General features: G+C 49.1%; 51 protein-coding genes and 4 tRNA genes (2 of these 55 running past the window's edge). 16 read left to right on the forward strand and 39 right to left on the reverse strand.

Annotation, left to right across the window (positions count from 1 at the left end; genetic code table 11):
- On the forward strand, positions 1-150 hold the final stretch of the coding sequence (locus HMPREF0044_RS00780) for an MFS transporter (protein WP_050754320.1). The gene continues 1242 nt to the left of window position 1, outside the view; the window shows 150 of its 1392 coding nt (coding positions 1243-1392); its start codon lies beyond the left edge, outside the window; the stop codon is at positions 148-150.
- A gap of 167 nt (positions 151-317) precedes the next feature.
- Positions 318-2168: a DEAD/DEAH box helicase gene (locus HMPREF0044_RS00785; protein WP_006546188.1), complete on the forward strand. Its 1851-nt coding sequence runs from the start codon at positions 318-320 to the stop codon at positions 2166-2168.
- Between the two features lie 177 nt (positions 2169-2345).
- Here HMPREF0044_RS00785 and HMPREF0044_RS00790 read toward each other — a convergent pair whose 3' ends face one another.
- The 4 genes from HMPREF0044_RS00790 to HMPREF0044_RS00805 form a co-directional block, all read right to left on the reverse strand.
- The gene (locus HMPREF0044_RS00790; RefSeq protein ID WP_006546189.1) at positions 2346-3971 is read right to left on the reverse strand and encodes a GTPase; all 1626 of its coding nucleotides are present in this window, start codon (positions 3969-3971) and stop codon (positions 2346-2348) included.
- Position 3972: 1 nt separating this feature from the next.
- Entirely contained in the window at positions 3973-5700 is a 1728-nt protein-coding gene (locus HMPREF0044_RS00795) for a dynamin family protein (protein ID WP_006546190.1), read from the reverse strand.
- Positions 5701-5704: 4 nt separating this feature from the next.
- Complete coding sequence (hisS, locus tag HMPREF0044_RS00800) at positions 5705-7033, reverse strand: histidine--tRNA ligase (protein WP_006546191.1); 1329 nt, start codon at positions 7031-7033, stop codon at positions 5705-5707.
- Between the two features lie 64 nt (positions 7034-7097).
- On the reverse strand, positions 7098-7805 hold the full coding sequence (locus tag HMPREF0044_RS00805; RefSeq protein ID WP_006546192.1) for an MBL fold metallo-hydrolase: 708 nt from the start codon (positions 7803-7805) through the stop codon (positions 7098-7100).
- A 218-nt stretch (positions 7806-8023) separates the two neighbouring features.
- Between HMPREF0044_RS00805 and HMPREF0044_RS00810 the strand changes: the two genes are divergently transcribed.
- Together HMPREF0044_RS00810 and HMPREF0044_RS00815 are read left to right on the forward strand one after the other, a co-directional pair.
- Positions 8024-9349, forward strand: a complete 1326-nt coding sequence (locus tag HMPREF0044_RS00810; RefSeq protein ID WP_141553790.1) for a DUF349 domain-containing protein — start codon at positions 8024-8026, stop codon at positions 9347-9349.
- Between the two features lie 95 nt (positions 9350-9444).
- Positions 9445-9846, forward strand: coding sequence for a hypothetical protein (locus HMPREF0044_RS00815; RefSeq protein WP_006546194.1), 402 nt, complete (start codon positions 9445-9447; stop codon positions 9844-9846).
- A gap of 2 nt (positions 9847-9848) precedes the next feature.
- Here HMPREF0044_RS00815 and HMPREF0044_RS00820 read toward each other — a convergent pair whose 3' ends face one another.
- From HMPREF0044_RS00820 to HMPREF0044_RS00900, 17 genes are all read right to left on the reverse strand, one after another.
- Positions 9849-12158, reverse strand: coding sequence for a RelA/SpoT family protein (locus HMPREF0044_RS00820; RefSeq protein ID WP_006546195.1), 2310 nt, complete (start codon positions 12156-12158; stop codon positions 9849-9851).
- A gap of 127 nt (positions 12159-12285) precedes the next feature.
- Positions 12286-12825: an adenine phosphoribosyltransferase gene (locus tag HMPREF0044_RS00825; RefSeq protein ID WP_006546196.1), complete on the reverse strand. Its 540-nt coding sequence runs from the start codon at positions 12823-12825 to the stop codon at positions 12286-12288.
- A complete protein-coding gene (secF, locus tag HMPREF0044_RS00830; RefSeq protein WP_006546197.1) occupies positions 12822-13931 on the reverse strand; it encodes a protein translocase subunit SecF in 1110 nt (369 codons plus the stop codon). The genes HMPREF0044_RS00825 and secF overlap by 4 nt, the downstream gene beginning before the upstream one ends.
- Positions 13928-15724, reverse strand: coding sequence for a protein translocase subunit SecD (gene secD, locus HMPREF0044_RS00835; RefSeq protein ID WP_006546198.1), 1797 nt, complete (start codon positions 15722-15724; stop codon positions 13928-13930). The genes secF and secD overlap by 4 nt, the downstream gene beginning before the upstream one ends.
- A 45-nt stretch (positions 15725-15769) precedes the next feature.
- Positions 15770-16105, reverse strand: a complete 336-nt coding sequence (yajC, locus tag HMPREF0044_RS00840) for a preprotein translocase subunit YajC (protein WP_006546199.1) — start codon at positions 16103-16105, stop codon at positions 15770-15772.
- Positions 16106-16214: 109 nt separating this feature from the next.
- A complete protein-coding gene (ruvB, locus tag HMPREF0044_RS00845) occupies positions 16215-17228 on the reverse strand; it encodes a Holliday junction branch migration DNA helicase RuvB (protein WP_006546200.1) in 1014 nt (337 codons plus the stop codon).
- The gene (gene ruvA, locus HMPREF0044_RS00850) at positions 17221-17808 is read right to left on the reverse strand and encodes a Holliday junction branch migration protein RuvA (protein WP_006546201.1); all 588 of its coding nucleotides are present in this window, start codon (positions 17806-17808) and stop codon (positions 17221-17223) included. Before ruvA ends, ruvB begins: the two co-directional genes overlap by 8 nt.
- Before the next feature lie 56 nt (positions 17809-17864).
- Positions 17865-18497, reverse strand: a complete 633-nt coding sequence (gene ruvC, locus HMPREF0044_RS00855; protein WP_006546202.1) for a crossover junction endodeoxyribonuclease RuvC — start codon at positions 18495-18497, stop codon at positions 17865-17867.
- A gap of 15 nt (positions 18498-18512) precedes the next feature.
- Positions 18513-19274, reverse strand: coding sequence for a YebC/PmpR family DNA-binding transcriptional regulator (locus HMPREF0044_RS00860; protein WP_006546203.1), 762 nt, complete (start codon positions 19272-19274; stop codon positions 18513-18515).
- Positions 19275-19319: 45 nt separating this feature from the next.
- Complete coding sequence (locus tag HMPREF0044_RS00865; RefSeq protein WP_006546204.1) at positions 19320-19865, reverse strand: NUDIX hydrolase; 546 nt, start codon at positions 19863-19865, stop codon at positions 19320-19322.
- On the reverse strand, positions 19862-21148 hold the full coding sequence (locus HMPREF0044_RS00870; protein WP_006546205.1) for a glycosyltransferase family 4 protein: 1287 nt from the start codon (positions 21146-21148) through the stop codon (positions 19862-19864). Before HMPREF0044_RS00870 ends, HMPREF0044_RS00865 begins: the two co-directional genes overlap by 4 nt.
- Positions 21145-22071: a phosphatidylinositol mannoside acyltransferase gene (locus tag HMPREF0044_RS00875; RefSeq protein WP_006546206.1), complete on the reverse strand. Its 927-nt coding sequence runs from the start codon at positions 22069-22071 to the stop codon at positions 21145-21147. Before HMPREF0044_RS00875 ends, HMPREF0044_RS00870 begins: the two co-directional genes overlap by 4 nt.
- Entirely contained in the window at positions 22071-22694 is a 624-nt protein-coding gene (gene pgsA, locus HMPREF0044_RS00880) for a phosphatidylinositol phosphate synthase (RefSeq protein WP_006546207.1), read from the reverse strand. Before pgsA ends, HMPREF0044_RS00875 begins: the two co-directional genes overlap by 1 nt.
- Positions 22695-23249, reverse strand: coding sequence for an HIT family protein (locus HMPREF0044_RS00885; protein ID WP_006546208.1), 555 nt, complete (start codon positions 23247-23249; stop codon positions 22695-22697).
- A 91-nt stretch (positions 23250-23340) separates the two neighbouring features.
- On the reverse strand, positions 23341-25338 hold the full coding sequence (thrS, locus tag HMPREF0044_RS00890; protein ID WP_006546209.1) for a threonine--tRNA ligase: 1998 nt from the start codon (positions 25336-25338) through the stop codon (positions 23341-23343).
- 164 nt (positions 25339-25502) lie between these two features.
- Positions 25503-25573: transfer RNA gene (locus tag HMPREF0044_RS00895), tRNA-Cys, on the reverse strand.
- 28 nt (positions 25574-25601) lie between these two features.
- A tRNA-Gly gene (locus tag HMPREF0044_RS00900) sits at positions 25602-25674 on the reverse strand.
- A gap of 173 nt (positions 25675-25847) precedes the next feature.
- On the opposite strand from HMPREF0044_RS00900, the gene HMPREF0044_RS00905 reads away from it, so the two are divergent.
- On the forward strand, positions 25848-26348 hold the full coding sequence (locus tag HMPREF0044_RS00905) for a hypothetical protein (protein WP_006546210.1): 501 nt from the start codon (positions 25848-25850) through the stop codon (positions 26346-26348).
- A gap of 958 nt (positions 26349-27306) precedes the next feature.
- Here HMPREF0044_RS00905 and HMPREF0044_RS00910 read toward each other — a convergent pair.
- Together HMPREF0044_RS00910 and HMPREF0044_RS00915 are read right to left on the reverse strand one after the other, a co-directional pair.
- A tRNA-Val gene (locus tag HMPREF0044_RS00910) sits at positions 27307-27378 on the reverse strand.
- A 1-nt stretch (position 27379) separates the two neighbouring features.
- Positions 27380-27452: transfer RNA gene (locus HMPREF0044_RS00915), tRNA-Gly, on the reverse strand.
- A gap of 248 nt (positions 27453-27700) precedes the next feature.
- Here HMPREF0044_RS00915 and HMPREF0044_RS00920 point away from each other — a divergent pair.
- Positions 27701-28306, forward strand: coding sequence for a DUF3000 domain-containing protein (locus tag HMPREF0044_RS00920; protein WP_006546211.1), 606 nt, complete (start codon positions 27701-27703; stop codon positions 28304-28306).
- A complete protein-coding gene (locus HMPREF0044_RS00925) occupies positions 28299-29507 on the forward strand; it encodes a ribonuclease D (protein ID WP_006546212.1) in 1209 nt (402 codons plus the stop codon). The genes HMPREF0044_RS00920 and HMPREF0044_RS00925 overlap by 8 nt, the downstream gene beginning before the upstream one ends.
- On the opposite strand, the gene dxs is transcribed toward HMPREF0044_RS00925, so the two are convergent.
- From dxs to HMPREF0044_RS00945, 4 genes are all read right to left on the reverse strand, one after another.
- Positions 29504-31420 carry a 1-deoxy-D-xylulose-5-phosphate synthase gene (gene dxs / locus HMPREF0044_RS00930; RefSeq protein WP_040312560.1) on the reverse strand — a complete coding sequence of 639 codons (1917 nt, stop codon included), beginning with the start codon at positions 31418-31420 and terminating at the stop codon, positions 29504-29506. The genes HMPREF0044_RS00925 and dxs overlap by 4 nt on opposite strands.
- Positions 31421-31449: 29 nt before the next feature.
- Positions 31450-32103 carry an ABC transporter ATP-binding protein gene (locus HMPREF0044_RS00935; protein ID WP_006546214.1) on the reverse strand — a complete coding sequence of 218 codons (654 nt, stop codon included), beginning with the start codon at positions 32101-32103 and terminating at the stop codon, positions 31450-31452.
- Positions 32104-32116: 13 nt separating this feature from the next.
- A complete protein-coding gene (locus HMPREF0044_RS00940; protein ID WP_006546215.1) occupies positions 32117-34030 on the reverse strand; it encodes a hypothetical protein in 1914 nt (637 codons plus the stop codon).
- A gap of 64 nt (positions 34031-34094) precedes the next feature.
- Positions 34095-34427 carry a hypothetical protein gene (locus HMPREF0044_RS00945; RefSeq protein ID WP_141553792.1) on the reverse strand — a complete coding sequence of 111 codons (333 nt, stop codon included), beginning with the start codon at positions 34425-34427 and terminating at the stop codon, positions 34095-34097.
- Between the two features lie 191 nt (positions 34428-34618).
- On the opposite strand from HMPREF0044_RS00945, the gene HMPREF0044_RS00950 reads away from it, so the two are divergent.
- From HMPREF0044_RS00950 to HMPREF0044_RS00960, 3 genes are read left to right on the forward strand one after another with little or no spacing between them, the layout of a single operon-like run.
- Positions 34619-36598 (forward strand): alpha/beta hydrolase family protein, encoded by a 1980-nt coding sequence (locus HMPREF0044_RS00950; RefSeq protein WP_006546217.1) that lies wholly within the window; start codon positions 34619-34621, stop codon positions 36596-36598.
- Positions 36595-38100 (forward strand): ClC family H(+)/Cl(-) exchange transporter, encoded by a 1506-nt coding sequence (locus tag HMPREF0044_RS00955; protein ID WP_006546218.1) that lies wholly within the window; start codon positions 36595-36597, stop codon positions 38098-38100. The genes HMPREF0044_RS00950 and HMPREF0044_RS00955 overlap by 4 nt, the downstream gene beginning before the upstream one ends.
- A 24-nt stretch (positions 38101-38124) precedes the next feature.
- Positions 38125-38538, forward strand: a complete 414-nt coding sequence (locus HMPREF0044_RS00960) for an NUDIX hydrolase (RefSeq protein ID WP_006546219.1) — start codon at positions 38125-38127, stop codon at positions 38536-38538.
- Between the two features lies 1 nt (position 38539).
- Here the strand turns inward: HMPREF0044_RS00960 and HMPREF0044_RS00965 are convergent, their stop codons facing one another.
- Both HMPREF0044_RS00965 and HMPREF0044_RS00970 read right to left on the reverse strand, forming a co-directional pair.
- Positions 38540-39841: a class I SAM-dependent RNA methyltransferase gene (locus HMPREF0044_RS00965; RefSeq protein WP_006546220.1), complete on the reverse strand. Its 1302-nt coding sequence runs from the start codon at positions 39839-39841 to the stop codon at positions 38540-38542.
- 2 nt (positions 39842-39843) lie between these two features.
- Positions 39844-41721 (reverse strand): APC family permease, encoded by a 1878-nt coding sequence (locus HMPREF0044_RS00970; RefSeq protein ID WP_006546221.1) that lies wholly within the window; start codon positions 41719-41721, stop codon positions 39844-39846.
- Between the two features lie 55 nt (positions 41722-41776).
- On the opposite strand from HMPREF0044_RS00970, the gene HMPREF0044_RS00975 reads away from it, so the two are divergent.
- Both HMPREF0044_RS00975 and HMPREF0044_RS00980 read left to right on the forward strand, forming a co-directional pair.
- Positions 41777-42427 carry a potassium channel family protein gene (locus HMPREF0044_RS00975; protein ID WP_006546222.1) on the forward strand — a complete coding sequence of 217 codons (651 nt, stop codon included), beginning with the start codon at positions 41777-41779 and terminating at the stop codon, positions 42425-42427.
- A 5-nt stretch (positions 42428-42432) separates the two neighbouring features.
- Complete coding sequence (locus HMPREF0044_RS00980; protein ID WP_006546223.1) at positions 42433-43122, forward strand: potassium channel family protein; 690 nt, start codon at positions 42433-42435, stop codon at positions 43120-43122.
- On the opposite strand, the gene HMPREF0044_RS00985 is transcribed toward HMPREF0044_RS00980, so the two are convergent.
- Genes HMPREF0044_RS00985 through HMPREF0044_RS01000 form a run of 4 tightly spaced genes read right to left on the reverse strand, consistent with a single transcriptional unit; the run spans position 43081 to position 45082 of the window.
- Positions 43081-43749: a DUF3159 domain-containing protein gene (locus HMPREF0044_RS00985; protein WP_006546224.1), complete on the reverse strand. Its 669-nt coding sequence runs from the start codon at positions 43747-43749 to the stop codon at positions 43081-43083. The two genes, HMPREF0044_RS00980 and HMPREF0044_RS00985, sit on opposite strands and share 42 nt — an antisense overlap.
- Positions 43750-43761: 12 nt before the next feature.
- On the reverse strand, positions 43762-44061 hold the full coding sequence (locus HMPREF0044_RS00990) for an OB-fold nucleic acid binding domain-containing protein (RefSeq protein WP_006546225.1): 300 nt from the start codon (positions 44059-44061) through the stop codon (positions 43762-43764).
- A gap of 22 nt (positions 44062-44083) precedes the next feature.
- The gene (locus HMPREF0044_RS00995; protein ID WP_006546226.1) at positions 44084-44725 is read right to left on the reverse strand and encodes a DUF3710 domain-containing protein; all 642 of its coding nucleotides are present in this window, start codon (positions 44723-44725) and stop codon (positions 44084-44086) included.
- 57 nt (positions 44726-44782) lie between these two features.
- On the reverse strand, positions 44783-45082 hold the full coding sequence (locus tag HMPREF0044_RS01000; RefSeq protein ID WP_006546227.1) for a DUF4193 domain-containing protein: 300 nt from the start codon (positions 45080-45082) through the stop codon (positions 44783-44785).
- Between the two features lie 185 nt (positions 45083-45267).
- Between HMPREF0044_RS01000 and sepH the strand changes: the two genes are divergently transcribed.
- A complete protein-coding gene (gene sepH, locus HMPREF0044_RS07755; RefSeq protein WP_006546228.1) occupies positions 45268-46296 on the forward strand; it encodes a septation protein SepH in 1029 nt (342 codons plus the stop codon).
- A 91-nt stretch (positions 46297-46387) separates the two neighbouring features.
- Here sepH and HMPREF0044_RS01010 read toward each other — a convergent pair whose 3' ends face one another.
- Positions 46388-47536, reverse strand: coding sequence for an alkaline phosphatase family protein (locus HMPREF0044_RS01010; RefSeq protein WP_006546229.1), 1149 nt, complete (start codon positions 47534-47536; stop codon positions 46388-46390).
- A gap of 65 nt (positions 47537-47601) precedes the next feature.
- Between HMPREF0044_RS01010 and HMPREF0044_RS01015 the strand changes: the two genes are divergently transcribed.
- Complete coding sequence (locus HMPREF0044_RS01015; RefSeq protein ID WP_006546230.1) at positions 47602-50019, forward strand: DNA gyrase/topoisomerase IV subunit A; 2418 nt, start codon at positions 47602-47604, stop codon at positions 50017-50019.
- Positions 50020-50135: 116 nt separating this feature from the next.
- On the opposite strand, the gene HMPREF0044_RS01020 is transcribed toward HMPREF0044_RS01015, so the two are convergent.
- Genes HMPREF0044_RS01020 through HMPREF0044_RS01030 form a run of 3 tightly spaced genes read right to left on the reverse strand, consistent with a single transcriptional unit; the run spans position 50136 to position 54280 of the window.
- Positions 50136-51104 (reverse strand): GNAT family N-acetyltransferase, encoded by a 969-nt coding sequence (locus HMPREF0044_RS01020; protein WP_141553793.1) that lies wholly within the window; start codon positions 51102-51104, stop codon positions 50136-50138.
- Between the two features lie 14 nt (positions 51105-51118).
- Positions 51119-52147 carry a GNAT family N-acetyltransferase gene (locus HMPREF0044_RS01025; RefSeq protein ID WP_006546232.1) on the reverse strand — a complete coding sequence of 343 codons (1029 nt, stop codon included), beginning with the start codon at positions 52145-52147 and terminating at the stop codon, positions 51119-51121.
- Positions 52148-52165: 18 nt separating this feature from the next.
- Positions 52166-54280: a DNA gyrase/topoisomerase IV subunit B gene (locus tag HMPREF0044_RS01030; protein ID WP_006546233.1), complete on the reverse strand. Its 2115-nt coding sequence runs from the start codon at positions 54278-54280 to the stop codon at positions 52166-52168.
- A gap of 148 nt (positions 54281-54428) precedes the next feature.
- Between HMPREF0044_RS01030 and HMPREF0044_RS01035 the strand changes: the two genes are divergently transcribed.
- Positions 54429-54641: a DUF7455 domain-containing protein gene (locus HMPREF0044_RS01035; protein ID WP_006546235.1), complete on the forward strand. Its 213-nt coding sequence runs from the start codon at positions 54429-54431 to the stop codon at positions 54639-54641.
- A 261-nt stretch (positions 54642-54902) separates the two neighbouring features.
- Here the strand turns inward: HMPREF0044_RS01035 and HMPREF0044_RS01040 are convergent, their stop codons facing one another.
- Both HMPREF0044_RS01040 and HMPREF0044_RS01045 read right to left on the reverse strand, forming a co-directional pair.
- Complete coding sequence (locus HMPREF0044_RS01040) at positions 54903-56420, reverse strand: RNA polymerase sigma factor (protein WP_006546236.1); 1518 nt, start codon at positions 56418-56420, stop codon at positions 54903-54905.
- Positions 56421-56490: 70 nt separating this feature from the next.
- Positions 56491-56883, reverse strand: a complete 393-nt coding sequence (locus HMPREF0044_RS01045) for a universal stress protein (RefSeq protein WP_006546237.1) — start codon at positions 56881-56883, stop codon at positions 56491-56493.
- A 127-nt stretch (positions 56884-57010) separates the two neighbouring features.
- On the opposite strand from HMPREF0044_RS01045, the gene HMPREF0044_RS01050 reads away from it, so the two are divergent.
- Positions 57011-57671 carry the 5' portion of a polyprenyl synthetase family protein gene (locus HMPREF0044_RS01050; RefSeq protein ID WP_006546238.1) on the forward strand. Its footprint extends 425 nt past the window's final position, so 661 of the gene's 1086 nt are visible here — the first part of the coding sequence; it begins with the start codon at positions 57011-57013; the stop codon falls past the right edge of the window.

Genomic DNA, 57671 nt, shown 5'->3' on the forward strand with positions numbered 1-57671 from the left:
GCTTTGGGTGTTTGGGGAAATTTTGTAGCTTCGAGTACTGCGGAAATCCCTGAGTATTTGCCTGCTCCGGTGCTGGCTTCTTTATTTGCGCTATTGGGGATTTACTCTGCTTGGCAGAATCGTAGTTTGGTGATTCCGAAGCGCTGTTAGCGAACTCACCTGCGTCTTTAGCGACTTATAAGCGGAAACCGTGTAGGGTTGATTAAGTTGCGAATCTCCTCAGGTTTGATGTGCGGCCCACTTATGCAGAAGGCTGAGTGGCAGGTATGTGTGGTTTTAGGAGAACGCAGTGTTTTATTTGCAGTTCCCCTATTGAAATGGAAACCATGACTACTTTTGCTGACCTTAATTTGCCTGAAAACGTTCTTTCTGCGATTACTGAGATGGGTTTTGAGACCCCTACTCCGATTCAGGAACAAGCTATCCCTCACCTGTTAGAGGGGCGCGATATTGTTGGTATTGCGCAGACTGGTACGGGTAAGACCGCTGCTTTTGGTTTACCTATGTTGGCTCATATTGATCCTGGGTTTAATGCGGTGCAGGCGATTGTTTTAGCACCTACTCGTGAACTGGCAATGCAGTCTGCTACGGCGATTGAGTCTTTTGCTGCGCATATGCCTAAGGTTAAGGTTGTTACCGTTTACGGTGGTGCTTCTTACACCCCTCAGATTAAGGGTTTGAAGTCGGGTGCTCAGGTAGTGGTTGGCACTCCTGGTCGTGTTATTGACTTGATTGAAAAAGGCGCTCTGAAGCTTAATAATGTTTCTGTCCTGGTGTTAGATGAAGCTGATGAAATGCTTCGTATGGGCTTTGCTGAAGACGTTGAAACTATTGCAGCTTCTATGCCTGAGTCTGGTAAGCGTATTACTGCCTTGTTCTCTGCGACTATGCCTGATTTTATTCAACGTGTCGCTGACCAACATTTAACTGATCCGGTGCGGATTGAGGTGGCACGTCAGTCTTCCACGGTTGAGAATATTCATCAGACTTACGCGGTTGTTCCGTTTAAGCATAAGCTTGGTGCTTTGGGTCGCGTTTTGGCTACTCGTGATGAGGATGCGGCGATTGTTTTCGTACGTACTCGCGTGGATGCTGACGAAGTCGCAGTTGATATGGCTACGCGTGGTTTCACTGCAGCTGCTATTTCTGGTGATGTTTCTCAGAATGAACGTGAGCGTATTGTGTCGCGTTTACGTGATGGTTCTTTGGATGTTTTGGTTGCTACGGACGTGGCTGCGCGTGGTTTAGACGTTGAGCGTATTGGGTTGGTTATTAACTTTGATGTGCCACGTGAGACTGAAGCGTATGTTCACCGTGTGGGGCGTACTGGCCGTGCGGGTCGTGCGGGCCGGTCTTTGACTTTCTTCACTCCGAAAGAACAGTTCCGTCTGCGTCAGATTGAGAAACTTACGGGTACGAAGATGGAAGAGATTGTGATTCCTTCTCCTCGTGAGGTTTCTGAGTTCCGTGCGCGTCGTTTGGTTTCGTTGATGCCTGACCGCATTGAGCTGGGTCGTTTGGAACTTTACTACGATTTGTTGCACGAGATCCGTCATACTACGGAAATTGAAGTTGAGGATATTGCTGCGGCTTTGCTGGCTCACGCTATTGGCGATAAGGGTCCTTCTCAGGAGGAACGTCGTGGCGCGGGCAAGATTCGTCGTGAAGAAGAGATTGATGATGATGGCAATTTCGTAGCCGCTTCTTTTGAAGCTGGTCGTGATGGCGGTAAGGGTGGTCGTGCTAAGGGTGCGAAGCGTCCTTCTGCTCCTCGTATTTCTTCTGGTTTTTCTCGTCGTTACCGTGTTGAGGTTGGTAAGCGTGATGGGGTTAAGCCGGGTGCTATTGTGGGTGCGATTACTGGCGAGGGCGGCGTGAATGGCGCTGACTTGGGCCGTATCGACATCTACCCTACTTTCTCTTTAGTTGAGCTTTCTGGCGAGCTTTCCGAGAAGGCGGCTTCTAAGATTTCTAAGGCGTTTGTTTCCGGACGTCAGTTGCGCATTAAGGAAGATACGGGTCCTCGCCCGGCTGCTGAGGGTGGCGACCGGGGTGACCGCCGCGGAGCTTCCCGAGGGCGTTCTGCGGATCGTTCCGCACATAAGGGTAGTTTTAGTAAGTCCAGCGCTAAGAGCGGTAAGAAGTTTAAGAAACGCAGCGGCCGCTAACTAACTAATAGTTTAGTCGATCTTACTGCATAGGTTGACTGTATAAATAGTTGTGTTGTCACTCATCTTTAGGGGACAACACGACTATTTATTGCATTCTGGTTGTACAGCAAAACTGTGTTGGAGGCAGCCGCGGCGTAAACATGGGAACGCGAGTTCCCACGCAGGATTGGTGTACTACTGCCCTAGTTTGAGAAGTTCTAAGACGCGCCGCTGGCGCTGATCCTCAATCTTTAAGGGGGCCCAGAGGTATTCTTCTACAACTTCATCGAGTTCTTCTCTCAGTGCCTGTGAGGCTTTCTTTCCGGCTGCATGGGCACGCCAGCTAATAAGTACGGCTGTTAGAGCACTAATCAGTACTGCCCATAAAATTCCCACGCCAATCATCCACACCGGCGTAGGAATATTGTAGTAAGGCATAGTGGGAACGTCGATTAGTAGCAGTGACTTTAGTAGATGAATACCACCTAGCCATAAGCCACCACAAATCGCCAGTACCCATCCAAGCATTTGTAGTCCATTCATTACCCGCCACCAAGTGGCTTTACCAGCAGGTAATGGCACGTCAATACGTGATACCACGTGGTTTAAGTGAAGTGGAATGAACTCATTTGCTTGCGTAGCTTGTGCACGCAAACTTGCCTGCCAGGGACGAGGACGTCCAGCGATTAACCCATCCACTGTTTGGCGCATTGCTAAATCAAGGTTTTTCAGCGTCATATCCAGTGGCTTGTAGCTGGTAATCCCGGTTTCTGAGCCCAGGTGCAGTCGTTTCACTGGGTCTGGCTTAAATAGACGCAGTTTACGGGATGGCCAGAATCCTGCGACGCTACCGGCACGGTAGCGGTAACCTTGCTTAACGGTTTTCTCAACCGTTTTTACACCTGCAACTTCATACACGGCTTTGGTTAGTAGTGGTTTCACCTGTTTATTCGTAAAACCTGGCAAATCATAGGATTTGAGGGTTTCTAAGGTATTTACACCACTGGTTCCACCAAAGATTTCTTTCGCAATCAGGGCTTTGCCATTCTGCAGATCAGCAATCAGTTTTTGCGCGGCTTTAGCCTGCACTGCCGCAGCGTCTGTAATCCGCAGGCGCAGACTATCAATCCCCTGCCCAGTAACTGCCGAAGTTGGAATCACCAGCGGATTATTAACTCTGTCTGTTTCAAGGATTCTCGTGAAGTCTGCTACCACGTGTACGGCGTCTTGCCCGTGCAGGGTATCTGCATGAGTTAGTACCCCGATAGTCATATTCGCGTGTTTTGCAAGTGGCCTAATGAATTCAGTGTGTAGCAGGTTATCCGCGTATTTTTGTGGGTCAGCAACCCAGATGAGTAAGTCCACTCGCTGGGCTAAAAACTTAACTGTTTCGCGCCCAGCAGTAGCAATGGAGTCAATATCGGGCAAGTCAATTAAAGCTACGTTATCAGGCAGCTTTCCGCCAGAGGGAATCTGTACACGGTGTTTAATCTGTAGCCAATCCATGAGTTCAGATACGCCTTCGTTGACCGGAATGGCAGCAATCGGTTCGATTGTCGTCGGGCGACGTACTCCGATAGTGGCAATGTCAGCGCCTAATATAGCGTTAAAGAGGCTAGATTTACCTGAGCCGGTGGCTCCCACTAAGGCTACTACCGTGGTGGTCGGGTCTAGACTAAGACGCTCATGAGATAGCTTCGCAGTTGTCTCAAGTTGGTTGAGAGCATTTACCGATAGGTCTGCTTTGGCGTTCTTTAATAACTCTTCAAACTCGGTTAAAAGCTGTGGAGCTTGTAACTGATTACGGTTAAAAATCCCCATCTTAAAGCGCCTTCCCTAACCGTGCTCGAACCTCATTTTCCAACTCGTTTAAAGTATCCTGAGCAGCAGTTAAATCTCCGCTTAATTCTGCAGAATCAGCGACCTGTGGGATACCCGCACGCAGTTTTGCAAGTTCACTCTCGTAAAACGTGCTGACTTGAGCGACTAAATCACTGTGCGCTTTCGCAGTCATTGCTTTGACCGCTTGGTCACCAAAAATAACCTCAAGCAGTTTTTGGGCTACCACTGAAGTAGTCCCCGCAACCCCAATTTCCGCTCCGGTGATACCGCCGGTGGAAGCGAAAATGACAATCATCAGCGCCACCCCCAGGAGGTTTACTCCGGCAGCCATTACTCGCGCCGTAGTGCGTCGCGAACCGCCCTCGGAACGAATTAATTCCAACAGATTATGCTGCCAACGCAAGGTAATTTCTTTAGCCCGCGCTTCTACTGCGTCAACATCTAAGTCAGGAATCTGCGCTTCTAACTCACGCATTTGCGGGTTACCCGCCCAAACTTTACGAACCCGTGACTCCGCCACTAACAATTCCGATGCCACAATAGTTTGCAAACTCGACTCTAAAGCAACTTCCAAAGAATTGAGCTCTGGTTTTTGGCCCGTAAAGAAGCTCTTCAAACGGAACTTAAAGAGTCCAATCCCCCGCTCAATAATCTGCGAAAGCTCCGACACTCCGACGATCTCTTGCCAGCGTGCCAAAACCTCACCCTTAAGCAAAGAACCATCCGCACTCAAAGTTGAAACCCGCTGCACCGCATGCCGCGCTTCAGTGTCCACGACAGAATGAGCATCGGCTACCAGCAGGAACTGGCGATCTAACGCAGTTTTCACATCCTGCGCATCTGCCACCAGCAATCGCCCAGTGCCCAATAAAGAGCGCATAGCAGTCGCAATCCGCACTTGTGAATCAGCTGCAAAAGAAAGCATCCACTCAGATAGTTTCGCAACCTTTTGTGGCGGAATAAAACCATTTTCCAAAGGCAGTTCGGGAATCGCAATAAGCGGCAGATTCTCTAAACCAGCTTCAGTTAGTAAACGCTGGAGGTCTTGCTGAATCTCAGCCAACGCAGCTTCAGGAGTCCGGTTCAAAACTACTGCGATAGTAATATTGCGGGATTTAGCTTCCTTCAGGATTTCCCACGGCAACGCATCTGCATAACGAGTTGCAGTAGTTACAAAAATCCACATGTCCGCGACATCCAGTAGCTGCCGTGAAAGCACCCGATTTTCCTCTGCAATAGAGTCAAAATCAGGGGCGTCAATTAACGCTAAGCCCGCAAGCAGGCTCGCATGCTCGCGAATCTCAATCTCTGAATGATTTCCCACGGTTACGGGGGTAGGAGGAGCACCGGCTTCCACGCGCACTTTTGCTAACTGAGGCAATACTGTGGTGCCTTTAAACCAGACGGCGTCAGCAGGTGCGTGAAGAAGCAACGGACGTCGTGTCGTAGGGCGGACAGCAGATGCTGATGCCACCTGGGTTTGTAGAAGCGAGTTCACAATCGTGGACTTACCCGAGCCAGTAGAACCAGCAAGCACACAAACTAACGGTGCGTTAAGATTCCGCAGGCGTGGGAGCATATGGTTATCAAGCTTATGAATTACGCGTTTGCGTTTCGCCTCAGCTTCTTGAAAGTCAGCTTGTGGGAAAATAAACGCCAAATCTTTAAGCGTTGTAGATAACCGTGAAAGTGAACTAATTTCAACCATTTTATTACTTAACTACAGTTGGGAGAAGGTCTGTTGCCGGTGGCATCCAAGTAGCAGCGTCGGCTTCTACCTGTTCGCCAGTGCGAATGTCTTTAACAGTGGAAACACCTTCTTCGTTGGTGAACCATACGAAAGGAATACCACGCTTATCAGCAAATTTAATTTGCTTACCAAACTTGGCAGAGTTTGGGCTAACTTCGGTTGGGATTCCGCGGGAGCGCAGAGCGTAAGCAATGTCGTCTGCTTCGCTACGGTGTTCTTCATCATTTACTGCTACCAGCACACAGCTTGGGACGCTGCGGGAAGCGTGTACCAGTTCTTGACCAAGGATGCGGGATACCAGTCGGGATACGCCGATAGAAAGACCGACACCTGGATAGGTGCGCTTTCCGTTAGTTGCTAATGAGTCATAGCGACCGCCGGAACAAATCGAACCTAAGTCTTCGTGTCCTTCTAAAACGGTTTCGTAAACTGAACCGGTGTAGTAATCCAGACCGCGGGCAATCTTTAGGTCAGCAACTACTCGTCCTGGCGCGCGCTTGGTGGCGGCGATAAGTAAAGCATCTAGTTCTTCCAGACCTGCGCGGAGGGTCTCATTATCAACTCCCAACGCAAGTACAGCGTCAGTTACACCGCTTTCAACGCGGATTGCTGCCATTTCTAAGAGCTTTTCGCCCTGCTCTGCGCTGATACCGTTTTCCAGCATTTCTGCCATAACGCCCTCAGCGCCGATTTTATCGAGTTTATCGATAGCGCGCAGTGCATCTTCGACTGATTCAATTCCGATACCTTCGCAGAAGCCCTGTACTACCTTACGGTTATTTACAAGTACGGTTACTGGCGGGATTGGCAGGCCGGAAAGGGCTTCAATCATAACCAGTGGCAGTTCTACTTCGTGGTGGAATGCCAATGCGCCGTCACCAACGATGTCAATATCCGCTTGCATGAATTCGCGGAAGCGGCCGTCCTGTGGCCTCTCTCCACGCCAGACTTTCTGAATCTGGTAGCGTCGGAATGGAAATGCGAGGGAACCAGCATTTTCAATGACGAAACGAGCAAAAGGTACGGTCAGGTCGAAGTGCAATCCCAGAGGGCGTTCCTTCTTAGATGAGCGTTCTTCCTTTAGTTCTTGCAAACGGTTGAGGATATAGACTTCTTTGGAGGTTTCGCCTTTTCGTTGCAGTTCGTCCAGGGTTTCTACAGAGCGGGTTTCTAATGATGCGAAACCATGCAGTTCGAAGGTTTTGCGCAGGTGATCAAGGATTGCATTTTCGATGATGCGGCCTTCTGGCAACCATTCTGGGAATCCAGATAGTGAGGTTTTAGCAAACATTAGTTTCTTTCTTTTCCGCTTTGTATTCTCTAGGTTTTCTTTAAGTTTAGTAGTTTTCGGGGGCTTACCCTAAACGCTTTGCGCGAATAACGTAGGCGTTGTTTTCCTGTTCAAATCCCCATTGGGTGGCGTAGCCATGACCGGGGAGGAAGATTGTCTTTGGATCTACGGCGTTAGCTAGGGTGCGCAAGGAGTGGCGCATTTGGGTTTCGTCACCGCCTGGCAGATCTGTGCGTCCTACTGACTGCATGAAGACGACGTCACCGGAAAGAGCCATGGGCTGGGCGTTGTCTTTGCGTAGGTCCCACCAAGGTGTTTCCACGTTAGTGTCGTGCGCGACTCCCGCAGGAATTTCGAAGAGGAAGAGTGCAGATCCTTCGGTGTGTCCTGGCGCTGGAACCATTACCATTGGGAGACCTGGAATTAGTTCGGTTACTCCGCTTGGAAAGGCTTTAATATCGGCTGGTTTTACCCAGTTTGAGCCGATTGGTAGGTTCATGGGGATTTGTTCCAGGGGGTTTTCCAGACGGTATATATCTGGTTGTGGAATCCATACGGACACGTTGAATGTTGCAGCTTCCCAAACGTGGTCGAAATGCCCGTGAGTGAGGAGTACCGCCCCAGCGATAAGTTCATGCTGAGCTAGGTAGGTTTCGATTTGTTTGGCAGTACCTACGCCGGGGTCTACGATAAGCGCTTGAGTGCTGTTGTCAGGGGCGATTACGTAGGCATTTTCACCGAATACTTCTGCATTTATTACGTGGATTCTCATACTTACCAGTTTAACTGCCGAGGGCGGTTTTTACGATGTCACAGTGGGGGTAGTAAAGATTCTGTTTTTCATTGCTTATTTATGTGGGTTTTCGTAGAAAAACCGCGTAATATAAGTTCTGTAGGTCTTCTACAGAGAGTGCTTCAGCATTCTCTTTTAATATCGCATCATTGTCGAACGGTCAGGTTTTATAACCCAACCCCGTCCCCGTTAGGAATATCGTGAGCAATCCAACTGACGAAAATGTAAAGAACGAGAGCACCGAAGCTACCGCTCTGAAGCCAAATAAAGTTGTTCAAGTAGTTACCTCCACTGAAGAAGAAGCAGCCAAGTTCGGTCGCGTTGACGAATCCGGTAACGTTTGGGTTCGTGAAGCTACCGGTGAACGTCAGGTAGGTTCTTACCCTGATGGATTGCCACAGAACCCACTGGGCATGTACGTGCGTCGCTTCCTCGACTTGGAAGCTAATGTAAATCTTTTTGAAACTCGTCTTCACACTCTGTCTGTAAAAGATATTGAGTCTACTCTAGCGAGCCTAACTGCTTCTGTAGTTGAGCCTGCTGCTGTTGGTGACTTAGATGGTCTGCGTGAACGTCTGCAGAAGCTGACTGCTCAAGCTGAGGAGCGTAAGGAAGCTGCAAAGGCTGAACGCAAGGCTGCGAAGGAAGCTGCGCTGGCACAGCGTTCCGAACTGGTTGAGGCTGCTGAGAAGCTAGCAGCTCAGGATCCAGAAAAAACTCAGTGGAAGCAGTCCAGCGAAAAGATGCGTCAGCTGCTAGACCAGTGGAAGGAACTTCAGCGTCGTGGTCCACGTTTGGATCGTTCTGCTGAAGATTCCCTGTGGAAGCGTTTCTCTACTGCTCGCACCACTTTGGATCGTCACCGTCGTCAGTACTTCTCTGCTTTGGATGCTCGTCAGTCTGAGGCTCGTCGTGCTAAGGAAGCTTTGATTGTTCGTGCTGAAGAACTGCAGTCTTCTACTGACTGGGGCGCTACTGCGGCAGCTTACCGTGGTTTACTAGATGAGTGGAAGCAAGCTGGTCGCGCAACTCATAAGGAAGATGACGCGCTGTGGGCACGTTTCCGCGCTGCTCAGCAGGTTTTCTTTGACGCGCGTCGTCAAAACACCGAGGCTGTAGAGTCTGAACTACGTGGCAACTTAGAAGCTAAGGAAGCTCTTTTGGCTGAGGCTGAGGCTCTTCTTCCAGTTTCTGATTTGACTGCTGCTCAGGAAGCTCTGCGTTCTATTCAGGATCGTTGGGAAGAAATCGGTCGCGTTCCTCGTGCTGACGTAGCTCGTATTGAGGGTGGTATTCGCGCGGTTGAATCTGCCGTACATGAAGCTGAGGAAGCTGAATGGCGTCGTTCTAACCCAGAAACTAAGGCTCGTGCAACTGGCATGCTGGGCCAGCTCGAAGACGGCATTGCAGATTTGGAAGCTAAGATTGCGGCTGAATCTGATTCTAAGAAACTAGCTGCCCTGCAGGATGCTTTGGCTACCAAGCGCCAGTGGTTTGAACAGATTTCTAGCTCTATCGACTGATAGCTAGTTTTCTAGTGGGGTGGGCTTGGGCTCACCCCACTTTCATTTATCCACAGGCAGAATTTTTACCGCCATTTTTAAGCCACAATAGAGTTATGACTTTCATTCGGTTCGTAGTGGTAAAACTTGGTGAGGTTACTGAAGTCTCCCCTGCCGCAGCTGGCTTATTTCGCGGATTAGACACCAATCCCCATATGCGATTAATCGGTGAGTTGCTTTGCCCAGCAGAATTCACTTTCGATGCAGTATCGCGGGCACGCTTGTTAGAGCCTTTTTTAGAACCCGGACATGCTTTCAGTCATCACACTGCCGCTTGGATTCACTGGGAGCAAGGATGTCCTTTCCCAATCTGCCAAACGTCCTCGATTAGACACCGAAAGACCGATAAGTCTTGGCATTTTTATACTCGTGAGATGATTTCTAAACTCTGCCCTGACTTACCTGTGCCAGTTATTTCAAAAGCACAAACTCAGCTTGATTTAGACAAGCTGAGTTAGCACTACCTGTGACGGTTGCCGGTATTGCCTTGGATACGGCTAGCTTCAAATACACCATCCACCTTACGTAAACCGGTTAGGGTTGCGTTCAGGTGTGCTACATCTGCCATTTCGACAGTGAATCGCACGGTCGCGATCCGGTCTGCAGAGGTTGCCATGTTGCCAGACAGAATATTTACCTGGTAGTCGGATAAAACTGAAGTAAGGTCTCCCAGCAAGCGTGAACGGTCAAGTGCGCGAATTTCGATTTGCACCAGGAAGTTAGCTTGTGAGTCAGCGTCCCACTCAACTGCGAGGAAACGTTCAGGATGGTTTTCTTGCAGTGATTTTGCATTTGCGCAAGCGGGAGAGTGCACGGAGACGCCTTGCCCGCGGGTAATGAAACCGACGATTTCATCAGGTGGTACCGGAGTGCAGCACTTGGCAACTTTCACCCAAATATCATTCGCGGACATTCCTTGGACAATAACACCGCTGTCCCCTGACCCACTGGTTTTCCGAGGGCGGCCGGGAGTGACTGCTTCAGAGAGGGTTTCTTCAGCTCCTTGATCGCCACCTAAAAGGTCAATAAGTTTAGTTACTACAGTTTGTGCGGAAACCTGGTTATCGCCAACAGCTGCGTAGAGTGAGCTTACATCCTTATAGCCTAAGCTATTGCCAATAGATACTAAAGCATCGTGGCTGAGTAAGCGTTGCAGAGGTAAATGTTGTTTACGCATTGCGCGCGCAATGGCTTCTTTTCCTGCTTCAACGTTTTCTTCACGGCGTTCTTTAGAGAACCAGCCTTTGATTTTTGAGCGCGCGCGGGTTGAAGCTACGAAGGAAAGCCAGTCTTGGCTTGGCCCAGCCTTTTCTGACTTAGATGTCAAGACTTCAACGATATCGCCGCTTTCTAGCTTCGTTTCTAGGCTGACGAGTTTACCATTAACCTTAGAGCCAACTGTCTTATGACCGACTTCAGTATGCACTGCATAGGCAAAGTCCACCGGGGTTGATCCAACCGGTAGCACCTGAATCGCACCCTTTGGAGTGAAAACGTAAACTTCATCCCCTGCAATCTCATATCGCAAAGAGTCTAAGAATTCTTCAGGATCTCCGGTTTCACGTTCCATCTGTACCAGACCGCGTACCCAGTTCATTTGTTCCTGCGTAGACATGCGGTCAGGGTCAGCACCTGTAGCATTCGGATTTTGCTTGTAACGCCAGTGCGCCGCCACACCGTATTCGGCACGCTCATGCATTTCAAATGTGCGTACCTGAATTTCGACTGGGCGCCCACCTGGTCCCATCACAGTCGTATGCAGTGACTGGTAAAGGTTAAACTTTGGCGTTGAAATATAGTCTTTAAAGCGGGCAGAGATAGGCTTCCAGCGACCGTGAATAGCGCCCATCACCGCGTAACAGTCACGTACGGAATCTACCAGTACGCGCACGCCTACCAGGTCATAAATATCGTCAAAGGCTTTACCACGGACAATCATCTTTTGATAGATGGAATAGTGGTTCTTAGGGCGCCCGGTAACTTTGCCGCGAATCTCATTCGTACGTAAGTCGTCTTCGATATTAAGAATTACTTTCCGTAAGAAATCTTCACGTTGAGGCGCGCGTTCGCCCACAAGCCGGTCAATCTCCGCATAGATTTCTGGGTAAAGGGTTGAGAAAGAAAGCTCCTCAAGTTCCCACTTAATGGTGTTCATACCCAGACGATGGGCCAATGGAGCATAAATTTCGAGGGTTTCACGTGCCTTCTTCTTTGCAGAATCTGCGGGTACGTACTTCCACGTACGGGCGTTATGTAAGCGGTCGCCTAACTTAATCAGCAGAGTACGGATATCCTTAGACATCGCCACAATCATTTTGCGCAGAGTCTCAGACTGCGCTGCGGAACCGTACTTAACCTTATCGAGCTTCGTGACACCGTCAACTAGTAAAGCAATATTGTCGCCGTAATCAGCTGCTAATTGTTCCAGAGTGTAATCGGTATCCTCCACCGTGTCATGTAGTAGAGCTGCCACCAGTGTAGGTGGAGTCATGCCGATTTCTGCCAAGATAGTAGCGACTGCAACCGGGTGGGTAATATAAGGCTCTCCCGACTTACGCATCTGGCCCACATGATAGTGCTTCGCAGTATTATAGGCGCGTTCAATTACGTCAACATCAGCTTTAGGATGGTGCGCTAAAACGGCGCGTACCAGCGGCTCAATTTCCGGCGCAGTGGAACGCTTACGGGATCCAAACCACATGAGGCGAGAACGCACGCGGGAACCACTTACAGGGTTATTCGATGAGGTATCAGCTGTGTTGGACGTCATAAAGTAATTCTAGCACTGTGCTTACAAATCCGACGTATACATACAGACACCGCCCTCGGAAAAACAAAAGTGCCCCGAGGACCAAGCCCCGGGGCACTCTAAACCAACTTTAGGAAACGTAAGCCGCTCAGAAAGTTACGCCGCTTTCTACCAGCAGACCTGGCAGACGGTCGCGACCATTCAGGCCAGCCAGCTCCAGCAAAACAGTAACGCCAGCTACTTCAGCGCCAAGCGCACGCACCAGCTCAACAGCTGCCGCGGCGGTACCGCCGGTAGCTAAAACGTCATCGATGATCAGCACACGCTGACCCTCATGAATCGCCTCTGGACGGACTTCCATACGAGCAGTACCGTATTCCAGCTCGTAATCCACACCAATCACAGGACCAGGAAGCTTCCCAGCCTTACGAATGGTAATCATACCCAAACCCAGCTTAACAGCCAGTGGGGCAGCCAAAATGAAACCACGAGATTCCAAACCAGCCACGGCATCAATCTTACCGCGGTAATGTTCAGCTAACTCATCAATCAGCTTGCCAAAAGCCTCACCATTAGCAAGCAGAGGGGTGATGTCACGGAACAGAACACCTGGTTCTGGGAAATCCGGAATCTCACGTAAGTTATCCAGAATTACCTGGCCGATACGAGCATTAAGTTCGTTGCTCATTTCTTCTTCCTCTTCTTGCTCTTAGGCTGTGCTGCCTGTCCCAGGTGACGTCCTGGAGAAACGATTTCAGGTTCTTTAGATTCGGACTCTACGGTGACTTCCATAGCTTCCTGAGTTGGAACTACAACTTCATCAGACCCACGCAAAGCATGAACCTTCTGAGTGTGACCACCAATGCGCTTACGCTTATTCTCAATAATAACCAAGGTAGAAGGCGCAATAAATACCGAGGACAACGTACCGGCAATCATACCGACAAACAAAGCCAGGGAAATATCAATCAACGTACCCGCACCCAGCAAGATTGCCCCCAAGAAGAGGATGGAACCAACTGGAAGCAACGCCACGATGGAAGTGTTAATAGAACGCACCAGCGTCTGGTTAACAGCCAAGTTCACCATTTCAGCGAAAGTGAATTCCGTCTGAGCAGTAATCTTGCCGGTTAGTTCACGCACACGGTCGAAAACCACCACGGTGTCGTACAGGGAGTACGCCAAAATCGTAAGGAAACCAATCACAGTTGCTGGGGAAACTTCTGCCTGTACCAAGGCAAAGAAGCCAGCCGTCAGGAACATATCGTGCGTCAACGCGAAAAGCGCTGCCACTGACATTGGCCAGGAACGGAAGTAGATTGCCATGAGAGAGCCTACTAGAAGCAGGAAGATAACCAAAGACTGCAAAGCCTTTTGGGTAACTCCAGCACCCCAGGAAGGACCAATCTTAGTTGCGTCTACTTCATTAGCTTCAACGTTATACGCCTTTGCTAAATCTGCACGAATGGAGTTGATTTCTTCCACAGATACTTCCGGACCCTGAATACGCAGGCCAGAGGTACCCAGCTGCGTAATCTTTGTGCCGGTATTCAGGTTGTGGCTCTTCAAAACTGCTTCAGCAGGTGCCTGTGCAGTATCTTTCAAAGAGGAAAGAGTGAACTGAGAACCACCAATGAATTCAATGGATGGGTTCATTCCGCGAATACCGATAGCAGCTACTGCAATCAGAATCAGGGATAGACCGACAAGCAGCCACTTCTTACGAGCTTCGATAATTCCGTAAGATTTCTTTCCGGAATACAGGGCATTACCCCATTCAGCAAAACTCATCATTTTGCAGCCTCCTCTTTAGTTGCTTCAGCCAGTTCAGCTTCTGCTTCGCGACGCTGCTGTGCCAGAGACTTACGACCAACTTCTGCCGCGGTTACCGTCGCAGACTTCCCCTTACGTTCTGAAGCGGTCCGAATACGACCGCGTCCAGCATAAGCTGCTACGTCATGGGCACCCAGGTGTTCTGGATCCAAGCCAGAGAGCTTATGACCGCCACCAAAGAACTTGGTACGAACCAGCAGTTCCATGATTGGGTGGGTGAACCAGAGGATTACGATCAAGTCGACAATCGTGGTTAGTCCCAAAGTGAATGCGAAGCCCTGCACGCCACCAACTGCCAAGAAGTACAGTACGGCAGCTGCCAGCAGATTCACCATGTCAGAAACGATAATGGTACGGCGGGCACGTACCCAGCCGTCATTGACAGCGGAGTCCAGGTTAACCCCAGAGCGCACTTCGTCGCGGACACGTTCGAAGTAAACAATGAATGAGTCCGCGGTAATACCGACGGAAATAATCAGACCAGCAACACCCGCCAGGGACAGACGGTAACCCATCAGCCAAGATAGCAAGGCAATCGAAAGGTAAGTAAATACCGCTGCCATTACCAGAGACCCGCCGGCAAGTAGAGCCAGGCCACGATACTGGAATAACAGGTAGAGCATAACTAGTGCCAGACCAATGATGCCTGCCCACAGACCTTTCTCAAGGTGATCAGAACCCAGCGTTGCAGAAATATGCTCTTCGGTTTCAACGGTGAAGTTGAGTGGCAGGGAACCGAACTGCAACTGATTAGCCAAAGCACGAGCAGATTCAACGGTGAAGTTACCAGAGATAGACGCCTGTCCACCAGCAATTACAGAGTTCATAGAAGGAGCAGTAACAACATTGCCATCCAAAACAGAAGCAAAACGGTTACGGACTGGATCTACACCACGGAACCCGAACAGACGTTCAGAAACTGCCTTAAACTTTTCTGCACCAGCAGAGTTGAACTGCAAACCAACTTCCCACTGACCGGTTGGCTGACCAGAAGAGTTAGTCCCCATCTGCGCAACTGCAGCTTTCAAGTCAGTGCCCTCGACATCTACTGGACCCAGCAGGTACTTTTCATGCCCGTCGATATTACATGCAACCAGTGGCTTTGCAGGATCGTCAGTTGAACCATGCGCCAATGATTCTGGCTTAGTACAGTCAGTAACCAGGTAATCGTAGAGAGCCTTTTCAGTTACCCAAGCTAGATCAGAGTTGTTCTCAGGAGTCTTAGCTGATTCTTCAGAGAGCTTGCCGTCTTTATCGACGTCAGCTGCTTCCATAGCCTGTTCTTCAACAGTCTTTGCGGGGGCAGCTTCTTCGCCTTCCTTCTTTTCTGCAGGTGCCTGTGCAGCCAACGGAACTGGTGCGCCTGCCTGCAAGAGAGGACGGAAACGCATAACTGCAGAGGAACGAACCAGGTTCAGCGTTTCTTCAGAAGGCTGACCAGGAAGTGCTACCACAATATTGCGACCGCCCTGAGAAGTAATTTCAGCTTCAGCAACGCCGGAAGCGTCCACACGCTGACGGATAATGTCGATTGCCTGTGACAAATCATTTTCGGTAATCTCAACGTTTTCTTCACCTTCACGTGGGGTTGGGGTGAGAATCAGCTGAGTACCACCCTGCAGGTCCAGGGCCAGTTCTGGAACTGGGGTTGTAAGGTTACGAACGGTACCGACTGTCAGCGCAATTACTGCGGCGACAATCAGTACGGTTAGCATCACCAGTGGTTTTACTGGGTTGCTCTTTTTGTTAGCCACTTTATTTCCTTGGTGTTGGTTTTAGCGGTCGGGTCTTGCCGCTTTTCAGTCGTTAAACTTAACTGGAGATTCTGGTTCAGAAGGTTCTTCAATGCTTGCTTCTGCAGGTTCTTCTGCGAAAGGTGGTTCCGTTACTTCTGCAATCGCAGTGCGGTTCCACAGAGTTTCAGTACCATCGGTGGTCTGTAGAACAACTACATCACCATCAACGTCCGCTACGATGCCATAGAAGCCACCCAAGGTACGCACCCATGCACCCGGCTTTAGCTGCTCAGATAAACGCTGCTGCATTTCTGCCTGACGCTTCCGGGCGCGAGTACCGGTGAACATCATGAATACCAGCATCGCAATCAAGAAAAGTGGCAGTACTAAGAAATCCATTAATGCTTTCCTTCTGTCATTATCTAGTAGGTCAAAAAACTTTTTTCACCAGGGTGAATTCTATGCTTTTTCGGGCTTTTTTGCACCCTTTTGTGAGTTTTAAAGCGTTTTAGAACATTCCGTTATCAGGTGGAATAAGCCCCAAATGTTCCCAAGCTTTCCGTGTTGCTGCCCGCCCTCGGGTAGTTCTGATAACAAACCCTTCACGTACTAAGTATGGTTCTGCCACAGTTTCGACGGTTTCTGGTTCCTCACCGACGGTTATGGCCAATGTTGTTAGCCCCACCGGTCCGCCGTTAAAACGGGTACACAGAGTTTCTAGGACTGCCCTGTCTAAACGGTCTAAGCCCTCAGGATCAACTTCAAAAAGGGTTAAAGCTGCTTGGGCTGCAGCTCGGTCCACTACCCCATTTCCATGTACCTGCGCAAAATCAACTACGCGACGTAGTAAACGGTTTGCAATACGCGGTGTTCCCCGAGAGCGACCAGCAATCTCGGCAGCTGCTTCAACATCAATCTCAGTTTCCAGCAAGCGTGCAGATCGTTCGACAACTTTTTGTAGTTCTGCAGCATCGTAGTATTCCAAATGTGCGGTGAACCCAAAACGGTCACGCAGTGGTGCTGGCAGTAGTCCAGAACGGGTAGTTGCCCCGACAACAGTAAACGGTGGCAGAGTCAGAGGGATGGAGGTTGCCCCCGGTCCTTTGCCGACAATCACGTCCACTCTAAAGTCTTCCATGGCCAGATAAAGCATTTCTTCCGCGGTACGCGCCAAACGGTGAATTTCGTCGATAAAGAGGACGTCGCCTTCTTGTAAGGAAGAAAGAATAGCTGCTAAATCGCCAGCATGTTGGATGGCGGGACCGGAAGTTAAGCGCAAGGATGCGCCGAGCTCGGCAGCAATAATCATCGAAAGAGTGGTTTTACCCAATCCTGGTGGTCCTGCTAAAAGCACGTGATCGGGGCTTACCCCACGATTTTGAGCTGCGGTGAGAACCAGTTCCAGCTGTTCGCAGACTTTTGGTTGGCCGATGAAGTCGGTCAGTTTCCGAGGGCGCAGAGCCGCTTCAACGGCACGCTCTGATTCACTAGCAGAAGCGTTTACGATGCTGTTGTTATCCACGGTTAGTTCCCAACTGAATCAGGGCAGCGCGTAACATTTCGGAGGTATTCATGTCACTACCTTGGAATGGTTCTACTGCAGCCTGCGCGCTAACTTCACTGTAGCCAAGTGAGACTAGACCGGCAATGACTTCAGTTTCGGCAACAGAAACGGTAGTACCAAGTTTTACGTTTCCAGTTGGCGTTCCTAGTTTGTCGCCGATTTCAATAAGCATACGCTGTGCTGATTTCTTACCGATACCTGGAATACGCTGCAAGGTTTTTTCGTCGGAAGAGATTACTGCCTGACGTAGTTCATCTGGAGTCAGTGCTTCTAATGCTTGCAGTGCCGTGCGTGGTCCAATCTTAGAAACCGTCTGCAGGACATTAAAAGTATCGCGTTCATCCTCAGTTAAGAAGCCATAGAGAGTGAGGGAATCTTCGCGGACAATCAAACTTGTATAGAGACCGACTAGTTCTCCGTGACGCACTTGGTTGGCAGTTCCAACTGTGACTTGAATGCTTAACCCAAAGCCCCCGTTTACTAGCACCAGGTGTCCGGGTTTAATGGCTTGTACTTCCCCTTGGAAGAATGAAATCATAGTTGCTCCACTGCTTTAACGCATTTTAAGGCTATTTTAGAATACTTTTATCTATTCTACCTGCCGCGATTGGCACGCGGATCGACCGCACCCTTGCGTCGCGATTCTGCGAGTGCTTGTGCCCATTGCTCCTGGGCGGGAGTCAGTTTCTTACGGGCCTCTACACCACCGGAAAGCGACACATTAACTGCCCCGTCAGCGGTAGCTCCCTGTAACCCAGTACCACGCCAGGCATGACAGATTGCAATAGCTAAAGCATCGGCTGCGTCAGCGGGTTTCGGAGCCTTCGCTAATCCGAGTACGCGAGCTACCATTGCCTGCACTTGGCTTTTATTAGCAACACCATTTCCGGTAACTGCAGCTTTAACTTCAGAAGGTGTGTGGATTGCTAGTGGAAGACCTGCACGGGCTGCGCAGACCATTGCTGCACCCATTACCTGCATAGTGGTTGTCACTGACTGCAGGTTTTCTTGTGCGAAAACTCGTTCAATTGCAACCACTTCCGGCTGAAACTGCGCAATTACACGATCAATCGCATCTGCAATAGTTTTCAGCCGGAAGTGGGTGGCAATTTTTTGATCTGAGCGAGCTACTTCAACATGCACCAAAGTGGTCCGACGCATTGCGTCTACATCAACTACCCCGATACCACATCGGGTGATGCCTGGGTCAATGCCAAGTACGCGCACAGATTCTAAGTGTTATCAGTCTTCAGCCTGGAACTCAGCCATAACTGAGTCAGGAGCGGTGAAGTTAGTGTAGATGTTCTGTACGTCGTCAGAATCTTCCAAAGCATCAATCAGCTTCAGAACCTTCTTAACGCCTTCCAGGTCCAGTTCAACCTTGGTCGCTGGCACGAAGGATGCTTCCGCGGAGTCATATTCAATGCCGGCTTCAACCAGGGCAGTACGTACCTTCACCAGGTCAGTTGCTTCGGAAATAACTTCGAACTTTTCACCTTCGTCGGTTACTTCTTCTGCCCCTGCGTCCAGCACGGTCATGAAGATGGTGTCTTCATCTACGCCGTCTGCCTTTGGTACTTCAATTACGCCCTTACGGGTGAAGAGGTAGGCAACGGAACCTGGGTCTGCCAGAGAACCGTTATTACGGGTGAAAGCAACACGCACGTCAGAAGCTGCACGGTTGCGGTTATCAGTCAAACATTCAACCAGGAATGCTACGCCGTTTGGACCGTAGCCTTCGTACATGATGGTTTCCCAGTCAGCGCCACCGGCTTCTGCACCGGAGCCACGCTTAACTGCGCGGTCAATGTTGTCGCCTGGAACTGAGTTCTTACGCGCTTTCTGAATCGCATCGTACAGAGTTGGGTTACCTGCTGGATCCCCACCACCGGTGCGGGCAGCAACTTCAATGTTTTTTACCAAGCGGGCAAACAGCTTTCCGCGCTTAGCGTCAATAGCGGCTTTCTTATGTTTAGTAGTGGCCCATTTAGAGTGACCTGACATAGGAAGTTCCTCCTTGATGCGAAATAGACTGCGGTTTTACAGCCTTTATTCATTGTACTCGTTGATTTTAACGCAGGTTTCGTCCCAACCGTTACTGTAAATCTCTGGAATTAGGTTTTTTAGTTCGGGCGGAAAGATTAATCCAGTTTCACCAAGCTGCTGAAGTTCGTGTATGGGAATCCATTGAGCAGCATCGATTAGCTGGTTTTCAGTGCGCGTCCACCCTGAATTATCAGTGTTAAAACGGGGTGTGTACACCAGGTAGATGTATTCAATTTGGCGGCGCACGCGGTCAGTGAATTCGAATTTGCCGATTCTTTCGATTACGGGTCCAATGAGTTGTGTTTCACTGATTTCCCAACCGGTTTCTTCCCGCATTTCTCTGACTGCGGCTTGCTGAGCGGTTTCTCCGGGGTCTATTCCTCCGCCGACGGTGAACCACCAGTGGTAGTTAGGGTTGAGTCGGTCGTGTCCATTCATGAGGAAGGTGTGCCCGTCTTCGGAGATGATGATTACGCGGGCAGCGTGGCGGGTGGGGATGCCATCGGGGGCGATTTCCCATTCGTTTTCAGTCCAGAGTGTTTGTTTCATTGGCGGTGTTCTTCAGCATAGTCGCTGGTTTCCCAGGTGTTTTTGGTTTTACCTGCTTGTAGGTAGCGCACCAGTTGGTTGTAGTGTTTGCGGAGCGCGTGTTTTTTAAACCCAGGAGCGGCGTTTTCATGCAGACTACGTAGTAGTTTTGCACGCGTTTCGTAGTTTTCAGCGGGTATTTGGCTTTGCAGGGCTGCGAGTTTATAGATTTCTTCGATTTGGTTGGTTACGGTTGCCCAATCGAATTTTTGGGATCCTAGTTGCCCGGCTTTTGCCAGTTCGTCGCGTTCTTTTTTATTTTCGAGGGCGGCGCATAAGGTGTCTGCTAAATCCTGTGGGTTACCGGTGTGGAAGAGTTTTCCATATTTTCCATCGTCTAAGACTAGGCGGAAGGCTTCAATATCAGAAGCAACTACGAGGGTTCCAGCTGCCATTGCTTCGACTAGGACAATCCCGAAGGACTCTCCCCCTGTTTGGGGGGCAATGTAGGCGGTTGAACCGGCAAAGAGAGCAGCTTTTTCTTCATCGCTAACTCCGCCTAAGAGTTCAATATTTTCTGGGTAGCGAATTTGCAGTTCTTTGGCTTCTGGAGCTTCACCCCGACCAGCGATTAGGAAACGTGCTTGGGGATAACGCGCTAACACTAGGGGGATGGCTTTGAGAAGAACTGGCAGGCCTTTACGAGCTTCATCTAGTCTGCCGAGGAAACTAAAAACTGGTCGTTGTGGGGTTTGTTCCCACTCCACTTTCGCTTGAGCTTCCCGATAGCTACTGGTAAATACGCCGTTGGGGATGATGACGGCGTCTTCTCCAAGATGTTCAATGAGGGTGCGACGAGCTTCATTTGAAACTGCGATTCGTCCTTTGCACGCGCGAATCCAGCGGCGTACTAACGGGCTGACGGTCTGCATTGCCAGTGAGCGAACTGTGGCAGTATGGTGGGTTGCCACGATCGGAACAGAGGCTTTTAAGAGGGTAAAGAGGGAAATGGAAGGCGCCAGTGGTTCGTGCACATGCACTACCTCAAACTTCCCATTATTCAACCATTCTTGGGTAATTTGCCAAGACTTTCGCGTAAGGCTAAGAGGTGCTACAGAGCCGTTATAGCGAATCTTATAACCACTTCCAGTAAGCGTCACTCCCCGATAGTTAGCGCTCTCACCAGGTGCTAAAACACTTACTTCATGCCCTCGCCTGCGTAGTTCTTGAGCTAGGTCCAGGATATGCACCTGCACCCCACCAGGAGCATCAAAAGAATAAGGACATACAATCCCGATTTTCATTCTTCCTCCCGGCGCAGTTTCTCTTTGAGCCTCGCTCTTTCTAAACGTTCTAAATCCAAATCAGCTAAAAAGATTGGTTGCATCATATGCCAATCTAACAAATACTTCTCTAACATTGGCTCAAGGTTAACCACCCAGCGTTGAGTCGTATTAGCAATATCCGTATCTACTGTGACCGTACGTAAATGAATCTTAATGCCACTACGCTTAATCCCCCGCCAAGTATAAACATGCTGGCTCAAATGACCGACGAAAAGTGGACGCCCCGTCTGAATCGCTAATGCAGCCGGACCAGCTGCTACTAACGCCGTTTCCCCTGCTAAAGTCACGGGAACTCCCCGACCAGTAATATCACGGTCAGCTAAAAGCGGCACCAAAAGAGGTTTACGCTGTAAAGTTGCCTGCTCCACATAGGATTTTAAATCCTTAAAAACTCCTTTTTTAGCAGGCAAAATCTGTATTCCCAGTTGTGCTCGAGTCGTTTGAAAATAAGAAAATAGTGCAGGTGGCTTCACCTGTTCAGCAACCGTTAATACCGGTGCTAAAAACTTTGCACACCATGCGCCCGCTAAATCCCAATTGCCTGAATGAGTTAAAGCTAAAACCACTGGCCCATCCGCAATCGCAGTTTCTAACTCGGCAAGGTTTTCTACCTCGACTGCAACTTTTAACTGCTGTGGCGAATACTTATGCAAAGTAGGCAGCTGTGCAAACATCTGAAAGTAGCGGGCAACGCCCTCGGGAATAATCTCTTGCCCTAAATCCGCCGAAAAACGCTGATAATTCGCCCGCAGCTGCCGGTTAGAAGAGTTATCGCGCTTCCCTACCCGCCTACCAGCCAACGCTGCCACCAGCTCAGACACACTCTGAGGAACCAGCTGTAGAAAGCGAAACGCCGGCAAAATAAACTTATCTACCGACACTACTTAACCTTCGCGTTAAAGCCCTGATAAGCCGACCACAAACGGTATAAAACCGTCACTGAAGAAGCAAACGCCACCCATAAGAATGCCACGCACGCTACCCAAAGTGGCGCCCCAAAACCGACCAAACCACAGCCCAACAAAACAATCAGCAAACGATCAGTACGCTCGGCAATACCACCCTGCGCGCGCACTCCAAAAGCCTCTGCCTTTGCCCGCACGTAAGGTACCGTAGCTCCCGCAACCAAAGTGATGATTCCACTAATAACCAGCGCCTGCTTCATCCACGAATCAGGTAAAAACACAAAGCTATAAAGCAACGATCCAAAAACCGCGCCATCCCCAAGCCGATCCAAAGAAGAATCTAAAAACGCCCCAAAATCAGACGACTTACCCGTCACCCGCGCCAAAATACCATCTAAAGAATCCGCAAAAAGGACAAACGCTAATACCAGAGCGCCAATTCCCCAATGTCCAGTAGCAAGAAACAGGACACTCACCAAAATAGTCGCAACCGTACCCACTACAGTAATCAGGTTCGGAGTAACCCCCAACTTCGCCAGTAACTTAGCCAAAGGTGTAAAAAAGGTACGCGGAATATTCCGCCCGTGTTCACCCAACATTTATTTCCAAGCCTCAGCTAACAGCGCCCGCGCCTCTCCCAATAACTGCGGAACAGCTTTAGTACGCGCAATAATCGGTAGGAAATTTGCATCCCCCGCCCAGCGGGGCACCACATGCTGATGCAAATGCGCAGCAATACCCGCCCCGGCGACGTCACCTTGATTCATACCCAAATTAAACCCATGAGGTTTAGCAACTTCACGAATCACACGCATAGCTTTAGCCGTTAATTCACCAATCTCAATGCGTTCACTATCAGTTAAATCAGTGTAGTCAGAAACATGACGATAGGGGCACACCAGTAAGTGACCAGAGTTATAGGGAAAAAGATTCATAATCACGAAAGCAGTGTCCCCACGGTAAACAATCAAACTAGTCTCATCATCACGCTGCGGTCCCAGGCAGAATGGACAGTCCTGTGATTCCTTCGTTGCAGGCTTCGCTTCCCCACCGATATAGGTCATCCGATGAGGTGTCCACAAACGTTGAAAACTGTCTGGAACACCTGCAAAAAAGTCAGCGTCTTCGCATGGAGTTTGAGAATTCTGGTTCATAGTAGATTCCTTTCCACTGCGTCCAGTCTATCCCGCATATCCAGCCAAGACGCTGACTTCTTTAATCTTTCGTCCTTAAAAAGTGACTAACTCAGTCGTTACGACGTTCTCGAATCACAGTAAGGATTCGTTCTACTGCCTCAGCAACTGGAACCTGATTATCCTGGCTGCCATCACGGAGACGGAAGGATACTGCATTTGCATCCACGTCATCGCCACCGGCAATCAGCGTGAAAGGAACCTTATCTTTGGAAGCGTTACGAATCTTCTTACCAAAGCGGTCATCAGAACGGTCGATTTCTACTCGCACACCTTCAGCGCGCAACTGCTTAGCGATTTCTTCTAAGTAGTCTTCAAACTTTTCAGCCACAGGAATACAACGTACCTGCACTGGCGCTAACCAAGCTGGGAAAGCACCCGCATAGTGTTCGGTAAGAACGGCGAAGAAACGTTCAATAGAGCCAAATAGTGCGCGGTGAATCATCACTGGGCGCTGGCGAGTGCCGTCAGGTGCAGTGTATTCCAACTCGAAGCGTTCTGGCAGGTTGAAGTCCAACTGAATCGTAGACATCTGCCAGGTACGACCGATTGCATCCTTTGCCTGGACGGAAATCTTTGGCCCGTAGAATGCTGCGCCGCCTGGATCTGGAACCAGCTGCAGGCCGGAAGCCTCAGCAACTTCTGCTAGAGTACGGGTGGCTTCTTCCCAGGTAGCGTCGTCACCAACAAACTTTTCTTCATTCTTAGTGGACAGTTCCAGGTAGAAGTCATTCAGACCATAGTCTTTGAGCAGATCCAGAACGAAGGTTAACAGGCTGGTAAGCTCATCCTTCATCTGCTCGCGAGTACAGTAAATGTGGGCATCGTCCTGAGTAAAGCCACGACCACGAGCCAAACCGTGGACCACGCCAGACTTTTCATAGCGGTAGACGGTACCGAATTCAAAAAGACGCAGTGGTAGTTCACGGTAAGAACGTCCACGAGAGGCGAAAATCAGGTTGTGCATTGGGCAGTTCATTGGCTTCAGGTAGTAGTCCTGACCTGCCTTAGTGATTTCACCAGTCTCTGGGTTACGTTCTTCGTCAATGGAAAGCGCAGGATACATACCGTCCTTGTACCAGGACAGGTGACCGGACTTTTCAAAGAGCGCACCCTTAGTGATGTGTGGACTGTAAACGAAGTCATAACCAGCCTGGACGTGGCGCTTACGTGAGTACTCTTCCATCTCCATGCGGATAATACCGCCCTTAGGATGGAAACAAGCCAAGCCGGAACCAATTTCATCAGGGAATGAGAATAAATCTAGTTCGGTGCCCAACTTACGGTGGTCACGCTTTTCTGCTTCAGACAAGCGGTGCAGGTAAGCAGCTAGTTCTTCCTTAGTTGGCCAAGCCGTGCCGTAGATACGCTGCAGCTGCGCGTTCTTTTGGTTGCCCAACCAGTAAGCTGCAGAGGTTTTCATCAGTGCAAAGCCGTTACCAATCAGCTTAGTGTTAGGAATGTGTGGGCCACGGCAAAGATCAGACCAAGCTACTTCACCGTTACGACGGACATTGTCATAAATGGTTAGTTCGCCGCCACCAACTTCAACTGCAGCGCCTTCACCCAGGTCAGAGCCCTTAGCGCCAATCAGGTGCAGTTTGTGTGGCTGGTCTGCCAACTCTGCGCGTGCTTCTTCTTCAGTTACGACACGTCGTACAAAGGACTGACCTTCTTTAACGATACGCTTCATAACCTTTTCAATCTCCTTTAGGTCTTCAGGAGTGAAAGGTTCTACGTTACCGAAATCGTAGTAGAAGCCATCGGTAACTGGTGGGCCAATACCCAAATCTACCTGTGGGTTTAGTTGCTGAACTGCCTGTGCCATTACGTGGGTGCAGGAGTGACGTAGGATTGCTAAACCAGCGTCTGAGTTGATGTTAATACCCTTGATTTCAGCATCAGCTGGGATTTCTGCAGAAAGGTCTGTTTCTACTCCATCCACGTACATTGCGATGATTTCTTTTTCTGAAGCGTAGTAGTCCAAACCGGTGAGGCCAGCAGCAATCTGCTTTTCCTCTCCGTCAATCACTACCTGAATATCAGCCACAAGAGCTCCTTGAGTAAATTGATGAAGTGAAACAATAATCAGACATTATTTTACCCGCTTTCCGCTGGGTTAGTCACGCTGGCAGTGCCAACCACATCACTTCGAGGAATACTGAAAGAAGCTCAGCGATTGCTGAGCTTCTTTCAGTATGTTTTTATTAACCGAGGTGAGTACCGGATTCGAACCGGTGTAAACGGTTTTGCAGACCGGTGCCTAACCTCTCGGCCAACCCACCGCGATTCCCACGCGTCGGTTGGAATCAGAGCGGATGACGGGACTCGAACCCGCGACCCTCACCTTGGCAAGGTGATGCTCTACCAACTGAGCCACATCCGCATTTGTTACCGAACCTTTGTTCCTGCAACAAGAAATACATTACAGGGTTTTTAACACAGATGCAAAATCGACACTACGAAAACCATATATTTTCCATTTTTCGCCGATATTTCAGGGGTTTAACCAGATAAGTTAAACTAAAAACAAAGCATTTAACCCAGAAAGGAAATGCAATGTTAAACGAATCACAGACCGAAGATTTTCACGCAGAAGACGAAGAAGTAAACCTGCTTCCTCTGGACGATGACTCTGTTGAGTGGATTGAAATCGTTCTCGACACGGCCGCAGACTTAGAAATCGAACTCTCCGCTGAGTCTATTTCTGCTTTCTTCAACGAAGCTAAGGAAAACTGGTACGCAAAAGAAGAAGACGAACGTGAAGATCCAACTGGCTACATGGTCACCGCTGGCGTATTAGCAGGCCAACTCATCGTTGAAGAACACGACGGCGACTGGGTACTGGTTGAACTTCCCGAAGGTAACCAGCTGGGTGTAGTAGACCCAGTAAGTGAAGTAGTTTTGGTTCCACTCGATACGGTTGCTGAAATCTGGTTCGACGAAATCGATTTGGATATCAACACTTTCATCGACGAATGTCTATCTGACACCCCTGACTACGACAACCCTACCGCTTCCGGCGAAGAAGGTTCTTGCGGTTGCAACTGTGGTTGCTGATTTTCATTTATATTAGTTTGCCGGCTCATTTTCTATGGGCCGGCAAACTAATATAAAGCCTGTTTTACCAGATAAAGCATTTATAAAATCAGACTCTCCCAAGGTTTATTCACTAACTGCATTGTTCTGGCACTGACCGCTACCTGCCGTTGGTAAACACGCCCACTGCTTCTATAAATCTTGCGCGGGAGGGTTTTTTGAAAAAATGCTCCCGCAGCTAACCAAAAACACTGTTTTTCAACAGCGGCGGGAGGAAAAATCTAAAAATGCTCCCGCCGGCATATTGGAATGTTGCGGGAAGAAGTTAGTGCCTAATAACTCAAGTTTCTCCTTAATCAACGAAAAGCGATCATTGCTCAGGAATGCAAAATGTCTTAAACCGAGAAAACGAGGGTTAAGTTGCGAAAAGTGTGTCTAAAAATCAGACTTCCCGTTGAGATAGCAGTAGAAAATCCTGATTGGTTAGGTTTTTAAAGCTAAGTGGTAGTAGGGTTGTTGGTTTTTCCCAGAATCTGCCTCGTGTCCTCTTGCCCAGACCTTCTGTCTTCCTGCCCCGGCCAGGGAATAGCGCCGGCAAGCAGGGTGTCTTGTGCATTCTTAGACAATTTTCAAAATAATGCCCATGGATGCGTCAGTTTTCCCGGTGTAACGCCCGGTTTATGGACAATTTTTAGAAAAATGTCCATAAACCGGATTTCCACTGCCCCAAAGTTCAAGAGGGCTTCAAAGATTCCAATACCCGTTTAATGATTCCCATGGCATTTTACGATTCCAATCGGCGTTGACTAGCGCAAAAACTACTCAGCTACCAACCCTAAAGAGGAAGAAAAATAACCATTAAACCACCGCACCACGCCGGTTATAGGCACACTTTTGACACTTAGCCCGAAAACGATGCGGGTAACTGAATGGAAGCAATAAAAAAACTCGGTTTCACACCGAGTTACTCATAAACGCGTGGGCGATACTGGGTTCGAACCAGTGACCTCTTCCGTGTCAAGGAAGCGCGCTACCACTGCGCCAATCGCCCGAGCGGATGACGGGACTCGAACCCGCGACCCTCACCTTGGCAAGGTGATGCTCTACCAACTGAGCCACATCCGCGTTGCGCTCTTAACGAACGCAAGAACTATATTACGCAGATTTTCCACCGAATGCAAAATCGGCACAAAACCTCATTTTCCCCACCAAACACTCAGAAAACTAACCCATCCCAACGCCAATACTAAAAGTTATCCACCTCACAACCCAGCTTCAGCGTAGTCGAAACCGCTGCAAGCTTACAGAATTATCCTTTAGTTTCCCGGCGCGCCCTCAAAAGCAAAACTACGCAACCCACTACCCTAATTATTGTGTTTGTAACTGAAACCCTTCATAGCGCAGTGCCTTCAACGCCGGTAAACCAACCGCCCGCTGAATTCCTTGAAGCACTCTTAACCCTACGCTCAGTTACCACCCCACCTCACTTAACGCTTTCGGAAATCCCAGCTCCAAAACGCATTGCCCCCTTTGCAGCAGCACTGCACGCGCAATCCCCCATCGAAGATGATGACCTGCCAATCGCTACCGGACGTTTCATTATCCTGTACAACCCGGAAGCCCCCATTGAGTGGGGAGCAAAATTTCGTATAATCACCCAAATTCGGTCCGAAATGGACGCTCACCTTGGTGAAGACCCCCTACTGGGGCAAGTGGTTTGGAGTTGGCTACACGACGCCTTAGATAAACACTCCGCCAGTGTACGCACCCTTAACGGGACAGTTACCCGCGAACATTCCGAAACCTTCGGTGGCCTGGTGTTAAAGCGGTCGGAAATTGAAGTCGAGTTGAAAGCCTCCTGGTCAACCGACTTTAACGATTTAGCCCCGCATTTCAGCGCCTGGCTAGATTTAGTAACCCAAGCCTACGGTAATCTTGATCCTGATTCCGTACTAGCCGGGTCAGGTGTATATGTCTGAATCTGAATATAAGCTAATTGTTCACCCACACGAGGGCACACCAGATGTCATTGACACGCAGGTAGGTCTTGAAAAAGCAGCCCAACTTTTAAGTAAATCCACGATGCCGGTTGCTATCGACGTGGAACGCGCAGTTGGTTACCGTTATTCGCACCGTGCTTACCTGGTACAAATTCGACGTGAGGATGTGGGAACTTTCCTAATAGATTCCGGGACTCTACCGGACTTAAGTATCCTCAATGAACCGTTAAATAATGCCGTGTGGATTTTGCATGATGCAGATCAGGATATCGCTTCCCTGCGGATGTGTGGCCTGGAAATCCCCGAGTTGTTCGATACGATGCTAGCTGCACGTTTGCTTGGGTTCCAGCGTTTTGGTTTAGCGGCAGTTTGTGAGCAGATTTTGGGTGTCACTTTGGATAAGAATCATCAAAGTGATGATTGGTCTACACGCCCGCTACCACGCCCATGGTTACGCTATGCTGCTTTAGACGTGGAGCTTTTAACTGACCTTTATGAAAAGATGTCGCATAGTCTTTTTAAGGCTAATCGTTGGGAATGGGCGCAGCAGGAATTTCATAATATTTTGACGCGCCCAACTAAAAAACCTGATTCTGAGCCGTGGCGGAATTTGCGTGGCATGGGCAAGATTCGGTCTCGCCGTCACTTGGCAATTCTTGAAGAGTTATGGAAGACGCGGGAAAGAATTGCCGCTGAAATTGATTTAGAGCCCACTAGGTTGATTAAAAATCGTACGCTGGTGGCGTTAGCTTTTAATCCGCCTCGCACGCAGCGTCAGTTTTTGAATGAGCAAGAGTTGCGTCGCCCCGGCACCCGCAAGTACTTAGATGAGTGGTTTGCGGCGATTAACCGCGGTAAGTCGCGTTCGGAAGCGGATTTACCTGAGTTCCAGCGTTCCTATCGGCATGGAGAATTCCCGAGGGCGACTGCTTGGCGCTCATACGAGGGTGCGCATGCACGCCTAGTTCACCTGCGTGATGCTATCCGCAAGGTCTCAGATAAGCTAGGTATCGACTATGAGATCCTCATCGATACGCGTATCATTCGTCATATCGCATGGTATGAAGTTTCCTACCAGGGTAAGGACCTTTTAGAATTCCTAACCCGTTTTGGGGCACGCCCTTGGCAACTTGAACTTGTTTTTAAGCCTTTAGAAAAGGCTATTAAACAGATGCCTTAGAGCGCTAAATAATCACGTACCGTAGCAACTACAGCTTCCGTATCTAAGCCAAGCTCGTGAATAATCTGACCACGGCTGGCGTGCTGTAGGAACTGCTTAGGAATACCCTTAGAAACTACTGGGGTAAATACCTTTTGCTTCGCCATTTCCTCACGTAGGTTAGCAGCGTAGCCACCAGTTTCAAGACCATCTTCTAAACAGACCACTAGTTTTGCACTAGCCAAACGTTTCACCAGGTTTTCTTTCACCGGTAGCATCCACAGTGGGTCAATCACCGTGATAGTTAGGTCAGACGCGTCGCCCTCGACAGCTTGAGAAAGCTGGAATGCCGCTTCTAAACCAGTTTCTGCCAGCGACCCGGTCGCTAAAATAACCACTTCATCCGCAACCTGCGTTACAGAACCAGCCAGGACGTCACCGAACTCAGTGGATTCTAAAGCGAGAATAGGATCTGGCAAAGCTCCCTTTGGATAGCGAATTAACGTAGGAGCATCCTTAACCGTCACGGCTCTTTGCAAGGCTGCTCGTAAAGTTGCTTCATCACGTGGAGATGCCAACTCTAAGCCAGGAATCATAGACATCAGGGAAATATCCCACATGCCGTTATGGGAAGCGCCATCGTCACCGGTTACTCCTGCGCGGTCAAGTACAAAAGTTACCCCCGCTTTATGCAATGCCACGTCCATCAGGACTTGGTCAAACGCCCGGTTAAGGAAGGTTGCGTAAACAGCGAAAACTGGGTGCGCACCAGCAAATGCCATTCCCGCGGCGGCAGTTACTGCATGCTGTTCAGCAATACCCACATCAACCACGCGGTCAGGGTACTTTTCAAACATTGGTTTCAAACCAACCGGAGCCATCATCGCCGCGGTAACACCAACGATAGTGGGATCTTCGTCAGCTAATTTCACAATCTCATCAGCAAAAACTGCTGTCCAACCAAAACGGGAAGGCACCAGCGGAAGACCCGTTTCAGGGTGAATCACGCCAACAGCATGGAAGCGGTCTGCCACGTCTTCTTCAGCTGGAGTATAACCCCGTCCCTTTTGAGTAATAACGTGTACTAAAACTGGACCACCTAGACTCTTGGCTCGCTGTAATGCGGTTTCCAAGGCCACGGAATCGTGACCATCCACGGTCCCAATGTACTTCAGACCGAGCTCGGCAAACATTGCGTTAGGAGCTACCAGCTCACGCACGCCTGTTTTTAAACCATGCAAGGCTTCGAATGCGACTTCCCCTGGCTTACCGTGAGAAAGCAGGTGCTTCTTTCCCCATGCTAGCGCTTTTTCATAAGAAGGTGAGGTGCGTAGCGCATCTAGGTGATGAGCTAAACCGCCAATAGTTGGGGCGTATGAGCGACCATTGTCATTCACGACAATCACTACGTTACGGTCGTCACTTTCCGCAAGATTATTTATAGCTTCCCAAGCCATACCGCCGGTTAGCGCCCCGTCACCGATAACAGCGACAACATGACGCTCATTGCCTTGGCGGGCTCGTTCACGTGAGATGCCATCTGCCCAGGAAATAGCGGTGGATGCGTGTGAGTTTTCTACCACGTCGTGTTCAGATTCGGCACGAGATGGGTAGCCAGAGACGCCACCTGCCTGACGTAGTTGGGTAAAGTCTAGACGACCGGTGAGGAGCTTATGTACGTAAGCTTGATGTCCGGTATCAAAAATCAACGTATCTGCAGGCGAATCAAAGACACGATGCAGCGCCATGGTGAGTTCTACGACGCCCAGGTTTGGCCCTAAGTGTCCGCCAGTGCGAGACACGGCATCTACCAGGTATTTGCGGATTTCCTGCGCCAGCTGTGGCAGTTGTTCTTCACGCAATGCTTTCAGGTCTGCTGGGCCTGAGATACTTGCCAGCAGTGGTCCTGGGGTTACTTTTTCGAATTCAACCATAGTTCCTATGATAGTGTGTTTTCCGTTCTTCAAGAATGGGCAAGCTTAAACGGTTTCAGAATCAATGTCGAATCTGCATACCCAGCAACAATATCATCGTGCGTAACGATAATAAGACTGCTTTCATTTTCATGACATGATGACACTAGAAGTTCCATCATCTCATCTCGAGTTTCGTTATCTAGATTTCCAGTTGGTTCATCCGCTAATACCAATTTCGGATTAGAAATTAAAGCACGAGCTAAAGCAACTCTCTGTTTTTCTCCACCCGATAAGTTTTGAACAGACTGTTGTGGATTAATCTTTAACCTTTCTAGAAGTTCTAATGCTCTTTCATTAATCTCCGTGTGAGGTCCATTGATTAAATATTGAGGTAACGTAACGTTATCTAGCGCAGAGAGTTCATGAATTAATTCGTAATGTTGGAAAACCATTCCAATCTCAGTGCCTCGTAGTTTAATAATTTCTTTCGCCGAAAGATCCTTATAATTCACCTCGTTGAAGAAGATTTCACCGTGCATTGGCTCAATTAAGCCCAAAAGTGTATGCAAGAAAGTTGTTTTTCCTACACCTGAACGTCCACGGACAGCTATGCTTTCTTGTTTATTAAGAGTAAACGAGACCTTCTCAAATAAAATTTCGTTGTATCCACACTCTAAATCTACAAGCTTTAATACGCTCATTTACTTCCCTTACCTATCTTCTTCCTCTGAACTCTCTGAAATAGTTTGCAAAAAGCATGAAAACACGTGTTAACAGCATTACGCAGGAAACCGTGAAAGTTAGTTTTAGGATCATTAACGGAATCTGCGGTTGATCGATAAACCCAGCTACCCAAACTATCACTAAGATTAAAACCCCAGTAACAATGTATACAAATGCATCAACCATTAGTTCTCGTTTAGAAATCAACATGAACAATTGGGCGTAGCTTGAAGCAATATTCTTGCAGTAACGCAAATCTTCAAAGTCTCTTCTAACTTCGTTATACAGTGCTAGTAGAGAGAGCGGGAACAAAAGAATGAGAGAAAAAACAATATAAAATAGCAGCCAATTTGTCTGCGCAACAGAGTTTAACTGCAAAAATTCCGATACATCACGAGTGCTTGTCACCAGAGGTAACAACGAATCAGAAGTTCGAAGTGCATAAAAATCATCTATTCTTATTCCCGAACTATTTTCTATTGTTATCGTAAAGCTATCCCACTTAAGATTTGAAGCTTCGTCACTACTATCAACTAAAACTCGCTCTCCGACATCGTTTTTTACTTCAAGCGTTGCATTTTGCAGTACCTCAGAGGCTGATTCATAGAAGTCACCGAAACAACTCGTTTCTGGGATACAGCTACCCGAGACTAGCACAGCATCTTTTGAGATTAGATGAGACTCATTATCTTGTTCATTTACAAGCTGATACACGACAAAAAATGAAACGACGATAAGCATCATCACACTTACGAAAGAGGATATGCGTGTCAGCTTACTTGAAGTTTCCTTTATCCATATATATTCAATGCGCTTTAGACCGTCGTGTTTCGAAGCCTTCCAATCTGCAAAACGGTTCAACGCATGAGCCATAAAAGTAGGCAAAGTCAGTACTAGTAAAACAATCCCAATGATTATTGCTACTTCAGATGGGATGAGTAGCTCAAAATAAGCTAGAGTTCTGGATAAACCAAGCAAGCCAAGACCTAAGTAAAACGTAGTTACGTTACTAAATAAAAGCGAATAACGGGTGCAATATTTAACGTTCGGATCCGAATAGTTAATTAAAATAGCCGCAATAATCATCCCCATCGCAGAATATGTATATCCCCAGAACTGCGATTCCTCAAGGTGTAACTCAGTGCCGATAACCGGTATTACAGAAACGTATTTTATGAATATAAACTCAACAAAGACCAAGGTCATGATAGTTAGCAACGTCCCCAAAGAGTCTTCATTCAGTTTATGGATAAAAATCTTACGCTTCGTAACCCCCATCAACATGAGAATTTCATCTCGTCGAGATGTCTTAGACTTATAGTAACGCTGTATATAGAAAGCTATACCAAGAGCTCCCACCCCGAGTGTGAGATAAGCAACTGGTATAAGATAGCCTATCCTTTGTAGATATGTCGCGTATCCATATTCAATCCCGTTCGCAGCTCCAAAATCAACTCCGGGATAGACACCACGTTCAACCTTTCCGCGTGCGTGAAATTCATTTTCTAAGCGTGGTCGCACAAAGATTAGCTTTTCATCTGTGAAAAGCACATCTTCGGAAATGGTTTCAGTAATCTTTCCAAACTGCGTCTCCACGTATTCCGCGTCATCATGCAGTGCGGGTGAAACTGCAACTTCTCCGGGTTTCATCCATTGATTCAGTCCCGGAGGTAATGGAGCGTTCTCGTTCACTGGAGACAGATATACAATTCCGATCAAGTCACTGTGGCGAAAAGAATTATCCACACGGTAGTAAAACTCCGGTTGGGTTTCATATGCATAAACAATCGACCTAGAATCTGAAACTAGCTGAACATAATTTCGCTCAACATGCGTTATCCATAACGAAAATACCGCTAAACCAATCTCTAGCAGTACAATGCTTTTCAAGAGAAAGTTCTGCATTTTCACCCCAAACTATGAGGGTTGAGCTTGTTAAAACACAAGCCCAACCCTCTACTGCAAACTGCTATTTATCGTAAATCCAGTTACCACATGCCATCGGTTGAGCCCAACGCGAAAGGCAAGGCATAATCGCTGTAATAGTACTTGGTGCATATTTGGTTACTGTTGTCCCATAACCACTCTTATTCACCAGACTGGACTCTTGAGTCCCACCTGCAAACTTATAAATGGTCGATGGGAACAGACCATCCCCGTATGCGTCTTTGAGGGAAATGAACGTACCATTCGTGAACGTATGCTGCCCGTACTGTGAGCCGTAATAGGAAAGCGCACTAGCAGGGGTAATGGTTGCTCCCAACAAAAAAACCACAGCTAATACTCTGATAGTTTTCTTCATGATTACTCCTTGAATCCTGATAATATGCATCTCCTTTGATGCATAAGTACATGTTAAGCACTTCAGCATAATTTGTAAATATATTTTACGCAAACACTTATCATCACCTAAAGATTCTCTTTGCCACATTTTTAGGGCGGACAGAGTAAATTAGGAGTTGGATATGTCATTTACCGTTCACGGAGGAAACAATGGTTTCAGCAGGTGTTAAAAAACAAGCGTATGGCACGTGGGATTCAGTTATTACAACTGATGATATGACGGCTCGTTCAGTTTCTCTCTCCCAGGTTCGGGTTGATGGTCTTTCCACTTTCTGGGTTGAGGGACGCTCTCAAGACGGTGGCCGTAATGTTTTAATGCACCATACTAACTTTGCGGGTTCCGTAGAAGTTTTGCCGTTGATTGAGGGGACTACCCTAACTGATGTGCGGACGCGCGTACATGAATACGGGGGACGTGCTTACGCGGTTTCTAATGGAATTATCGTTTTCTCACAGGGCAGCGATAATCGCGTTTACCTTTATGATTTAAATAATCCGCTGCAGGGAATCCGCCCTCTGACTGAACTAAACCAGTGCCGCTACGGCGATTTTGAACTAGATTTAGTTAATCGCGTTGTTTATGCCGTTTGTGAAGATCACTCTAAAGGTGGCGAACCAAACAACTACTTGGTTTCTATTCCATTAGACGGTACGGGTGCACGCAACCCTCAGTTAGTTCGCGTGTTGTTCTCTGGCACTGACTTTGTGATGGCTCCTACGGTTTCTCCGGACGCAGATAAACTCGCTTTCGTAGTTTGGAATCACCCGCATATGCCGTGGCAGCAGTCAACTCTGCTGGTCGCGGATATTTCCGAGGGCGCTTTGCTAGATCCTCACGTGTTAGTTGATGAACCTAACGTGAGTGTCAGCGAACCCCGCTGGACCTTGCAGGGAGACTTGATTCATATTGATGATTCCACTGGTTGGTTGAATCTCTACCGTACTGAAGGTTTTAATCCTGAAACTGCTAAGCATAATGCGGATAGTGTAGATTGGCGCCCTCGTTTGCGGACCCGTCGCCTGCACCCCGGAAACCGTAACTTCTCCCACCCAGCTTGGGCATTGGGACTGCACTCATTTGATATTTTTGACGACGACTACTTGCTCTGTTCCTGGACTCAGGATGGCTTCTGGCATTTAGGCACAGTCCGCATTGATAACGGACAGCTGGAAGAATGGAACCTGGGCTGGTGGCCAACCGGTAACGTAAGTGTTTCTGGTGGCCGGGTGGTTATTCTCGCTGACTCTGCTACTTCGACAGCAACGGTTATCGAGATTATTGGTCACGAGGTTAAAGAACTACGTAACTCTACTTACCTAGAACTAGATCCAGCCCATGTTTCTGTTGCTAAAGCAATCTCCTGGCCAACCCGCGACGGTGAAACCTGCCATGGTTTCTTCTATGCTCCGGTAAACCCTGATTTTATTGGTACCGATGCTGAGCTTCCGCCGCTGATTGTAATGGCTCATGGTGGCCCAACTTCTGCAACTCGTCCAGGTCTGAACTTAGCCAAGCAGTTCTGGACTTCCCGCGGTTTTGCAGTACTTGATGTCAACTACCGGGGATCTTCTGGCTGGAGTAAAGACTACTGCGCTAAATTGCAAGGTCAGTGGGGCGTAGTTGATGTTAATGACTGTGCGGATGGCGTGAAGTTCCTGGTTACTCATGGAATTGTTGACGGCAACCGCGTGGCTATCCGCGGTGGTTCAGCTGGTGGCTACACCACTTTGGCAGCGTTGGTTTCCTCTGATGTTTTCACTGCCGGTACTTCCCTGTATGGGATCGGTGATATTAAGCTCCTGGCTGCTGAAACTCATAAGTTTGAGTCCCGTTACATGGAGGGCTTAGTAGGTACCGCCGATTTAGAAGATCCGGTTTACGCTGAGCGTTCACCAATCAACCATATTGAAAAGGTCACTGCCCCGCTGCTTCTGCTCCAGGGTGAGGACGATAAGGTGGTACCACCAAGCCAGGCGATTACAATGCGTGACGCATTAGAAGCTGCTGGTCGCGTGGTTGAACTAAAAATGTACGCGGGAGAAGGCCACGGTTTCGTTAAGGCTGAAAACATTAAGGACGCGCTTGAACGTGAACTTAACTTCTACCTGCGAACCTGGGGATTGGTGTGAAATCTAAACCAGTTCGTGTCATTACCCTACCACCTCACCGAATTTTAGAAGCTACCGCGGATCGGCTCAGACCCAAAATTTGGGTTCCGTCTAGTTGGCGGGTCTTCATTGATGCTGAGGCTCGTTCTCTTTTCCTACTCTGCTTTGCGGCGGCTCTGGTGGGGATTAGTACGGGCTTAATCGCAGCGTCTTTCCGTATCGGTTTGGAATGGGTTTTAGAACTCCGCTTCGGCTTAATTGATTTACTTGATGGTCAAGCCGTGCTAGGTTTCATCCTTTTCATTGCCGTAACCACTATTCTTACCGGCCTGTCAGCACTTTTAGTTGCTAAGGTTTCACCTGATGCGGAAGGCTCTGGTATTCCTCGCGTTGAAGCTATCGTGAATGGGCATTTAGAACCTGGGCGTTCCCGCATTTTGCCAGTTAAATTCGTCGGCGGTTTGATGGCGATTGGGTCTGGTTTGATGCTGGGGCGTGAAGGTCCTTTGGTGCAGATGGGCGCTTCAGCTGCTTACACGGTGAATAAGTATTTTCGTTTAAAAGATGATGATCTGCGGGTCCTCATGGGAGCTGGTGCTGCCGCTGGTTTAGCAACCGCATTTAACGCTCCGATTGCCGGTGGTGTCTTCGTCCTTGAAGAGCTTCTTAAACGCTTTGATATCCGCACTACTCTAGCGACTTTAGTGGCATCTGGAGCAGGGTTCGTTTCATCGATTCTGCTAGTGGATTCGCGTTTCGAGTTCATTATCGGCTGGGCTCCGCAAGTAACGAATACTAGTATCCACTGGGTGGTTTTAATCGGCATTCTCTGTGGTTTCTTAGGCATTATCTACAACGACTACGTAATGTGGTGTCTGCGTTTTGCTGATACTTTGAAACCACCTGCTTTTATCCGTGGCGGCGTAGTGGGCTTAGTGCTTGGTATCGTTGGCTGGTTTGCGCCCGCTATTGTTGGTGGCGGTGATAATCTCACCCAGCAGGCGCTATTAGGAAATGGCGGTTTAGGCTTAGCTGTTGCCATCTTGGCAGTGCGTTTCATTCTGGGTCCGATTTCTTACGCAGCTGGCACGCCCGGCGGCTTGTTTGCCCCGCAGTTGGTGATTGGCTCAACCCTGGGGATGATTATCGGCATCATTGCTAATAGTGTTCAGCCGAACCATTCTCCATCTGTTCCTGCGGCAGCGTTGATTGGTTTATCCGCTTTCTTCTCTGCAACAGTACGCACGCCTATTACTGGGTTGATTTTAGCGTCAGAGATGACTGGTAATGTCACGGCTCTTCCAGCAATGTTGGCGGCGTGTGCGGTGGCTATGTATATTGCTACGGTCGCGAAGTCTGATCCGATTTATGAACGGCTTTCTCGTCGTTTTGAACGCAATGTGGATCTGTATCGTCTGCGTAGCATGTGGCATGCAGTGGCTCAGACTGGGGCAAAGTCGATTCGCCCGTTTAAAGTCCGGCTTTCTTCTGAGAGTTCTGCTGGACGCCCTCGGAAAAAATAAGAGATTTGAGAGCATGGTTGAAGCGTGACTGAGCAATCCCCAATTTACGTGACGGCGCTCGTTTTCTTTGATGAAACGGGCCGGATTCTCACAGTTCGCAAGCGCGGTACCCGGCGGTTCATGCTGGTGGGTGGAAAACCAGAACCCGGAGAGTCCTTCGCAGAAGCTGGCATTCGCGAAGCTGGTGAGGAAGTTGGGATTTCTCTTTCCGAGGGCGATTTGTCTTATCTAGGCACTTGGGAAGTACCTGCCGCCAATGAGCCTGGCCGTTTAGTAAATGGCACTGTTTACACGGTTATTCCTAAACTGACTAACCTACCTAAGCCTAATGCTGAAATCGCTGAACTAAGGTGGTTGGATGTTTCCCAGCCGCTCCCCGGTGATTTAGCGCCGCTGTTGGAAACACGGATTCTCCCGGCGCTAGAAAATAATAGTTAGCTTAAGCCCTTTCGAAAACCGTCACCATTTCCACGTGGTGGGTTTGTGGGAACAGGTCCAAAGCATAGAGGTTTTGTAAATCGTAGCCGGCAGCTAAGAAGTCCTTAATATCGCGAGCAGCCGCCGCTGGGTCACAAGACACTAATACAACCCGTTCTGGTCCACTCATGCCGATTACTCGAATCAGCTCAGCTCCGGCACCTGCACGTGGTGGATCCAGCACAACTACTCGAGGGCGTTCTCCCAAATCAGACCAGGCGCGGCTCATAGACTTACCATCAACATTACCTACCCGCAGGTCACGTGGGACTTCCAAGCCACGCAGGTTATGGCGGGCATCCTCAACTGCTTGTAAGGAACCTTCGATAGAGATTAGACGGCCTTCAGCCCCGGCAGCCTGACCTAGGAAGTAGGTAAATAAACCTGCGCCTGAGAAAAGTTCAATCACAGCGTCACCAGGACGCACTTGCGCTTCGTCTAGCACAATCTGTACTAAGTCCTGTGGAGCCGACTTATGTGCCTGCCAAAAACCCTGCGATTGAACGCTGAAGTTAGTTTCCAAATCCCCATAGGAAACTTTCCAATCAGCAAAGTTCTCAACCCGACGACCACTGGCGTTAAAAGTCTGATTTCCGATTACAACGCGACGACCGCCCCCATTTGGAGCAATCGCGCGTACACGCTTTCCAGGGCGCCACAAACGCTGCCACTTAGAATCCCCAAGCAGCCCAAGCTCAAGGATAGCTTCAACCGCTAAAGGCATATCCTCAAGTTCCACAAGTTCATTAGAAAGAGCTTTAGACATAGCTAAACGCCCGTTCGCGGAAACCTCAAACTCTACGCGCGTGCGAGAGTGCAGACCATCCCCAGAGACATCTGCAGAAGCAGGTAGAACCTCAATCTTCCCTACGGCTTTAGTAACCGCAGCAACTACAGCTTCCCCACCGATGCGGCGCAACTGATCTTGAATAACCGCCGCTTTCCACTCACGCTGATACGCAAGCTGCACGTGGCCTAAGTCAGCTCCCCCAACCCCATCTGGACCTGCTACAGACCAAATCTGTGGCTGGCGGTACTCGCTGGCTTGATGTATGGCGATCGCATCGCCGAAAGACACCTTAGAACGCTTCTTCGTTAGCTGTACGTCAACAATCTCACCCGGCAAAGCGTGAGAAACAAAAACAGGTTTGCCATCACTATCAACAGCGAAACAAGTGCCACCATGAGCAGGGCGAAGTACCTCAACGCCCTCGAGAATTCCTAAATCAGCCCGCTTGCCAACGGTTGGTACGAACTTGCCCATGCTCACTGCCCCATCTCTAAACTAGTATTTAAATCATTAGACCAAGGAACTAAAGTTACCATTACGCCGGGTTCCTTATCCAATGCGCGACGCAACTGACGCAATTCCGCGTTATGTACTCGATTTTGAATCTTATAGTTGAAAACCACATGCGGAATAACCACATTAATTAACCGGTTAGGGTTATCTTGGCGAATGCGGCGAATATGATCAATCACAGACTGATGCACTCGAATGGAAGTAGCCTCAATAATCGTTAACTCCACATCCAACTGTAAATCCTGCCAACGCTGAATCTGCTGTGCCGTGTCATCACCACCGCGATCAACGTGAATAACTTCCAAAGAATATGGACGCGTCGCCTGAATCCAGTGCACCGCGCGTTGCACTACCGGACCCAAATCAGATGCCATCACCATGTAATGCACGCGCCCCGGTACAATCGGATCACTAACGGTCTTTTCACCAGCCCCACCACCGTAATACAAGTAGTGACTGCGAATCATATAAATCACAATGTACAGCAAGCCAATCGCCAAGGCTGCTACCCAAGTGCCTTCTTTCAAATCAGCAATTAAAAACGCAATCAAAACAATGAAGCTGACGATTACCCCGCCTAAGGCTACAAGTTTTGCCTTCTTCATAGTTTTCCTCTCATGTGAATGGCCCTCGTGACGCAGCCGACGTCGCCAGTAAAGCCACGCAGCCAAACGGCTCAAAATCAACGAGATTAAGCCAGAAGCGACCACAATCGGAATAATCAGCTCAAACTCACCATCACTCAGCAGCAAAATCCCAATCGCCACCACAAGCAACAAAGCTGTATTACTACCGGTTAAAGAAAGAACTCTGGAAATATGCAACGGCAATAATGAAAAGTTAGATAGTTCTTCAGCAACTTTTTCAGCATCATCTAACACCATGCGCGCTGCAAAGAACGTACACGCAAACAGCAGGAATCCGAAACCAGCTAAAACTACCGGTGGAATGTGGATAATCCGCAAAGCGTTAAAAACTGTGTACTCGCGAAGCAGAAAAGCACCCGAGTCAATATCTGCTACGTTAGTAAAGACCCCAACAGTGACCACGCCAGTCGCGAAAGTAAGCGCCACCATCGAAGCAGTCGCAGAACGTGCCCGCTCCTTCGAATAAATCGCCAAGTCAGTTGCCAAGTGACGCATCAAAATCGCCGGTGTCATGGCAGTGACCAGCGCCGTGAACAAAGCAATCAAAATCCGCCCAGCAGAATCAGAACGTGATGCGACTTCCCTTGAAACGTTCGCTAAATCTTCAGAACCAGTCGTTAAGAAATAGGGCGAAGCCCCAATCATGCCGATAATCAAAACTAAAAGCACAGTTAGCGTCACTAATACCAGTCCGGAAGCTATTTTTGTGTAGCGACGCTTATCGAAAGCCACTGAAACTACTGCAGCGATTGCCCCTACTAATGCAAATACTATACGTTGCGAAATGTACTGAGGGAAAGCCGAAATGATAAAGAACGACATTGTTGCTGACAGCAAAGCAAAAGTCGAAATATGTTCAATGATGATAGCCACTGCAGCGAGTGTGGACATACGTGGTCCCAGCTCCGCATCAAGCTGCGCGAAGTCACCCACATGCTTGTGGCGGCTTCGTAACACTGGCTCGCCAGATACTACCAGTAGCATTCCCAGCGGTAAGCACAGCAGGGAAATCCAAACTGCGATGGAAGTATCTAGGTTCCCTAATGGTTGCAGTGCCCGAATAACCTCATCTGTCATCCAAATTGGCGCGGTCACAAATAGAGAAGCCATTGCCCCGAAACGGGCATAGTTTTGCAGGGGACGACCCTGGATGGTGGTTCCTCTTGTTCTCTGATTTGTGGTTTTTTGTGCCATAGTATTATCTAGTCTACCTGCCTACTGGTAAGTTAGTAGTGTGCATTTTGTTGTAATGGGAGCGGGTCGCGTGGGTACTGCCCTCGCCACCCTGCTAGATGAGCGTGGCCACTCAGTGGCAGTTATTGACCAAAACCCTGACGCATTCAGGAAACTACCCTCGACTTTCTCTGGGCGTCGAGTTACCGGAGTAGGTTTTGACCGGGATACTCTCCGTCAGGCAGGCATTGAAAAAGCCTACGCTTTTGCGGCAGTTTCTAACGGCGACAACTCTAATATTATCTCTGCTCGCGTAGTTCGTGAGACGTTCAATATCGACCGCGTAGTTGCCCGCATTTATGACCCCACACGTGCTGAAGTTTATGAACGGTTAGGTATCCCCACGGTGGCAACTGTCCGCCGTACGACAGAAGCTGTGTTGAACTGGATGATGCCTCCAGATGCAAACCAAGTGTGGGCGCACCCCACTGGTTCAGTAAGTTTAGTTAAGTCTCGTCCAGCTGACTCTTGGTGGGGTATTGATTTCCAAACCGTTGAGAAACTTCTGGGACACCGGATTGCTTTCGTTTCCCGTCTGGGAATTGTGCAAGAAGTTAAGCCGGGCATGGTTTTACAAGAAAATGATGAGATTTACGTGGCGATTTCCGGTCAGGATATTGTCCCAGTGCGAGAGCTTTTAGTTAAAGCTCCTCCTACAGAGGTTTAAGAATAATGCAGATTGTGATTGCAGGAGCTGGTTCCGTAGGGCGTTCTATCGCACGTGAATTGCTTTCAAAGGGTCATGAGGTTACTTTGATTGACCGTCACCCGGATCAAATGCGCGTAGCTTCAGTAGCTCAAGCTGACTGGGTTTTAGCGGATGCTTGTTCTCCAGATTCCCTCCGCGAAGCTGGCGTCGGTACTTGTGATGTGATGGTCGCTGCTACCGGTGATGATAAAGCGAACCTGGTTATTTCCCTGCTCGCTAAAACAGAGTATGGGGTTCCCCGTGTAGTTGCCCGCGTTAACAATCCGAAAAATGAATGGATGTTCGATGAAGCTTGGGGCGTGGATGTCCGCGTCTCTACCCCACGTGTGATGACCGCCCTCGTGGAAGAAGCCGTATCCGTAGGCGTTTTGGTTCCGCTTTTCGAATTCCACGAGGCCGGTGCTGCCTTGTATTCCTACACTATCGGGGCGGATTCTGCGGCACTTGACTTGAAGATTGGTAAGCTCGGTCTGCCCGGGGATGCCAAGATTCTAAGTATTCTCAGAGACGACGCTCCCTTGGATTCCATTCAGGATGTTGCAATTGAAGCTGGTGACCAGTTAGTACTGATGCTTTCTTCCAAGGAAGCATCTCTTCGCGCTGATGTTGAGTTAGCCCTGGGGCCGAAACGGTCTGAGAAGAACCCAGCTTAGCCAAACACAAAGCACAAACGGTGGAATCCCCAGGATTAATTTCAAAATCCCCAGGACGGTGACGTTTCCAGCCAGCCAGAAAGGTAGCTGGATACCAACCCGCAGTATGAAAAGACCTGCCCAAATCCAAGAAACGATACGGGCAGCGCGTAATAGTTTATTTGCGTTGTGTTCTGCTATGTATGCGGTATTCTTCCACCATTTCCATGGCAGGTTCCAAAATAGGCACAACGCCATTGCTGCTACTGGAAATCCAATGAGGTTCGCAATGGTGATAACCGAACCGTAGGCAGTGCCTGTGATTAACCCAAATGCGAAGAAATTTTCTCCCCTACCGCTAAACCATGCCCAGGCCACGCCGATAGCTACCCCAATGGCTCCTGAAAAAGCGTAGGTTAAGGATTTTTTCTCTAGCATTCGCAGTCCCATAAAGACTGCGGTCAACGCTAGCGCCCCACCCAGAGGATACTTAAGCTGATGGGTTAGAGCGTACAAAACTACAAAAACTAAACCAGGAAGGGTTGATTCTAACATCCCTCGCCAGCCGCCAACGGTTTCTAAAATATCGAAGTTATCGCTATCTAACTGCTTTTGCATAAAAGAGTTCGGCAGGTTTTCTGGTTTCATTTTGTCCTCTAATCAATCTAAGAAAATCTCTTGCGGGTTCTCTTTTAGCAGCTGGTAGCGAGGGTTAATCATTTGCGGATATCCCGTCCCTAAAGAAACCATGCCAGTAACTTGGATGGTCTCCCCCACAGCTACACCGCCGATTACTTTCCGCCCGAGCCAGGTAATTAAAAGAGACCCTGAATCGTCTCTTAAAGTAGCTTTCACATAGGGGCTTTCAGAGCGCGCGGAGAACGTAATCGACGCTACCCGCGCTTCGACAGTGCAGATGCTCCTATCTGCACATTTGCTGATTTTAATCGGCTTATTCATTAAAATCTGCCAACTGAATAAATCACTCTGCAGTTAGTTTCGCGTTCTGCGGAATCTGCAGCTGAATCAAAGAAAGTGGCGCACGTGGCACGTTATCGCGTTCAACAATAACTTCATCCACAATAGTTGCTGCCTGGGCAAAAGCTTCAGCTACTACGGCTGCTGCACCCACCATGTCTACGCGCAGTACCCAGCGTGGACCTTCGATAAAAGTCACTCGCAGTGGAGTGAAACCATCTTGTCCGGTTTCCGACTTTACGGGGATAGCAACCTGTAGTTCTTCTGCCCAGCGGCCTTTAGCCCGTTCGACCTGGGCTCCTTCTGCTTTAAAAGAGGCTTCTGTTTGATCTAGCAGGTCATTTGCAACGCCACCTGACTTCGGAGCGGCAACTACCAGCAGGTGAACTACGAAGCCGTTGAATAACAAATTCAGGCGCTGGATAGACTGCCGGTCATCGCTCATGATTGGCTGTACCTGCATGCCTGGAACCATTGGCAACTTAAGGGTTCCGAAATCCAGGTGAGTTAGACGCGGTTTCTTTTGAGTGATGTCGTATGGGCCGTGGTCTGGAGTTTCAACCAGAGGTTCTACTTCTTCGTTATCCGCTGGGGTTACGTCAACGTCGCCTTTAACGATTGACTTTTTCTTACCAAACCAAGCCATATTTTTCCTTCCAAAAATGGGTAAGGCACGGCAATACGCCGTGCCTAATAGTTTATGTCATTCTGCACATTCAGCGCAGATGGTTTCCCCATCGCGTTCTTCTGCCAGCTGGCTGATGTGGTGTACCAGGAAGCATTCGGAACAGGTAAATTCGTCATCCTGACGTGGGACTACGCGGACGGTGAGTTCTTCGTTAGAGAGGTCAGCGCCTGGCAGTTCAAAGTCTTCGGCAACATCGTTTTCGTCTTCGTCAACGGAGTTTGAACCAACATCACTGCGACGGCTCTTGAGTTCTTCAATAGACTCTTCAGAAACTTCGTCCTCGTTCTTACGTGGAGCATCGTAATCAGTTGCCATTTTTCATTCCTTTTGAGGTTTTGAGCCTGCTGCTCGCTACAGATTAGCAGACTCGATAGAAAAATTGTTATCGGACGGATAATAACACTATTTTTACTGAAATGCGCAATACCGACTCGACACGCTGACAATTTCATCTTTTTCTTCTAGGCTAAGAGGAGCGCTATTTCGTACAGGAGGATCCCATGATTGAACTTGAACTGCTGGGAGCACATGCTGATGGTTCTCAGTTGGTTTTTACAGATGCGTCTGGGGAACGTTATCTGATTACCATCGATGATGCTTTAAAAGCGGCGATTCGTCGTGAGGAAATGCAAATCGAAGTTGCAGCGAAGCGTTCTGATTTAAATCCTCGTGATATTCAGCAGTTGCTTCGCGCGGGTATGGAACCTGCTGAGATTGCTTCTGCTTATGGTTTGGATTTGGCGCGTATTAATCGTTTTGTAGCGCCGATTATGTCTGAGCGTTCTTTCATAGTCGCAAAGGCTTTAGAAATGCCTGTGGGGGCTGATTTGGATGCTCCGAAGCTGCAGGACGTGGTGATTGATCGTTTAGCTACGCGCGCAGTAGATTCAGCTTCGTTAGTGTGGAATGCGACGCGTAAACCACATCAGTCTTGGAATCTGCATTTAAGTTTCATTCAGGCTGCCCGTACTCTGCATGCTTCTTGGGAGATTGAGGCAAATGGCCGGTTGATTCGGGCGTTGGATGAGCAGGCTCGTTGGTTGACTGAGACTTTAACTCCAGCTGCTGCTCCACAGGTAGTGGCAATGCCAGCTTCGGCATCTTTTACGGCACCGGGAGAGCCAGAAAATATTGCGGATGTTGAGAAGCTTCTGGACGAGTTAGCTTCGGCGCGTGGCAAGCGCTCAGCTGCTCCTGCTAAGGAGGCTCCGGAATACGTGGCTCCTGCTCCTGCTGTTTTGCAAATTTCCGAGGGCGGCAAGTCGATGTCTACTCCTGTTGCAGAGCCTGAGCCTGTAGCTACACCTGCTCAGGTTGAAGCAGAAGATACTGAGACGAAAAAGTTACAGGTGGCTCCAGTTATTGAGGATTCCGTAGAACTTCACTCTGATGACGATGTGCAGTCTCTGCCAGGTTTAGATTCTTTACCTTCTCAACCTGAAGTGGAGAAGCCTAAGAAGGCTCAGAGCGCGAAGCGGCGTTCAGTCCCAACTTGGGATGAGATTATTTTCGGCGCTAAAGCAGACTAATTCTAGCTTCTGTCTATAAAACTCTCACGTTTCCCTACATGAAAATTCATGTAGGGAAACGTCATTTCACGACGTAGTGAAGTACCTGCTACTAAGCTATACGCAGGATTGGAATTGCTGTCTCTGCACGAGTAACCGAACCATGTACTCCCCGTAGATTAACTTGCCTGGCTGGTTGTACCCGCGAATCCACAATCACTTGGTTTCCCAGCGAAAACACCAAAGCATCAGCTTCAAAGTACTTTGGTTTCCGCCCTCCGAATGCTAACTCTTGTTCGCGCACGATAATTGCACAATCGCCTAAGAAATCAGCCCAACGATCCAGCACTTCCGCCTGTTTGCCTGGCTGCGCGTGCAAGTGAACTGCCCGTCCTTCTCCAGCTATTAACGCAACTCCCTGGGAAAGCGCCTTTTCAGAAGCCAAATCTAAACGCTTATGAACATCAATCATCCCATGATCAGCCGTCAGAATCACTGCCGCGTCACTTGGACAAGCTGCCACCAAGGTACGCAACTGCGCATCAACTTGCTCTAGCTCATCCGTCCATTTCACTGACTTCCAGCCGTATTCATGACCCACATGATCTAGCTCAGACCAGTACAGATAGCACAAGCCTTCCCCACGTTGCAGGTGTCTACGCCCCTGCGCAATCCGAGCGTCAAAACTATCCGCACCAATGAACTCAGTATTGCGAAAAGCCGCATCTGTAAGACCAGAGTTAGCAAACCGGCTGGCAGAAATAACCTTAGCTCCCCCACCTAAACTGAAAAGCGGTTCCACCGGCTGAAACTGCATTGCGGGAGTTTCAATCTCAGCGAAAGAAATCAAATTTCCCGTCTTATCACCGCTCTTAACAGACCAGCCCGTCATATTCGTGTCGCACGGATATTCTCCGGTAGTAAGAGAAGTCAGCGCTACTGCAGTAGTTGAAGGCAGCACTGTGCGTCCCTCAATCATATTCGCCCAAACAGAACGCAAAAACGGTGTATGTGCGCGACATTCCTCAAGCTGCGCTAATCCCATGCCATCAATCAAAACGACGCAGACTGCACGTAGATCATTCCCCAACTGCAGGCGCTCATCTAAAGCTGTTTCTGCATACTCTGCACCCAACCGAGGAAAACGAGGCGTAAGTTCAACTCCCAAACCCCGGTAGGCACTACGCATAATCTGCGTAATATGCGGGTAGTCTGCGGTATAGGCGGAAGTGCCAGCCTGATATGAAGTAAATTGAGGCATCTGTTTTCCTTCCGCTCGGCGTGGTATATAGCCTAAAATACACGGTTTTTGGGACAATTGTAGCTATGTCGACTACTGTTTCACCAACCGTTGCAGAGAACATCATCGAAATCGATGTCTCTGATGAAATGCGTGGCTCCTTCCTCGAGTACGCCTACTCTGTAATCTACGCGCGCGCCCTGCCGGATGCGCGCGACGGGTGTAAGCCAGTACAGCGACGTATCCTATTCCAAATGTCGCAAATGGGATTACGCCCAGAGAAAGGCCACGTTAAGTCCCAAAGCGTAGTTGGTGAAGTAATGGGTAAGCTGCACCCGCACGGTGATGCAGCAATTTATGATGCCTTAGTACGTTTGGCTCAGCCATTCAACCTGCGCCTGCCCTTAGTTGACGGTCACGGCAACTTCGGTTCCCTAGATGACGGCCCTGCAGCGGCACGTTATACGGAAGCCCGCCTCGCTCCAGCTGCGATGGATTTGGTTTCTAACTTGGACGAAGATGTAGTCGACTTCGTTCCAAACTACGATAACCGCAACATGCAGCCAGATGTGCTGCCAGCTGGTTTCCCACAGCTTTTAGTTAATGGCGCGATGGGTATTGCCGTGGGTATGGCAACTAATATTGCACCGCATAACTTGGGCGAAGTCGTGGCAGCGACCTGTCACTTGATTGATAATCCTGAGGCAACTACCGCTGACTTAATGCGTTTCGTGCCGGGTCCGGACCTGCCTGAGGGCGGCATTATCGTAGGTCTTGATGGTATCCGGGAAGCCTACGAAACTGGCCGTGGTGCTTTTAAGACTCGGGCGAAGATTACGGTTGAACGTGTTACTGCCCGCAAGCAGGGACTGGTTATTACTGAACTTCCCTACTTGGTTGGCCCCGAACGCGTTATCGAAAAGATTAAGGAAGCTGTTAATTCTAAGAAGCTGCAGGGTATTTCGAATGTTTCTAACTTAACTGACCGCCATCATGGGGTGCGGTTAGTGGTTGAGGTTAAGAATGGTTTTAACCCGCAGGCAGTGATGTCTCAGCTGTTTAAGCACACCCCGTTGGAAGATAATTTCTCTATTAACGCCGTTGCGTTGGTGGATGGTCGCCCAATGACTTTGGGTTTGAAGCAGATGCTGGAAGTTTATGTCAAGCATCGTTTGTCTGTGATTGAACGTCGTTCGCAGTTCCGTTTGCAGAAGGCTTTGGATCGTCTGCATTTGGTTGAGGGTTTGTTGGTTGCAATTGTTGATATTGACGACGTAATCGCGATTATTCGTTCTTCGGATGATGTTGATTCAGCTCGTACGCGTTTAATGGATGTTTTTGAGTTGTCTGAGATTCAGGCTGATCATATTCTGTCGTTGCGTCTGCGTCGTTTGACTAAGTTCTCTCGTATTGAGTTGGAAACTGAACAGGCTGAGTTACTGTCGCAGATTGAGGGTTTGCGCCATATTCTGGGTTCTGAGCAGGCTTTGCGGACTGTTGTGCGTGATGAGTTGGTGGAGGTTTCTAAGCGTTTAGCTACTCCGCGTCGTACGGTTTTGTTGTCTGCGGATCCGCAGCAGGTGGAGACTGCTGGTAAGGCAGCGGCTGTTCCTTTGGAAATTCCTGATGCTCCGGTGCAAGTTGTTTTGACTGCTAATGGTGGTTTGATTCGTGTTGATGGCGCAGAACCGCTGGAGAAGACTGAGTCGCGTGGCATTTGGGATACGTATCGGGTTGCTATTTCTGCGACTGCTCGTTCGCAGGTTGGTTTGATTGACGCTTCTGGCATGTTGCACCGAGTTGAGGTGGTTGATTTACCTGAGGTTCCGCGTTCGGCTTCTAATCCTTCTTTTGCGGGGGCGATTAGTGCTTCCCAGCTGTTGGGTACTGAGGTTTGTCCGGTGGGTCTGATTCACGTGGATGGCGATGATATTTCTGGTTTTGTAACGAAGTTGGGTCAGATTAAGCGTATGCGTCCTGATTTCGCTAAGGCTGATTCGTTTGAGACGATTTTGTTAACGGATGGCGATGAGGTTTTGTTTGCGGCGCCTTGCCCGGATGAGGCTGAGATTGTGATGGTCACTTCTGATGCGCAGTTGTTGCGTACTCCGGCGGCGAAGATTCGTCCGCAGGGTCGTGTGGCTGGTGGCGTAGTTGGCATGGTGATTGGCGAGGGTGCGCGTCTTTTGGAGGCGAATTTTGTTCCTTCCGAGGGCGCTCAGATCGTCACTGTGGCGGCTGCCGCTGATGGTCTTTTCGGTGAGATGCAGTCGTCGGTGAAGGTTAGCGATCTGGAGATTTACCCGGTTAAGGGGCGTGCGACGCAGGGTGTGCGTTGTCATCGTTTCTTAAAGAGTGAGTCTGAACTGGTGATGGCTCGTGTTACTGTTGGTCAGGCGATTGCTTCTAGTCCGACGGGTGAGCCAATGGATTTGCCTGAGGCTGATCCGCGTCGTGATGGTTCGGGCCATTCTTTGAATCATGAGGTCGCGGCGATTGTTTAGCGTATAGAAAAACGCGGGAACTCATGTTCCCGCGTTTTCATTGCGTCCGAACTTAAACTCGCGCGTTTTCGCTGCGTGGGAAACTCAACTCGCACGCAGAGTAGACATAGTGGTGTTCACACGCTGAGGCTAAAAAGCTTTGCCGTGGCAACAGTTTCAAAGCCCAGGTTCTTATAAATTCCCAAAGCACCCGACGCATTCGTGGAAGAAAGACCGGTAGCAGTATGGTTCATACCGTCTTTAAACTGGGCGCGCATAGTTGCAGTAATCAAAGCTTCAGCAAGTGGTTCTGCACTATATTCTTCCAGAACCGCAATCTGGTCAATGTTACCTTCTTTCCAACCTAAAACCTGCCAGTCCTGCTCATAGGCCGATGCCATCAGGAATCCGGCAATTACCGGCCGGTCAGCACGGTTATCTACGGCTACGAAAGACCATTCCGGTTTGAAATCTGAACGACCTGCAAGCCAAGTTGCCAATGACTGCGGACTGCGCTGACGCTGTTCATAGGAAACCCGGTTTTCAACCTCTAGGATTTCTGATTCTGTGAAGTGCTGCCAAGGTTCGATTGAGAATAAGCTATTTAGTTCAACATAGCTAGGTTGTGAAATTAATGGAGCCCGCAAGTCATAGAAAGAACGGCGCCACTGGTAGCCTAAACCGTTGAGGTGGTATTCCAGTTCCGCATTCCCCATTTCCACGTAGAACTCAATTAGTTTTGTATCTTCTGAAGTTACTTCAGCAGTTTCTAAAAGTCCTTTAGCAGTGTCAGTTAGCCAGGCTACTAAGGCTCCGCCAATCCCAATGCCACGGTACTGCGGGTCTACCCCACCTTGACACATTGCGTGCGTCAAGTTAGCTTCACGAATTCGCACAAACGCGTAGCAGCGCAGAACATCGTCTTTCCACCCACCGATACAACGCATGTGGGCATCATCATTAAAGAGGTCAAAGATTTCTGACTCAGAAGTACGGTAAGGCAATCCGTCGGCGTCTTCAATACGATTTGCCAAGGCTTGAAATTCAGCTGAATCACTTGCGGTAAGTGGACGCCAGCTGAAACCTAATTCGGGAATAAGGTTCATCTGTTCACTTACTTTCACAAATCCAACGCGTAGTAGATTTGATAACCTTCCGTAGCAAATCCCATACGTTCATAGAAGTCACGCGCCCCGTGAGGGTTATCTCTATCCACGTCTAAACCGATTGCCTCAACCCCCGCTGCTTGAGCGGCGGCCATTGCAGAGGTGAGCAAGGCTTTACCTAAACCATGGGCACGTGCGTCTGGGGATACTCCCAAAAGTTCAATATAGGCTTCACTGCGCTGTGCTTGTACCCACCGAGCCGGGTGACGGCACACCATCACGTAGCCAACGACGGTGCCTTCTGGATCTAAAGCTACGAAAGACCAGCGTGGGTCTAATCCTGGGCGGGACAGTAGCCACCAGGAACGAGCTTCCTCTTTAGTTCCCCAGTGATCTTTAAAAGCTTGATCGTGTACTTGCTGTAAGGTCGCGTCAGAAACCACTGCCCAAGGTTGGATAATGTAACCGTTGCATGGCTGAGCAACTTCTACTTCCGTATTTGTGAACTGGTGGTACATGACTTCGAAAGTACGACGGGATGAGAATCCCGCAGCCATATAAAGCCGACGGCGGTCATCTACGTGAGCATCAACCAGATTCGCGAGACGCACTTCCAAAGTAGAGTCGTCACCCAAAACCTCTACGAAGAGCTGGCGGGCACGGGATTCCTGCCATTTCAGAACTGCGCGTCCAATCCCCCGCCCTCGGAAATCTGGAGAAATAAACGCCACGACTTCTGCGCGGGCAATGTCCTCATCTGGAATCTGGATTTCTACACCTGCGAAGGCCACGAGTTTGCCGGCTGCGTCGCGTCCCACGATAGCTTCAGCTGGCAACACCCCCAGATTGTATTCCAAGAACAGGGCAATACGCTGATCATTTACAGAATGGAGGGCGTTATCCGCAGTCTCACAGTAGCGAATCAGCAGGGTAAGTTCAGCTAAATCAGCAGCAGTAAGTCGCTTCCAGGTGAGGCCTAAATGAGCTTTCGGATACTCTACAACATCAGCTGGTTGTAGGCGTGCAATCAGACTTTGGTTCATTCTTTTTTCGTCCCTCCCTTACGCGTCAATCTGTGAACGATCTAGTTCTGATGCGCCAGCGACGATAAATTCTTTACGCGGCACTACTTCAGATCCCATAAGTAACTCGAACATTTCTTCAGCCTGCTTCAACGCAGCTTCATCAGCTAACGTAATGCGACGCAGCGTCCGGTGAGCGGGGTCCATCGTAGTCTCAGCCAACTGGTCCGCATCCATTTCACCCAGACCCTTGTAACGCTGAATCGGTTCCTTATAGGTTCGTCCTTGGCGCTTTAACTGAGCCAGTTTCTGATGGAGTTCTTCCTCAGAATAGGTGTAAATCAATTCTTTTGGCTTCTTCCCCTGCTTTGGCACTTCAATTCGATGCAGTGGTGGAACCGCCGCGTAAACTCGGCCGGCTTCGACCAGAGGACGCATGTAGCGGAAGAAAAGCGTGAGCAGAAGCGTACGAATATGCGCGCCGTCTACGTCCGCGTCGGTCATTAGTACAATCTTGCCGTAACGGGCTTGCGATAAGTCGAAAGTACGTCCGGATCCTGCCCCGATTACCTGAATAATCGCCGCACATTCGGCGTTAGCCAGCATATCTGCAGTAGATTTCTTTTGCACGTTCAAGATCTTACCGCGGATTGGGAATAGCGCTTGATATTCGGAGGAGCGCGCAAATTTTGCGGTGCCCAATGCAGAGTCACCTTCGACGATAAACAGCTCTGACTGTTCTACGTCGTTTGAACGACAGTCAGCGAGTTTCGCAGGAAGCGAGGAGGTTTCCAAGGCATTCTTACGGCGGGAAATTTCTTTATGAATACGTGCGGAAACACGGGCTTTCATTTCACCAACGATTTTTTCCATAAGCGCGTCGTTGGTCTGTTTGATTTCACGCTTATTTGAGCTGAATCGTTCTTTGAAGAAGTCAGTGACGACCTTACTTACGACTTGTCGTACTGGGGCTGTACCAAGAATTTCTTTAGTCTGGCCTTCAAACTGTGGTTCGGGGAAACGCACGGTTACAACATAGGTTAAACCGGCTAAAATATCGTCTTTTTCAACGCGTCCGTCTTTTGCGTTTACTTTGAACTTACGGGCGTTCTTTTCTACGTGGGCGCGCACTACTTTAACCAGAGCTTGTTCGAAGCCCTGCACGTGGGTACCGCCTTTAGGGGTGGCAACGATATTCACGAAGGAACGGTCAATGGTGTCATAACCGACGCCCCAGCGCATGGCAATATCTACTTCGCAGACACGTTCGAGTTCTGCGACTCGTCGTTCTCCTTCTTCGACTAGAGGGACGAGTTCCTTGAAAGTACCTTCACCTTTGATGTGCAGAGTGTCGGTTACTGGACCGTCTTTAGCTAGGAAGTCAACGAAGTCGACTACGCCACCGTCAAATCTTAAGACTTCTTCGACGCGTTCTTCACCGCGTTCATCGATTACGGTGAGTGTGAGTCCTGGTACCAGGAAGGCAGTTTGGCGAGCACGTTCTACCAGTGAGTTCCAGCTGAATCCTTCATCCGCTGGGAAGATTTGGAAGTCTGCCCAGAAGCGTACGCGAGTACCGGATACGCCACGTTTAACTTTGCCGACGATTTCTAGTTTTGATTCGTCAAGGAAAGGTGTGAATGGAGAGTTTGGGGTACGTTGCTTTGAGTCATCAAAGATACCTGGTTCACCGCGTCGGAATGACATTTGGTGAGTTTTGCCTCCGCGGTCTACCTGTACGTCGAGGCGTGCGGAAAGAGCATTAACAACGGAAGCGCCTACGCCGTGCAGACCGCCGGAAGAACCGTAGGATCCAGCCCCGAATTTGCCACCGGCGTGGAGTTTAGTGAAGACGACTTCTACACCTGAGAGGTTTAGGCCTTTTACCGTATCTACGGGGATGCCGCGACCGTTATCGGATATGGATGCAGAGTAGTCGTCATGCAGGGTGACGACGATGTGGTCACAGTGTCCTTCGAGGGCTTCATCAACTGCGTTATCGATGATTTCCCAGAGGCAGTGCATGAGACCGCGATGGTCGGTTGAGCCGATGTACATACCTGGGCGTTTACGGACGGCTTCGAGCCCTTCCAAAACAGTCAGGTGGCGGGCGGTATAGCTCTGGCTGGCATCATTCTTTACAGTTTCACTCACCCTACTATTTTACCTGTTTTCTGCGTTTTTTGGGGGATGAGGTTCCCGAGGGCGCTTTTTCTGCTGTTAGAGTGTGGGAGATTATGCCGGTAGCGAAAGTTCTGGTTATAGAAGGGATTCTGTCAGAGCTATCTTGCACAATAGAAGTATGAATGAAGTAAATGAAGAAACTGTTGCAGATACCCAGACTGGATTATTGGTATCTGACCGTTGTGACCTGTGTGGCGCGCAGGCTTTCGTTGAGGTTGTAATGAACTCGGGTGCCCTGTTGTTCTGTGGTCACCATGCTCGTAAGTTCCGCGATTCTTACTCTAAGACTGCGGTGAAAGTTAACGATTACACTCACCTGTTGCAGGCTTAAATCTTACAGTCTTTAGTGTCCCTCGATGATTTCGAGGGACACTTTTTGTGCATAATGCTGGTTTTAGCGATACCGGATAAATCGGCATCGGATGGAGTATGCTAACTCCCACGCAAAGAAAACGCGCGAACTCAAACTCCCGCGCAGGAAGTAGCTGAAGGTTGCGTTTAGTGCTGGAAGTCAACCAACCCAGGCTTTGCGTATATAAGTGTTTGCCCCTGAGAACCGAGTTCTCAGGGGCAAACACTTATATACGCTCTATCAGTCCAGGTAATCGCGTAGTACCTGGGAACGAGATGGGTGACGCAACTTAGACATAGTCTTGGATTCAATCTGGCGAATACGTTCACGAGTAACGCCGTAAACCTTACCAATTTCATCCAGGGTCTTTGGCTGTCCATCGCCCAAGCCGAAACGCATGGAGACTACCCCAGCTTCACGTTCTGAAAGGGTATCCAATACCTTATGCAACTGTTCCTGCAACAAGGTGAAGGAAACCGCGTCAGTAGGCACGATTGCTTCAGAGTCTTCAATCAGGTCACCGAATTCAGAGTCACCGTCTTCACCCAGTGGAGTGTGCAGGGAGATTGGTTCGCGACCGTACTTCTGAACTTCCACAACCTTTTCAGGGGTCATGTCTAGTTCTTTAGCGAGTTCTTCAGGGGTAGGTTCGCGGCCCAAATCCTGTAGCATCTGACGCTGCACACGAGCAAGCTTATTAATAACTTCAACCATGTGTACAGGAATACGGATAGTACGTGCCTGGTCTGCCATTGCACGGGTAATCGCCTGACGAATCCACCAGGTTGCGTAGGTAGAGAACTTGTAACCCTTGGTGTAGTCGAACTTCTCAACCGCACGAATCAAGCCCAGGTTACCTTCCTGAATCAAATCCAGGAACAGCATGCCACGACCGGTGTAACGCTTTGCCAGGGAAACTACCAGACGCAAGTTAGCTTCCAACAAGTGATTCTTAGAAAGCTGTCCGTCATGGACCAAAATCTGCAGCTCACGACGTAACTTGGATGGCAGTTCGTCACCTTCAGTCTTAATCTTATGTTCAGCGTAAAGACCAGCTTCAATACGGCGTGCTAAATCAACTTCGTCTGCAGCAGTCAGCAGGGATACTTTACCAATCTGCTTCAGGTAGTCTTTCACTGGGTCAGTAGTTGCACCAGCTACGGTTACTTTCTGGACTGGTTCATCAGTGTCATCGAACTCAGAAACTACGAACCCGCCAGTTTTAACTACAGCCTGGGTTTCTTCAGCATCTGGCTTTCCACGACGAGCCCCTTCAGAGTCTTCATCGTCGTCGGATTCCAAGTCTTCTTCAAGATCGTCATCAACGTCGAGGTCTAGGTCCAGATCTTCTTCGTCAGCGAATTCGTCTGGTTCAGCCAGTTCGTCGTCATGGCGGTCTTCGATTTCCTCAGCATCTGCTTCTGGTGCTGGGGTTTCCGAAGCTACCTCTTCTTCAGCCTTCTTCTTGCGTGGTGCACGCTTCTTCTTTGGCTTTTCCTCAGTAGCTTCTGCGGTTGCCTCGGTAGATTCAGTAGCCTTAGTCTTTCGGGTGCGCTTAGGCTTCTCAGCTACTTCGTCGGTAGCTTCAGCAGCTTTCTTAGCCGGAGCCTTCTTTTTCGTAGCGGTTTTCTTAGCTGGCTTTTCTTCTGCCAAGGATTCTGCAAGTACTTCTGGTGCTTCTACTTCAGAAACTTTTCCAGATTTTTTAGTAGTCTTTGCGACTGCCACAGAGATTTCCTTCCCGCCGTTTTGCGCCATCAAAACACAATTATAATCACTATTGCATTTTATGCCCAATTAACGGTACTCTATGCCACTCGACACAGCTTCAGAAAAGCCCAAACTGGGTGGTAGTCAGCACAGGGCACGGTGCATCAAGCAAAATTCGGGATGCATTAACGCCTAAATCAGTTATCCGGGAGCCACCTTGACGCAACCCCAGCACAATCATTTCAGCTTGAACCTCTCTAGCAAGCTCTAACACAGATTCTGCCACCGAAACACCAACAGGAGCGTTACTTACCCGGAATGGAACTTTAACGTTTTCCAGTTCATTCCAAAGAGTTTCTAACGCGTCAGATTCAGTCTTTGAATCTTTGAAGTCGTTACGAGCAGCAACTAAAACTTCCAGGGAAGTATTCTTCACTTCTGCCGTCTGCACTGCCATGCGAAGCGCCATTACAGATTCTTCATTTCCGTGGAAACTCATTACGATTGCCATTGCAACAACCTTTCTGCTCTCAGCTTCTTGTTGAAACTAATAGCAGGTATTGAAAAGTATGCCCTTACATGGCGCTTTCTTTTCAGCCAGTGTCTAACACCTCTTAGTTTAGGGTATTTTTAATAACATGGTTGAATCACACGCGAACCCCGCTCAGCTCATTAACCTGCCAGTTTTTAGTCGTACAATCCATCAGCGAACTTTAGATTTAGCAGCTTCCCTGGGCAGTCCTTTCCAAAATCACCCGGAGTTTCAGCGTTTTTCGAGTCTAGTGAATTCTTATTTGGGTGAGGGCAAAACTCTGCGTGCGTTAGGTGTAGCCGTCGGAGCGTTCCTGGCGGGTTCTAAGGATTTTACTTCTTCACCGCTAATTCGGGACTTAGGTGTGGCAATGGAGTTTTATCAGGCATCCGCTTTAGTGCATGATGACTTGATTGATGACGTGGATTTGCGTCGTTCCCATGCAACAATTCAAGTAGCTGCCCGCCAGTTTCTTCCTGCGGATGCAGCGGATGCGGCTGCAGTATTAGTTGGAGACTATCTGCTTTCCCTCAACCACGCTGCCACAAATATTGCCTTAGCTGAGGCTTCTGCCCCACTGCGAGATCAGATTCACGCTTACATGGCAGGCATTACCGCCGAGGTCGCGTGGGGACAGTATCTTGACATCCTCACTGAAACACACTCTTTAGAGGATACAGCTGGTTTGCGCGCGCACGTTTTAGACGTGATTACTGTTAAGTCCGGATACTATTCAGTGATGCGTCCGCTGGTTTTGGGAGCTATTT

The organism is Gleimia coleocanis DSM 15436 (assembly GCF_000159015.1).
Classification (GTDB): Bacteria; Actinomycetota; Actinomycetes; order Actinomycetales; family Actinomycetaceae; genus Gleimia; species Gleimia coleocanis.

Coding starts and splice junctions, on each gene's coding strand:
- HMPREF0044_RS00805 (WP_006546192.1), bottom strand. CDS start 7,805: ATGAGAATCCACGTAATAAATGCAGAAGTATTCGGTGAAAATGCCTAC.
- HMPREF0044_RS00825 (WP_006546196.1), bottom strand. CDS start 12,825: ATGAGCAACGAACTTAATGCTCGTATCGGCCAGGTAATTCTGGATAAC.
- HMPREF0044_RS01015 (WP_006546230.1), top strand. CDS start 47,602: ATGTCGACTACTGTTTCACCAACCGTTGCAGAGAACATCATCGAAATC.
- HMPREF0044_RS00995 (WP_006546226.1), bottom strand. CDS start 44,725: ATGGCTTGGTTTGGTAAGAAAAAGTCAATCGTTAAAGGCGACGTTGAC.
- HMPREF0044_RS01045 (WP_006546237.1), bottom strand. CDS start 56,883: ATGGCAATCGTAATGAGTTTCCACGGAAATGAAGAATCTGTAATGGCG.
- HMPREF0044_RS00815 (WP_006546194.1), top strand. CDS start 9,445: ATGACTTTCATTCGGTTCGTAGTGGTAAAACTTGGTGAGGTTACTGAA.
- yajC (WP_006546199.1), bottom strand. CDS start 16,105: ATGGATTTCTTAGTACTGCCACTTTTCTTGATTGCGATGCTGGTATTC.
- HMPREF0044_RS00980 (WP_006546223.1), top strand. CDS start 42,433: ATGCAGATTGTGATTGCAGGAGCTGGTTCCGTAGGGCGTTCTATCGCA.
- HMPREF0044_RS00935 (WP_006546214.1), bottom strand. CDS start 32,103: ATGAGCGTATTAAAGCTTGTAGATTTAGAGTGTGGATACAACGAAATT.
- HMPREF0044_RS00925 (WP_006546212.1), top strand. CDS start 28,299: ATGTCTGAATCTGAATATAAGCTAATTGTTCACCCACACGAGGGCACA.
- HMPREF0044_RS00860 (WP_006546203.1), bottom strand. CDS start 19,274: ATGTCAGGTCACTCTAAATGGGCCACTACTAAACATAAGAAAGCCGCT.
- HMPREF0044_RS00990 (WP_006546225.1), bottom strand. CDS start 44,061: ATGAATAAGCCGATTAAAATCAGCAAATGTGCAGATAGGAGCATCTGC.
- HMPREF0044_RS00790 (WP_006546189.1), bottom strand. CDS start 3,971: ATGGGGATTTTTAACCGTAATCAGTTACAAGCTCCACAGCTTTTAACC.
- HMPREF0044_RS00970 (WP_006546221.1), bottom strand. CDS start 41,721: ATGGCACAAAAAACCACAAATCAGAGAACAAGAGGAACCACCATCCAG.
- HMPREF0044_RS00820 (WP_006546195.1), bottom strand. CDS start 12,158: ATGACGTCCAACACAGCTGATACCTCATCGAATAACCCTGTAAGTGGT.
- HMPREF0044_RS00945 (WP_141553792.1), bottom strand. CDS start 34,427: ATGAAGAAAACTATCAGAGTATTAGCTGTGGTTTTTTTGTTGGGAGCA.
- HMPREF0044_RS00785 (WP_006546188.1), top strand. CDS start 318: ATGGAAACCATGACTACTTTTGCTGACCTTAATTTGCCTGAAAACGTT.
- HMPREF0044_RS00985 (WP_006546224.1), bottom strand. CDS start 43,749: ATGAAACCAGAAAACCTGCCGAACTCTTTTATGCAAAAGCAGTTAGAT.
- pgsA (WP_006546207.1), bottom strand. CDS start 22,694: ATGTTGGGTGAACACGGGCGGAATATTCCGCGTACCTTTTTTACACCT.
- HMPREF0044_RS01040 (WP_006546236.1), bottom strand. CDS start 56,420: ATGGCGCAAAACGGCGGGAAGGAAATCTCTGTGGCAGTCGCAAAGACT.
- HMPREF0044_RS00870 (WP_006546205.1), bottom strand. CDS start 21,148: ATGAAAATCGGGATTGTATGTCCTTATTCTTTTGATGCTCCTGGTGGG.
- HMPREF0044_RS00950 (WP_006546217.1), top strand. CDS start 34,619: ATGGTTTCAGCAGGTGTTAAAAAACAAGCGTATGGCACGTGGGATTCA.
- sepH (WP_006546228.1), top strand. CDS start 45,268: ATGATTGAACTTGAACTGCTGGGAGCACATGCTGATGGTTCTCAGTTG.
- hisS (WP_006546191.1), bottom strand. CDS start 7,033: ATGTTTGCTAAAACCTCACTATCTGGATTCCCAGAATGGTTGCCAGAA.
- HMPREF0044_RS00940 (WP_006546215.1), bottom strand. CDS start 34,030: ATGCAGAACTTTCTCTTGAAAAGCATTGTACTGCTAGAGATTGGTTTA.
- HMPREF0044_RS01020 (WP_141553793.1), bottom strand. CDS start 51,104: ATGAACCTTATTCCCGAATTAGGTTTCAGCTGGCGTCCACTTACCGCA.
- HMPREF0044_RS01025 (WP_006546232.1), bottom strand. CDS start 52,147: ATGAACCAAAGTCTGATTGCACGCCTACAACCAGCTGATGTTGTAGAG.
- HMPREF0044_RS00885 (WP_006546208.1), bottom strand. CDS start 23,249: ATGAACCAGAATTCTCAAACTCCATGCGAAGACGCTGACTTTTTTGCA.
- secF (WP_006546197.1), bottom strand. CDS start 13,931: ATGATGAGTTTTGCTGAATGGGGTAATGCCCTGTATTCCGGAAAGAAA.
- HMPREF0044_RS00865 (WP_006546204.1), bottom strand. CDS start 19,865: ATGAAACAAACACTCTGGACTGAAAACGAATGGGAAATCGCCCCCGAT.
- dxs (WP_040312560.1), bottom strand. CDS start 31,420: ATGGTTGAATTCGAAAAAGTAACCCCAGGACCACTGCTGGCAAGTATC.
- HMPREF0044_RS00795 (WP_006546190.1), bottom strand. CDS start 5,700: ATGGTTGAAATTAGTTCACTTTCACGGTTATCTACAACGCTTAAAGAT.
- HMPREF0044_RS01010 (WP_006546229.1), bottom strand. CDS start 47,536: ATGCCTCAATTTACTTCATATCAGGCTGGCACTTCCGCCTATACCGCA.
- HMPREF0044_RS01035 (WP_006546235.1), top strand. CDS start 54,429: ATGAATGAAGTAAATGAAGAAACTGTTGCAGATACCCAGACTGGATTA.
- HMPREF0044_RS00905 (WP_006546210.1), top strand. CDS start 25,848: ATGTTAAACGAATCACAGACCGAAGATTTTCACGCAGAAGACGAAGAA.
- HMPREF0044_RS01000 (WP_006546227.1), bottom strand. CDS start 45,082: ATGGCAACTGATTACGATGCTCCACGTAAGAACGAGGACGAAGTTTCT.
- ruvA (WP_006546201.1), bottom strand. CDS start 17,808: ATGATTTCATTCTTCCAAGGGGAAGTACAAGCCATTAAACCCGGACAC.
- HMPREF0044_RS00965 (WP_006546220.1), bottom strand. CDS start 39,841: ATGGGCAAGTTCGTACCAACCGTTGGCAAGCGGGCTGATTTAGGAATT.
- HMPREF0044_RS00975 (WP_006546222.1), top strand. CDS start 41,777: ATGGGAGCGGGTCGCGTGGGTACTGCCCTCGCCACCCTGCTAGATGAG.